This is a genomic window from Microbacterium paulum (assembly GCF_015707995.1).
In the GTDB taxonomy this organism is placed as follows: Bacteria; Actinomycetota; Actinomycetes; order Actinomycetales; family Microbacteriaceae; genus Microbacterium; species Microbacterium paulum.
Genome location: NZ_JAAGRY010000020.1, coordinates 1 through 45,508, shown reverse-complemented (window position 1 = coordinate 45,508; position 45,508 = coordinate 1). Strand labels below are relative to the sequence as shown.

At 69.6% G+C, this 45,508-nt stretch carries 40 protein-coding genes and 1 pseudogene; 33 read left to right on the top strand and 8 right to left on the bottom strand.

Features of this window, described 5'->3' with window-relative positions; genetic code table 11:
* From G3N18_RS06745 to G3N18_RS06725, 5 genes and pseudogenes are all read left to right on the top strand, one after another.
* Nucleotides 1-250 (top strand): annotated as a pseudogene (locus G3N18_RS06745) (aminotransferase); the annotation flags it as partial.
* 245 nt (nt 251-495) lie between these two features.
* Nucleotides 496-1,626, top strand: a complete 1,131-nt coding sequence (locus G3N18_RS06740; RefSeq protein WP_196383542.1) for a thiamine pyrophosphate-dependent enzyme — start codon at nt 496-498, stop codon at nt 1,624-1,626.
* Between the two features lie 95 nt (nt 1,627-1,721).
* On the top strand, nt 1,722-2,687 hold the full coding sequence (locus G3N18_RS06735) for an alpha-ketoacid dehydrogenase subunit beta (RefSeq protein WP_196383549.1): 966 nt from the start codon (nt 1,722-1,724) through the stop codon (nt 2,685-2,687).
* A 25-nt stretch (nt 2,688-2,712) separates the two neighbouring features.
* A complete protein-coding gene (locus G3N18_RS06730; RefSeq protein WP_196383541.1) occupies nt 2,713-4,062 on the top strand; it encodes a dihydrolipoamide acetyltransferase family protein in 1,350 nt (449 codons plus the stop codon).
* A gap of 46 nt (nt 4,063-4,108) precedes the next feature.
* Nucleotides 4,109-4,732: a MarC family protein gene (locus G3N18_RS06725; protein ID WP_196383540.1), complete on the top strand. Its 624-nt coding sequence runs from the start codon at nt 4,109-4,111 to the stop codon at nt 4,730-4,732.
* A gap of 1 nt (nt 4,733) precedes the next feature.
* Here the strand turns inward: G3N18_RS06725 and G3N18_RS06720 are convergent, their stop codons facing one another.
* Complete coding sequence (locus G3N18_RS06720; RefSeq protein WP_196383539.1) at nt 4,734-6,890, bottom strand: heavy metal translocating P-type ATPase; 2,157 nt, start codon at nt 6,888-6,890, stop codon at nt 4,734-4,736.
* A 173-nt stretch (nt 6,891-7,063) separates the two neighbouring features.
* Between G3N18_RS06720 and G3N18_RS06715 the strand changes: the two genes are divergently transcribed.
* The 13 genes from G3N18_RS06715 to G3N18_RS06655 all read left to right on the top strand — a co-directional run bounded on the left by G3N18_RS06715 (nt 7,064) and on the right by G3N18_RS06655 (nt 18,510).
* A complete protein-coding gene (locus G3N18_RS06715; RefSeq protein ID WP_196383538.1) occupies nt 7,064-7,999 on the top strand; it encodes a metal ABC transporter solute-binding protein, Zn/Mn family in 936 nt (311 codons plus the stop codon).
* Complete coding sequence (locus G3N18_RS06710) at nt 7,996-8,859, top strand: ATP-binding cassette domain-containing protein (protein WP_196383537.1); 864 nt, start codon at nt 7,996-7,998, stop codon at nt 8,857-8,859. Before G3N18_RS06715 ends, G3N18_RS06710 begins: the two co-directional genes overlap by 4 nt.
* Nucleotides 8,856-9,713, top strand: a complete 858-nt coding sequence (locus G3N18_RS06705; protein ID WP_196383536.1) for a metal ABC transporter permease — start codon at nt 8,856-8,858, stop codon at nt 9,711-9,713. The genes G3N18_RS06710 and G3N18_RS06705 overlap by 4 nt, the downstream gene beginning before the upstream one ends.
* An 85-nt stretch (nt 9,714-9,798) precedes the next feature.
* Nucleotides 9,799-10,266, top strand: coding sequence for a Fur family transcriptional regulator (locus tag G3N18_RS06700; RefSeq protein ID WP_196383535.1), 468 nt, complete (start codon nt 9,799-9,801; stop codon nt 10,264-10,266).
* 67 nt (nt 10,267-10,333) lie between these two features.
* Complete coding sequence (locus G3N18_RS06695; protein WP_420827082.1) at nt 10,334-11,293, top strand: permease; 960 nt, start codon at nt 10,334-10,336, stop codon at nt 11,291-11,293.
* Nucleotides 11,286-12,224 carry a TIGR03943 family putative permease subunit gene (locus G3N18_RS06690; RefSeq protein ID WP_268932583.1) on the top strand — a complete coding sequence of 313 codons (939 nt, stop codon included), beginning with the start codon at nt 11,286-11,288 and terminating at the stop codon, nt 12,222-12,224. Before G3N18_RS06695 ends, G3N18_RS06690 begins: the two co-directional genes overlap by 8 nt.
* On the top strand, nt 12,214-13,629 hold the full coding sequence (locus tag G3N18_RS06685; RefSeq protein ID WP_196383533.1) for a hypothetical protein: 1,416 nt from the start codon (nt 12,214-12,216) through the stop codon (nt 13,627-13,629). The genes G3N18_RS06690 and G3N18_RS06685 overlap by 11 nt, the downstream gene beginning before the upstream one ends.
* On the top strand, nt 13,626-14,342 hold the full coding sequence (locus tag G3N18_RS06680) for a DNA-3-methyladenine glycosylase (protein ID WP_196383547.1): 717 nt from the start codon (nt 13,626-13,628) through the stop codon (nt 14,340-14,342). Before G3N18_RS06685 ends, G3N18_RS06680 begins: the two co-directional genes overlap by 4 nt.
* Before the next feature lie 137 nt (nt 14,343-14,479).
* Nucleotides 14,480-14,716 carry a 50S ribosomal protein L28 gene (gene rpmB, locus G3N18_RS06675; RefSeq protein ID WP_124291907.1) on the top strand — a complete coding sequence of 79 codons (237 nt, stop codon included), beginning with the start codon at nt 14,480-14,482 and terminating at the stop codon, nt 14,714-14,716.
* Nucleotides 14,716-14,886 carry a 50S ribosomal protein L33 gene (gene rpmG / locus G3N18_RS06670; RefSeq protein ID WP_005051772.1) on the top strand — a complete coding sequence of 57 codons (171 nt, stop codon included), beginning with the start codon at nt 14,716-14,718 and terminating at the stop codon, nt 14,884-14,886. The genes rpmB and rpmG overlap by 1 nt, the downstream gene beginning before the upstream one ends.
* Nucleotides 14,887-14,890: 4 nt before the next feature.
* Nucleotides 14,891-15,196, top strand: a complete 306-nt coding sequence (gene rpsN / locus G3N18_RS06665) for a 30S ribosomal protein S14 (RefSeq protein WP_005051773.1) — start codon at nt 14,891-14,893, stop codon at nt 15,194-15,196.
* Between the two features lie 884 nt (nt 15,197-16,080).
* Nucleotides 16,081-16,359 carry an HU family DNA-binding protein gene (locus tag G3N18_RS06660; protein ID WP_196324560.1) on the top strand — a complete coding sequence of 93 codons (279 nt, stop codon included), beginning with the start codon at nt 16,081-16,083 and terminating at the stop codon, nt 16,357-16,359.
* A 156-nt stretch (nt 16,360-16,515) separates the two neighbouring features.
* A complete protein-coding gene (locus G3N18_RS06655; RefSeq protein ID WP_338038340.1) occupies nt 16,516-18,510 on the top strand; it encodes a bifunctional copper resistance protein CopD/cytochrome c oxidase assembly protein in 1,995 nt (664 codons plus the stop codon).
* A gap of 46 nt (nt 18,511-18,556) precedes the next feature.
* On the opposite strand, the gene G3N18_RS06650 is transcribed toward G3N18_RS06655, so the two are convergent.
* On the bottom strand, nt 18,557-19,645 hold the full coding sequence (locus G3N18_RS06650; protein WP_338038339.1) for a hypothetical protein: 1,089 nt from the start codon (nt 19,643-19,645) through the stop codon (nt 18,557-18,559).
* Nucleotides 19,646-19,705: 60 nt separating this feature from the next.
* On the opposite strand from G3N18_RS06650, the gene G3N18_RS06645 reads away from it, so the two are divergent.
* Nucleotides 19,706-21,094 carry an ATP-dependent DNA helicase gene (locus G3N18_RS06645; protein ID WP_196383532.1) on the top strand — a complete coding sequence of 463 codons (1,389 nt, stop codon included), beginning with the start codon at nt 19,706-19,708 and terminating at the stop codon, nt 21,092-21,094.
* 36 nt (nt 21,095-21,130) lie between these two features.
* Here G3N18_RS06645 and G3N18_RS06640 read toward each other — a convergent pair whose 3' ends face one another.
* Both G3N18_RS06640 and G3N18_RS06635 read right to left on the bottom strand, forming a co-directional pair.
* Nucleotides 21,131-21,808, bottom strand: a complete 678-nt coding sequence (locus tag G3N18_RS06640) for a biliverdin-producing heme oxygenase (RefSeq protein ID WP_196383531.1) — start codon at nt 21,806-21,808, stop codon at nt 21,131-21,133.
* Between the two features lie 76 nt (nt 21,809-21,884).
* Nucleotides 21,885-22,196, bottom strand: a complete 312-nt coding sequence (locus G3N18_RS06635) for a DUF2470 domain-containing protein (RefSeq protein WP_196324563.1) — start codon at nt 22,194-22,196, stop codon at nt 21,885-21,887.
* Between the two features lie 124 nt (nt 22,197-22,320).
* Here G3N18_RS06635 and G3N18_RS06630 point away from each other — a divergent pair, with 124 nt between their 5' ends.
* Both G3N18_RS06630 and G3N18_RS06625 read left to right on the top strand, forming a co-directional pair.
* Nucleotides 22,321-23,574 (top strand): serine hydrolase domain-containing protein, encoded by a 1,254-nt coding sequence (locus G3N18_RS06630; protein WP_230403937.1) that lies wholly within the window; start codon nt 22,321-22,323, stop codon nt 23,572-23,574.
* The gene (locus G3N18_RS06625) at nt 23,571-24,458 is read left to right on the top strand and encodes an EamA family transporter (RefSeq protein ID WP_338038335.1); all 888 of its coding nucleotides are present in this window, start codon (nt 23,571-23,573) and stop codon (nt 24,456-24,458) included. Before G3N18_RS06630 ends, G3N18_RS06625 begins: the two co-directional genes overlap by 4 nt.
* Nucleotides 24,459-24,481: 23 nt before the next feature.
* Here the strand turns inward: G3N18_RS06625 and G3N18_RS06620 are convergent, their stop codons facing one another.
* Entirely contained in the window at nt 24,482-26,617 is a 2,136-nt protein-coding gene (locus tag G3N18_RS06620) for an alpha-galactosidase (RefSeq protein WP_196383530.1), read from the bottom strand.
* A gap of 110 nt (nt 26,618-26,727) precedes the next feature.
* On the opposite strand from G3N18_RS06620, the gene G3N18_RS06615 reads away from it, so the two are divergent.
* From G3N18_RS06615 to G3N18_RS06595, 5 genes are all read left to right on the top strand, one after another.
* Nucleotides 26,728-27,759, top strand: coding sequence for a LacI family DNA-binding transcriptional regulator (locus G3N18_RS06615; protein ID WP_196383529.1), 1,032 nt, complete (start codon nt 26,728-26,730; stop codon nt 27,757-27,759).
* A 172-nt stretch (nt 27,760-27,931) separates the two neighbouring features.
* Nucleotides 27,932-29,257 carry an ABC transporter substrate-binding protein gene (locus G3N18_RS06610; protein ID WP_230403938.1) on the top strand — a complete coding sequence of 442 codons (1,326 nt, stop codon included), beginning with the start codon at nt 27,932-27,934 and terminating at the stop codon, nt 29,255-29,257.
* An 87-nt stretch (nt 29,258-29,344) separates the two neighbouring features.
* Nucleotides 29,345-30,337, top strand: coding sequence for a carbohydrate ABC transporter permease (locus G3N18_RS06605; protein ID WP_196383527.1), 993 nt, complete (start codon nt 29,345-29,347; stop codon nt 30,335-30,337).
* Nucleotides 30,334-31,281, top strand: coding sequence for a carbohydrate ABC transporter permease (locus G3N18_RS06600; RefSeq protein WP_196383526.1), 948 nt, complete (start codon nt 30,334-30,336; stop codon nt 31,279-31,281). The genes G3N18_RS06605 and G3N18_RS06600 overlap by 4 nt, the downstream gene beginning before the upstream one ends.
* 38 nt (nt 31,282-31,319) lie before the next feature.
* The gene (locus G3N18_RS06595) at nt 31,320-32,804 is read left to right on the top strand and encodes a glycoside hydrolase family 32 protein (protein ID WP_196383525.1); all 1,485 of its coding nucleotides are present in this window, start codon (nt 31,320-31,322) and stop codon (nt 32,802-32,804) included.
* A gap of 36 nt (nt 32,805-32,840) precedes the next feature.
* Here G3N18_RS06595 and G3N18_RS06590 read toward each other — a convergent pair whose 3' ends face one another.
* Together G3N18_RS06590 and G3N18_RS06585 are read right to left on the bottom strand one after the other, a co-directional pair.
* A complete protein-coding gene (locus G3N18_RS06590; RefSeq protein WP_196383524.1) occupies nt 32,841-34,751 on the bottom strand; it encodes a heavy metal translocating P-type ATPase in 1,911 nt (636 codons plus the stop codon).
* A gap of 229 nt (nt 34,752-34,980) precedes the next feature.
* Nucleotides 34,981-36,303, bottom strand: a complete 1,323-nt coding sequence (locus G3N18_RS06585; protein ID WP_196383523.1) for an HNH endonuclease signature motif containing protein — start codon at nt 36,301-36,303, stop codon at nt 34,981-34,983.
* A gap of 428 nt (nt 36,304-36,731) precedes the next feature.
* Between G3N18_RS06585 and G3N18_RS06580 the strand changes: the two genes are divergently transcribed.
* Genes G3N18_RS06580 through G3N18_RS06560 form a run of 5 tightly spaced genes read left to right on the top strand, consistent with a single transcriptional unit; the run spans nt 36,732 to nt 42,666 of the window.
* Nucleotides 36,732-37,988: a hypothetical protein gene (locus G3N18_RS06580; RefSeq protein WP_196383522.1), complete on the top strand. Its 1,257-nt coding sequence runs from the start codon at nt 36,732-36,734 to the stop codon at nt 37,986-37,988.
* A gap of 49 nt (nt 37,989-38,037) precedes the next feature.
* Nucleotides 38,038-38,835, top strand: coding sequence for a hypothetical protein (locus G3N18_RS06575; protein WP_196383521.1), 798 nt, complete (start codon nt 38,038-38,040; stop codon nt 38,833-38,835).
* A 38-nt stretch (nt 38,836-38,873) separates the two neighbouring features.
* Nucleotides 38,874-39,962 carry a hypothetical protein gene (locus G3N18_RS06570; RefSeq protein WP_196383520.1) on the top strand — a complete coding sequence of 363 codons (1,089 nt, stop codon included), beginning with the start codon at nt 38,874-38,876 and terminating at the stop codon, nt 39,960-39,962.
* A complete protein-coding gene (locus tag G3N18_RS06565; RefSeq protein WP_196383519.1) occupies nt 39,962-41,347 on the top strand; it encodes a hypothetical protein in 1,386 nt (461 codons plus the stop codon). Before G3N18_RS06570 ends, G3N18_RS06565 begins: the two co-directional genes overlap by 1 nt.
* Nucleotides 41,344-42,666: an AAA family ATPase gene (locus G3N18_RS06560; RefSeq protein WP_196383518.1), complete on the top strand. Its 1,323-nt coding sequence runs from the start codon at nt 41,344-41,346 to the stop codon at nt 42,664-42,666. Before G3N18_RS06565 ends, G3N18_RS06560 begins: the two co-directional genes overlap by 4 nt.
* A 1-nt stretch (nt 42,667) precedes the next feature.
* Here G3N18_RS06560 and G3N18_RS06555 read toward each other — a convergent pair whose 3' ends face one another.
* Complete coding sequence (locus G3N18_RS06555) at nt 42,668-43,000, bottom strand: hypothetical protein (RefSeq protein ID WP_196383517.1); 333 nt, start codon at nt 42,998-43,000, stop codon at nt 42,668-42,670.
* Nucleotides 43,001-43,489: 489 nt separating this feature from the next.
* On the opposite strand from G3N18_RS06555, the gene G3N18_RS06550 reads away from it, so the two are divergent.
* Together G3N18_RS06550 and G3N18_RS06545 are read left to right on the top strand one after the other, a co-directional pair.
* On the top strand, nt 43,490-44,455 hold the full coding sequence (locus G3N18_RS06550) for a hypothetical protein (RefSeq protein WP_196383516.1): 966 nt from the start codon (nt 43,490-43,492) through the stop codon (nt 44,453-44,455).
* A gap of 4 nt (nt 44,456-44,459) precedes the next feature.
* A partial coding sequence (locus tag G3N18_RS06545) for a hypothetical protein (RefSeq protein ID WP_196383515.1) occupies nt 44,460-45,508 on the top strand: 1,049 nt, incomplete at its 3' end.

The window sequence follows — 45,508 nt, the reverse complement described above, 5'->3', positions numbered from 1 at the left end:
TTCCGATCTCGCCGCCCGCCGCGACGACCTCGCCGCGCGCCTGCGCGACGCCGGGTGGGACGTTCCCGACGCGCAGGGCAACTTCGTGTGGCTGCCGGCCGGCGAGCGCGCCCTCGAGGTCGCCGCCGCGTTCGAAGACGCCGGCCTCATCGTCCGCCCCTTCGCGGGCGACGGCGTGCGCATCTCGATCGGCGAGCACGAATCGATCGATCAGGTCGTGCGCGTCGCGGCCTCCGTCGCGCCCCGCTGAGCCGCCCGCCCGCGCCGCCGCCGCCCGCCCGCGCCGCCGCGCGCCCGCGAATCACCACCCCCTCGCCGAATCACCACCCGATTAGCGCGCATCGCGTGGTGATTCGCGAAACGCGTGGTGATTCGCGGGATGCCTGGGGCGAGCGCGAGCGCGAGGCGGCGGTTGTGTGCGGACGACGGCGGTTCGGGGCATCCGTTGTGCCCGTCATGCAGACCTGCGCATACGCACGGGTCTAGCGTGGACGTATGACCCCGCCTGACGACCCGGCACTCGTGCGCGTACTGGCCTCTGACGGGACGTTCGCCCCGACCCCCGAAGCCGAGCGTTTTCTGCCCCTGATCGAGGCGCTCACCGACGCCGACCTCGAGACGTTCTACCGCGACATGGTGACCGTGCGGGCGTTCGACCGGCAGGCGACGAACCTGCAGCGCCAGGGCCAGCTGGCCCTGTGGCCGCCGTCGTTCGGGCAAGAGGCGGCGCAGGTCGGCTCGGTGCGCGCGACGCGCCCGCAAGACCACATCTTTCCGAGCTACCGCGAGCACGTGGTGGCGACGACGCGCGGCGTCGATCCGATCGACATCCTGCGGGTCATGCGGGGCCTGACCCACGGCGGGTGGGACCCGACCGACCCGAAAAACGGCAACACCCACATCTACACGCTCGTGCTCGGCTCGCAGACCCTGCACGCCACCGGCTACGGCATGGGTCTCGTCTTCGACGGGCGCTGCGGCACGGGCGACCCCGAGCGCGACACCGCCGTGATCGTCTATTACGGCGACGGCGCCTCGAGCCAGGGCGACGTGCACGAGGCGATGGTGTTCGCGAACACCTACCAGACCCCCGAAGTGTTCTTCCTGCAGAACAACCAGTGGGCGATCTCGGTGCCCGTCGCGACGCAGTCGCGCGCCCCGCTGCACCAGCGCGCCGCCGGCTACGGCATGCCCTCGACCCTCGTCGACGGCAACGACGTGCTCGCCAGCTACGCCGTCTCGAAGCTCGCCCTCGACGAGGCGCGCGCGGGCGAGGGCCCCCGCGCGATCGAGGCCGAGACCTACCGCATGGGCGCGCACACGACGAGCGACGACCCCACGAAGTACCGCACGTCCGACGAAGAGCAGTCCTGGGCCCGCCGCGACCCGGTCGCGCGCATGCGCGCATATCTCGAGGGGCGGGGGGCTTCGGCCGCGTTCTTCGAGGGGGTGGATGCCGAGGCCGCCGCCTATGCCGACGACGTGCGCGTGCGCACCAACGAGCTCGGCGGGCTCGAGGCATCCACGATGTTCGCGCACGTGTACAGCGACCCGCACCCGCTGATGGCGGAGCAGCAGCGCTGGCTCGCCGACTACGAGGCGTCGTTCGAAGGAGGTGCGGCGTGAGCGTTTCGACGAGCCCCGCGACGGGGTCCGAGACCGCAGCCGAGACCGGAGCCGGCACCGCTGCCGCCGCTGCTGCGCCGGCCGCCGTCGTGGCGATGCCGTTCGCTAAGGCGCTCAACGCGGGCCTGCGCGCGGCGATGGCCGCCGACGACCACGTGCTGATGATGGGGGAGGACATCGGCAAGCTCGGCGGCGTGTTCCGCGTCACCGAGGGGCTGCAGGCCGAGTTCGGCGACCGCCGCGTGCTCGACACGCCGCTCGCCGAATCGGGCATCGTCGGCACCGCGATCGGGCTCGCGATGGCGGGCTTCCGCCCGGTCGTCGAGATCCAGTTCGACGGGTTCGTGTTCCCCGCGTTCGACCAGATCACCACGCAGCTCGCCAAGCTCACGAACCGGCTCGAGGGCGCGGCATCGTTCCCCGTCGTGATCCGCATTCCCTACGGCGGGCACATCGGCGCGATCGAGCACCACCAAGAGAGCCCCGAGACGTACTTCGCGCACACGCCGGGCCTGCGGGTCGTGAGTCCGTCGACGCCGAACGACGCGTACTGGATGATCCAGGACGCGATCGCGTCGAACGACCCGGTGATCTTCCTCGAGCCGAAGGCCAAGTACTGGCTGAAGGGCGAGGTCGACACGGCCGAGCGCTCGCTGCCGCTGCACGCTTCGCGCATCGTGCGCCGGGGTACCGACGTGACCCTCGTCGGGCACGGGGCGATGGTGTCGACGCTGCTGCAGGCGGCCGCGCTCGCCGAGAGCGAGGGGACGAGCTGCGAGGTCGTCGACCTGCGTTCGCTGTCGCCGATCGACTACGGCCCGATCCTCGACTCGGTGCGGCGGACCGGGCGCATGGTCTACGCGCAGGAGGCGCCCGGCAATGTGTCGGTGGGCTCAGAGGTGGCCGCGACCGTTATGGAGCGGGCCTTCTTCGCGCTCGAATCGCCCGTCATCCGGGTGTCGGGCTTCGATGTGCCATTCCCGCCCGCCAAGCTCGAGGGCACCTACCTGCCCGACGCCGACCGCATTCTCGAGGCCGTCGACCGCGCCCTCGCCTATTGACCTCGCCGACACATCGGAGAACCGCATGAGCACGCAGACCTTCCACCTGCCCGACGTCGGCGAAGGCCTGACCGAAGCCGAGATCGTGCAGTGGCGCGTCGCGCCGGGTGACACCGTCGAGGTCAACGACGTGCTCGTCGAGATCGAGACCGCCAAGTCGCTCGTCGAGCTGCCGTCGCCCTTCGCGGGCACGGTCGGCGAACTGCTCGCCCCCGAGGGCGACACCGTCACGGTGGGGGCGGCGATCATCACGATCGCGGGTGCCGCCGCCGAGCCGGATGCCTCGTCGGGCCTCTCCACCCACGGCGAGCCGGCCGCTCCGGCCGAGCCAGAAGGTGACGGCGCCGTGCTCGTCGGGTACGGCACGGGCGGCGCGGTCGCCTCGCGTCGCAAGCGGCCCGCTGAGCGGGGGGCTGCAGTGCGCGCCTCGGTCGGCGTCGTCGCGAAGCCGCCGGTGCGCAAGCTCGCGCGCGACCTGGGTGTCGACCTGTCGCAGGTGACCCCGAGCGGCCCGGCCGGCGAGGTGACCCGCGACGACGTCGTGACCCACGCCGAGCAGGCGAGCGTCTTCCGCAACATCGCGACCCCTGCCGCTCCCGCCCAGCGCGAGCAGACGATCCCGGTGGCGCATGCCCCGGCATCCGTCTCGGCGCCCGCTGCGCCGGCCGGCGACCGCGAGGAGACGATCCCGGTGAAGGGCGTGCGCAAGGCCACCGCGTCGGGCATGGTGCGCTCGGCCTACACGGCGCCGCACGTGTCGGTGTGGACCGATGTGGATGCCACGCGCACGATGGAGCTCGTCAAGCGCCTGAAAGCCTCGCCCGACTTCGCCGACATCAAGGTCTCGCCGCTGCTGATCATGGCGCGCGCCGTGATCTGGGCGTGCCGGCGCACGCCCCTCGTGGGCGCGTCGTGGATCGACAACGAAGACGGCTCGGCCGAGATCCGGGTGCGCAACTACGTCAACCTCGGCATCGCCGCCGCGACCCCGCGCGGGCTTCTCGTGCCCAACATCAAGGACGCGCAGGATCTGTCGCTGCGCGAGCTCGCCCGTGCGCTCGAGAAGCTGACGCTCACGGCACGCGAGGGCAAGACGACCCCCGCCGACCAGCAGGGCGGCACCATCACGATCACGAACATCGGCGTGTTCGGGATGGATGCCGGGACCCCGATCATCAACCCCGGCGAGTCGGGCATCGTCGCGATGGGCACGATCCGGCAGAAGCCGTGGGTCGTCGACGGCGAGGTGCGCCCGCGGTTCGTCACGACGGTGTCGGGTTCGTTCGATCACCGCGTGATCGACGGAGACGGCATGAGCCGGTTCATCGCCGACGTGGCATCCATTCTCGAAGAGCCCGCGCTGCTGCTCGACTGACCGAGCGTCGATCGCGGCGCGGGGCCGACTGCGCGACAATGGAGGCATGCTGAGCGTATTCGTCGCGGCGCTCGCGGCGCTCATCCCGATCACCAACCCGATCGGTGCCGTCGCCGCGTACGCAGGCCTCTCGGCGCATCTCGACGCCGACGAGCGGCGGCGGCAGGCGTGGCGCACCGGGATGTATGTCGCGGTCATCCTGGCCGCGTTCGCCGTGCTCGGCACGCTCATCCTGCAGCTGTTCGGCATTTCGCTCGCCGCACTGCAGATCGCCGGAGCGCTCGTGGTGATGCATTCCGGATTCGGCATGGTCGTGCCGCGCGACGCGCCGCCGGCGACCGCTCCGGATGCCGTGCACGCCGCGACCAAGACCGACATCAGCTTCTCGCCGATGGCGCTGCCGCTCATCGCGGGGCCGGGCGCGATCGGCGTCGTGATCGGGATCGCCGCCCGCAACACGGGCGTGCTCGACCGGGTCGCGATCGTCGCCGCGGTCGTCGTGATCGCCGCCGTCATCGCGGTGCTGCTGCGCTACGGCACGCCGCTCGTCCAGAGGCTCGGGCCCGCCGGCGTCGATGGCATCACGCGGGTGATGGGCTTTCTCATCCTCGCGATCGGCGTCGAACTCCTCGTGCACGGGCTCACGGCCGCGTTCCCGGCGCTGGCGTAGGTCACCGCCGCCCGAGCACGCGCCGGATGGACGCCTCGGGCGAGAGATCGAGGCGGCGCAGCAGCTGCGCGTTGAGGGCGACGACGACGGTCGAGGCCGACATGAGCAGGGCGCCGACGGCCATCGGCAAGACGAACCCGATCGGCGCGAGGATGCCCGCCGCCAGCGGCACCGAGATGAGGTTGTACCCGGCCGCCCACCACAGGTTCTGCCGCATCTTGCGGTAGGCCGAGCGCGACAGGTCGATCACCGACACCACCGACCGCGGATCGGAGCTCGCGAGGATCACCCCGGCCGAGGCGATCGCGACGTCGGTGCCTGCGCCGATCGCGATCCCCACGTTCGCCTGCGCGAGCGCGGGCGCGTCGTTGACGCCGTCGCCGACCATCGCGACGCGGCGGCCCTCGTGCTGCAGGGCGACGATGCGGGATGCCTTGTCTTCAGGCCGCACGCCCGCGAACACCCGATCGATGCCGAGCTCGTCGGCGACCGCGCGGGCGACGGCCTCGGCATCCCCCGTGATCATGACGACCTCGACGCCGAGCGCGTGCAGCGCGTCGACCGCGTCGCGCGACTCGGGCCGCACCGCATCCGCGAGGGCGAGCCCGCCGACGACCTCGCCGTCGACGGCGACGTGCAGGATGATCGCGCCGTCGTGGCGCCAGCGGTCCGCGGCATCCACCTCGTGCGCGCCGATCTCGTCCAGCAGCCGCGGGCCGCCGACCCGCACCTCGTGGGCGTCGACGGTCGCGGTGACACCGACGGCGGGGGACGACGAGAACCCGTTCGAGGTGGGCACGGCGAGCGACCGGTCTTCGGCGGCTGCGACGATCGCCCGGGCGAGCGGATGCTCGCTGTCGGCCTCGGCGGATGCCGCGAGCGCCAGCACGTCGTCGGCGCTGCGACCGCCCGCGGCGTCGGTCGTCGCGATGTCGGTGACCGTCGGGGTGCCGGTCGTGAGCGTGCCGGTCTTGTCGAACACGACGACGTCGACGGTGCGCATCGACTCGAGGGCCCGGCGGTCTTTCACGAGCACTCCGCCGCGCGCCGCGCGCTCGGTCGCGATCGAGACGACGAGCGGGATCGCGAGACCGAGGGCGTGGGGGCACGCGATGACGAGCACCGTGATGGTTCGGACGACCGCCGCGTCGGGATCGCCCACCGCCGTCCACACGACGGCCGTGATCGCGGCGGCGCCCAGCGCGAACCAGAACAGCCACGCCGCGGCCCGGTCGGCGAGCAGCTGCGCGCGCGAGGTCGACGCCTGTGCGTCGCTGACGAGGCGCTGGATGCCGGCGAGTGCGGTCTCGTCGCCCGTCGCGGTGACCTCGACGCGCAGCCCCGAATCGGTCGCGACCGTGCCGGCGGTGACGGTGTCGCCGACGCCACGGGTCACCGGGCGCGATTCCCCCGTGACCATCGACTCGTCGACGTCGGCCTGCCCGTCCACCACCCGGCCATCGGCCGGGATGCTGCCCCCGGGCCGGACGACCACAACATCGCCGACGGCGAGGTCGGCGGGACGCACCGTGACGATGCGGTCGCCCTCGACCCGCTCGGCCTCGTCGGGCAGGAGGGCGGCGAGCGAGTCGAGTGCGGAGGTGGTCGCCGCGAGCGAGCGCATCTCGATCCAGTGCCCGAGCAGCATGATCACGATCAGGAGCGCCAGTTCCCACCAGAACTCGAGCTCGTGGTGCAGGATGCGGAGGCTCGCGCCCCACGACGCGAGGAAGGCGACCGTGATCGCGAGCGCGATGAGGGTCATCATGCCGGGCCGGCGGCTGCGGAGCTCGTCGCGGGCGCCCGTGAGGAACGGCCACCCGCCCCACACGTACATGACGGTGCCGAGGGCGGGGGCGACCCAGCGGAGCCCCGCGGGAACCGTATAGCCGAGGAGCATCGCGAACATCGGCGACAGCGCCACCACGGGCACCGCGAGCACGAGATTGATCCAGAACAGGCGACGGAACCGGGCGACATGACCGGCGTGGCCGCCGTGGCCGGCGTGGCCGCCGTGACCGGCGTGCGCCGCGTGGTCGGCGTGCGCCGCGTGGTCGGCGTGCGCCATGTGTGCCATATGGTCGCCGTGGTCTGCGTGCTCTTCGTGCGCCCCGGCGTGGCCCGCATGGTCGTGCGCGCTGGTCGTCGGATCGGACATCGGTGCTCCCCTCGTTCCGCCGCTCCGATGTTGCGGAGCCTCCTCTCCGCGACAGAATACCCCCCAGGGGTATCTCTCCACTGAGATTCCTTCATTGAGCAGCCTGGCTCGGCTCCCGCTCAGCGCCGAACGCCGGGTTGAGAACGATTATCAATAGTGTTTAGATGGACGCCATGACCCGACGAATCCTCGCTCCCCTCGCGCTCGCCGCGGCATCCGTGCTCGCCCTCGCCGGATGCGCGGGGTCCGCAGGCCCGGCCGCCACGAGCGATGACGGAAAGCTCCAGGTCGTCGCCTCGACGAACGTCTACGGCGACATCGCGTCGGCGATCGGGGGAGACCTTATCGACGTCCAGTCGATCATCACGTCGTTCGCGCAGGATCCGCACTCCTACGAGGCATCCGCCCGCGACCAGCTCACCGTCTCGCGCGCCGGACTCATCATCGAGAACGGCGGCGGCTATGACGCCTTCATGGACGCCATCATCGAATCCAGCGGCACCGAAGCGCCGGTGATCACGGCCGTCGAATTTTCGCACGACTGGCCGGGCAACGACGGGCACGGTGACCACGACCACGTCGAGGGGTTCAACGAGCACGTCTGGTACGACCCGCACACCATCGCGCACGTCGCGGAGGACATCGCGCACGAGCTCGGCGAGCTGGATGCCGCGAACGCGGCCACCTACCAGGCGAACTACGAGACGTTCGCCGCGGGGATCGAAGGCATCGAGGGAAGCCTCGACGCCCTGAAGGCCCAGCACGCGGGGGAGAAGGTGTTCGTCACCGAGCCCGTGCCGCTCTACCTCACAGCCGCCGCCGGGCTCGAGAACGCGACGCCCGCCGCTTTCAGCGAAGCCGTCGAAGAGGGGCAGGACGTTCCGGCCGCGACGCTTCTGGACGCCGGCCGGATCATCTCGTCGGGTGACGTGCGCGTGCTCATCGTGAACGCCCAGACCGGCGGAGCGGAGACCGACGAGGTGATCTCGAAGGCGAAAGCCGCAGGTATCCCCGTGCTCGAGTTCACCGAGCTCGTGCCCGATGGCGACACCTACCTCACCTGGATGCAAGCGAACGTCGCAGCGCTCGCGGATACGCTGGCCCGGTGACTCCCCCAACCGCCCGCGACGCTGGGCCCGACCGCGACGCGCCCCCCGTGCTGCAGATCCGAGGCGCGGCTCTGCGCCGGGGCGAACGCACACTGTGGTCGGGCCTCGACCTCGACGTGGCGCCCGGCGAGCTGATCGCGGTGCTCGGGCCGAGCGGATCTGGCAAGACGACGCTCCTCCGGGCGATCCTCGGGATCGAGCCGCTCAGCGAGGGCACGATCACCGCGCTCGGGCAGCCCGTGCGTCCCGGCGGCCACGGACGCAAGGGCAACCGTCACATCGGCTACCTGCCGCAGGCGCGCCCGTTGCCCCTCGACACGGCGATGCGCGGGCGCGACCTCGTCGCGCTCGGTGTCGACGGTCACCGGTTCGGACTGCCGATCACCCGGCGCGCCGACCGCGAGCGCATCGACACCCTGATCGACGCGGTGGGCGCGCGCTCGTTCGCGAACGACCCCGTCGGGGTGCTCTCGGGCGGTGAGCAGCAGCGCCTGCGCGTCGGTCAGGCGCTCGCCGACGACCCCCGGCTGCTGCTGTGCGACGAGCCGCTCACGAGCCTCGACCTCGCCAACCAGCAGGCCGTCGTCCGGCTGATCGACGAGCACCGGCGCACCGGTGCCGGCGTGCTGCTCGTGACCCACGACATCAATCCCGTGCTGGGCCAGGTCGATCGGATCCTCTACCTCGCGAACGGCCGCTTCACCCTCGGCGCCCCGAAGGACGTGCTCACCTCGCCCGTCCTCACCGACCTGTACGGCGCGCCCGTGTTCGTGCTGCGCGCGGGCGACCGGCTCGTCGTCGTGGGAGCGCCGGATGCCGAGGCATCCCACCACCATCACGATCACGGAGACCTCTCGTGAACTGGTCTGACATCGGCGACGCGATGTTCGGCGGCCTGCCGGACTACGCCGAGATCCTCGTGCTCGTCTCGAACTCGGTGTGGGCGGGCGCCGTGCTCGGGCTCGTCGGCGGGCTCATCGGCGTGTTCGTGATGCAGCGCGACATGGCCTTCGCCGTGCACGGCATCAGCGAACTGTCGTTCGCGGGCGCCGCGGCGGCGCTGCTGTTCGGGTTCGACGTCGTCACCGGGTCGATCGTCGGCTCGCTCATTGCGGCCGCGCTCATCGGGGTGCTCGGCGCGCGGGCCCGCGACCGCAACTCGATCATCGGCGTGCTCATGCCATTCGGCCTGGGACTCGGCGTCCTCTTCCTCTCGCTCTACAACGGGCGCAGCGCCAACCGGTTCTCGCTGCTGACCGGCCAGATCGTCTCGGTGCAGAATGCCCAGCTCGGCTGGCTGATCGTGATCTGCGGGTTCGTGCTGGTCGCCCTGCTGATGATCTGGCGCCCCCTCCGCTTCGACTCGCTCGACCCGCAGTCCGCCGCTGCGCGGGGCGTGCCGACCGTCGCCGTGTCTCTCGGGTTCATGCTGCTGCTCGGGCTCGTCGTCGCCGTCGCGGTGCACATCATCGGGGCGCTCCTCGTGATGGCGCTCGTGGTCACACCCGCCGCCGCGGCCGCACGCGTCACGAGCGGAGCGATCGCGCTGCCGCTGCTGGCGGCGGGCTTCGGGCTGGTCTCGGCGGTCGGAGGCATCCTGCTCGCCGTCATGGGGACGCTCCCGGTCAGCCCCTACATCACGACCCTCTCGTTCGCGATCTACGTCGTGTGCCGCGCCCTCGGCGCGCGGCGCGGCCGCGTCGTGCGCGCCTGACGGGTCGGGGAGAGCGCGCCGGCGCACCGCGAAGAGCGCGCCGGCGCCCAGCCCACTCCAAGACCCCGGCGATAGGATTCCCGCCATGGCCCAGCGCAACACCTGGCAGCGCGATCGCGTGCGCGAGGCCCTCGGCGACGCTCCGGGCTTCGTGAGCGCGCAGGATCTGCACGCCGCTCTGCGGCAGGACAACACCGGCATCGGGCTCGCGACCGTCTACCGCACCCTCGCGACCCTCGCCGCGAGCGGCGAGGCCGACCAACTGCAGAGCCCGGAGGGCGAGGCGATCTACCGCGCCTGCTCGTCGACGGGTCACCACCATCACCTCATCTGCCGTTCCTGCGGGCGCGCCGTCGAGATCGAGGCCCGCGAGGTCGAGGCGTGGGCGCAGCGCACTGCCGCCGCGCACGGCTTCATGCAGGCCGAGCACGTCGTCGACATCTTCGGACTGTGTGAGGCGTGCTCCGTCGCGGCATCCACGACCGCTTCCGTCGCGCAGGCGGCCGCGCAGACCGCCGATGCCGTCTCGGCCGCCCCGGAGACGCGTGACTGAGCAAACGCTCGCACCGCGCACCGCGCGCCTGCAGCGCGATCCGAGGCTGCGACCGACCCTGCTGATCATCGCGGGCGCGCTCGTCGTGGCGGCCCTCGTCGCCCTCGCGCTCGTCTCGCCGGGGCCCGCGCTGCCGACCCGGCTGCAAGACGGCCTGACCCTCTCGATCAGCGTGCTCATCGAGTCGATGCCGTTCGTCGTGCTCGGCGTGCTGCTGTCGATCGTCGTACAGGTGTGGGTGCCGCCGGGCGCGATCGAGCGGTGGATGCCTCGGCGCGCCTGGGCCCGCCGCATGGCGCTGTCCCTTCTCGGCATGCTCGTGCCGGTGTGCGAGTGCGGCAACGTGCCGTTCGCGCGCGGCCTCATGATGCGCGGGTTCACCGTGCCCGAGACGCTCACCTTCCTCATCGCCGCGCCGATCGTGAACCCGATCGTCATCATCACGACGCACCAGGCGTTCGGCTTCGACGACGGCATCCTCATCGCGCGGCTCGTCGGCGGGTTCGCGGTCGCGAACCTCATCGGGTGGCTCTACAGCAGGCATCCCGATCCCGATGGGCTCGTCACGGAGCGCTTCGCCGACACGTGCGCGATCGCGAACGATCCGGATGCCACGGCGCACCTCGATCGCGGTCGGCGGAGCCTCGCCCAGTTCGTCGTCGAGCTGCGCGCGGTGCTGCCCGCCCTGGTCATCGGCTCGGCCCTCGCCGGCGCGGTGCAGGTGCTCGTGCCACGCTCGGCGCTGCTCGCGATCGGCTCGAACCCGGCGCTGTCGATCGTGGCGATGATCCTGCTCGCGATGATCGTGTCGATCTGCTCGAACGTCGACTCGTTCTTCGCGCTGTCGTTCGCATCGACCTTCACGCCCGGGTCGATCGTGGCGTTCCTGCTCGTGGGGCCCCTCGTCGACGTGAAGATGCTGGCGCTGCTGCGCACGACGTTCCGCAGCAAGGTGCTCGTGGGGCTCGTCGTGATCGTCGTGCTGTTCGCCGTCGCCGTCGGATCGGTGGTGAACCTCTTTGCCTGAGCTGCGCTCCCGCACCGCCGCCCCCGTCTCCGCCCCGGCCTCCGACTCGCGAGACGGCATGCAGCGCGCCGGAACACACGCCGCCTCGCGCGCTGCATCGCGTCTCGCGCCGCAGCGGGAACGCCGCATCACGGGGGCGCGGCTGTTGGGTGTCGGGCTCGCGGCGGGGCTCTCGGCCGTGACGATCGCGCTCTGGATGAGCGGGGGGCTCGGGCTCTACATCAACCCGGAGTCGGCGTGGTTCGCCGTGTCGATGGCGATCATCGCGCTCGTCGGCTGCGCCGTGAGCTTCGCCTTGCCGCGCGGCGCCGAAGACGATCACGGCCATGACCACGGACACGCCGCCCCGAAATCGGCGGCCGGTCGTGACCATGACCACGGTCACGGTCACGATCACGACCACGCCGACCACGACCACGATCACGGCGCCCCCGCCGGGTTCTGGGGGGCCGCGGCGACGCTGACCGGAGGCATCCTCGCCACCGGCGTCGTCGCGGCGATCGTGCTGACGCCGCCCGCGACGCTCTCGGCCGAGCTGGCCATGCAGCGCGACACCGGCACGCCGCCGCTCTTCCAGGGCGCCGACACGGTCGCCCTCGCCTCGACGGGCGACACCGCCAACTTCGGGGTCGGCGAGTGGGCGAGCGTGTTCGCGACCGCGACGAACCCCGAGGCGTTCGACGGCGACCAGGTCACCCTCACCGGGTTCGCGACCCCCGCCGACGGCGGGTTCGCGCTCACCCGACTGGTGATCACGCACTGCGTCATCGACGCGCAGCCGGCGAGCGTCGCGATCTCGACAGGCGACGGCGTCGAGACCGGTCAGTGGGTCACCGTCACCGGCACGATCCGCGACGACGACGGGCGCCTGACCGTGCATCCGTCGTCGGTCGAGCGGATCGACCAGCCGAAGGACCCGTATGAGTACTGACGCGGGCACCCGCCGCGCGCGCACCCGCCGCCGCCGCTCGCGGGCCTTCCTCGTGGCGTTCGCCGTGGTGATCGCCGTGCTCGGCGTCGTCGGACTGGCGGGCGCCGCTGTGACGACGGCGCAGGGGCCGCGCGTGACGCGCGTGAGCATCGATCCGGATGCCGCGGTCAACGCCGCCGGGTCGCGGCTGATCTTCACGACCACGCAATCCCTCTCGCACGTGCAGCCCGACCAGGTGACAGTGACCCCCGCGGCCGCGTTCACCGTCGACACCTCGGGGCGGAGCGTCGGGGTGCGGTTCGCGCTGCCGCTCTGGGACGACACCGAGTACACCGTGACGATCTCGGGCGTGACGGGTGTGGGCGGCGGACCGGCCACCAACATCACCAAGAGCTTCCTGACCCCTCCGTTGCAGTCGTACGTGCTGCAGCGCGCAACGGGCGGAGACACCGTCTTTCGCACCGACCTCGCGGGCGACGCGGCCGTGCCGGTGTTCACCGATGCGCAGATCGAAGACTTCCGCGCGACGGCGGGCTATCTCGTCGTCTCGACGATGGATGCCGAGGGGCACTCGCACCTCATCGTCACCGACCTCGACGGTCAGAACCCGCGCGAGCTGCCCCTGCCCGGCGAGGGCACGGTCACGAACCTGCAGAGCGCCGATCGCGGCAACCTGATCGGGTACACCTTCACCGACGCCGACGTGGGGTCGGCGGGCGCGCGCGCGAGCGTGCTGTTCACCGCCTCGCTCACCGAATCGCAGTCGAGCGAGGAGCCGACCCAGGTCACGCGCACGGGTGGTGAGTCGCGCGTCGACGACTGGCGCTTCGTGCCGGGCACCGACAGCCTGCTCATGCTGACGTACGACGGCGCGCTCACCCTCGTCTCGCCGTCGGGCGGCGCCCCGGTCGCACTCGGCAACGCCGTCGCGATCACGGGCATCGCGCGCGGCTCGACGACGGTCGTGGTGGAGCGCGTCGACGGCCCGGTCGCGATCGACCTGTCGACCGCGCAAGAGACGGCCCTGCCCCACACCGACAAGGCGCTCGGCCAGGTCAACAGCGTGATCCCCCTCGCCGACGGGCAGACCCTGCGGGTGCTCGCGCTGCTCGACGGCTTCACGGTGCGCTCGACCACCGTGCACCTCGTCGACCAGCAGGGCGCGGCCCGCGCGGTGCTCTCGGTCGAGCCGAAAGACACCCTCATCGAGACGTGCGTGTCGCCGAGCGGCCGCTACGCCACGTTCCTCGTCGCCCCCGACGCGGTCGACAACGCCTACGACGGTCACCAGCTGCCGTTGCCCGAGAAGCTGCAGACCCACGTCGTCTCGCTCGCCGACGGCAAAGAGCAGGTCGCGCTGACCGGGTTCGACATCTCGTGGTGTCAGACCCCGCCGCGCGTATGACCCGCCCCGGCGGCCCCGCCCCCGGCCTCGTGCCCGCGACGCGTGAGGCTCTGGCGGGGCTGCCGGTCGAGGTCGCGCCCCGGCTGCTCGGCGGCGTGCTCGAGGTCACGGTCGGCGGCGAGACGGTGGCCGTGCGCCTCACCGAGGTCGAGGCCTATCACGGCGCCGGAACGGGCCCCGCGCCCGACCCCGGCTCGCACGCGCGGATGGGCCGCACGGCCCGGAACGCCACCATGTGGGGAGAGCCCGGGCACCTCTACGTCTACCTCAGCCACGGCATCCATTCGTGCGTCAACGTCGTGTGCGGCCCCGAGGGCGTGGCGGGCGGAGTGCTGCTGCGCGCGGGCGAGGTGACGGGCGGGGCGGATGCCGCGTTCGCGCGCCGTCCGGCGGCGCGGGCGTCCGGATCGACGCGCGATCTCGCCCGCGGCCCGGGCCGGCTCGGCGACGCGGTGGGCCTGCGGCATCCGATCCACGACGGCATCGACGCGGTCACCGGCCACGAGCAGGCGGGCGCCGTCGCGCGGCTGTGGCTGCCGGCATCCGTCCGCACCGGCATCGCGACCGGGCCCCGCGTCGGGGTGGCCGGCATCGCCGGAACGGATGCCTTCCCCTGGCGCTTCTGGATCGCGGGCGACCCCACGGTGTCGGCGTTCCGCTGGGGGCGCGGGGCCAGGCAGGGTCAAGGCGACACGCCGCGCGTGCTAGACTGACTCTTTGTCTGCGCGCGGAAGTCTCCCTCGAGCGCGCAGTTCGTACCCCACCCACTGAAAATCATCGGTGATCGGGGTGCAGACAAGGGATCTTGGGTGGGGCCGTCCGGCCTCACGGTACAGAAGGAGTAACCACCATGGCAGCAGTGTGCCAGGTGACTGGAGCGGTTCCCGGCTTCGGTCACAACATCTCGCACTCGCACCGCCGGACGAAGCGCCGCTTCGACCCGAACGTGCAGAAGAAGACCTACTACGTTCCTTCGCTTGGTCGCAAGATCACGCTGAACGTCTCGGCTAAGGGCATCAAGGTCATCGATGTCCGCGGCATCGAGTCGGTCGTGAAGGACCTCATCGCGAAGGGTGTGAAGCTCTAATGGCGAAGAAGGCTCAGGACGTCCGTCCGATCATCAAGCTCCGGTCGACCGCCGGCACGGGGTACACCTACGTGACGCGCAAGAACCGTCGGAACAACCCCGACCGCATCGTGCTGAAGAAGTACGACCCGGTGATCCGCAAGCACGTCGAATTCCGAGAGGAGCGCTGATCTCATGGCCAAGAAGAGCAAGATCGCGCGCAACAACCAGCGCGAAGAGGTCGTCGCCCGCTACGCCGAGAAGCGTGCCGAGCTGAAGAAGACCCTCGTCGACCCGAACGCGACTGACGAGGCCCGCGAGGCCGCCCGCGTCGGCCTGCAGAAGCTGCCCCGCAACGCGTCGCCCGTGCGCCTGCGTGGCCGCGACGCCATCGACGGTCGCCCCCGCGGCTACCTGTCGAAGTTCGGCATCTCGCGTGTGCGCTTCCGCGACATGGCGCACAAGGGCGAGCTGCCCGGCGTCACCAAGTCGAGCTGGTAAGCACCCGTTTCGCACGAAGGCCCGTCCCTCCGGGGGCGGGCCTTCGTCGTGCCTCCGACCGCCGACGTTGCATGGGCCGTCAGCCCTGGTTCCCGCAGAGGCGGGCGACGTAATCGAACAGCGCGCTTTTCGCGGCATCGCCACATCCACCCTCCCACCTCGGGTTGCAGCAGCGTCGTGCTCTCGGCGCTCTCGATCCGCACGGCGTCGTCGCCGGTCACCGTCACCTGCACATGCATGACCGCGATCTCCGTCCCGCCCGCGCCTGCCGTCGTCACGTCCGTGAGCGTGACGGATGCGCGTTGCGCCAGCGTCGCGGAGAAGCACGCCGTGGCGAGGTGGCTCGCCACGAAGCCGTACGGGTCCTCCACCGGGTAGTCGGCCGTCGCCTGCTCGGCATCCGCCTTGAAGCTCAGTCGCACGTGCCCGGTCTGCCCGGAATCCCCCGCGTCGCATACGGGGCTCGGCACGGAGAAACTGACGTCTCGCTTGCTCCCGGGAGGCACGGTGAGAGTCCCGGACCACGTCACGGCCCCGGCGAGCCGTGGATCGGCGTAGTCCATCGACGTCACGACGAAGGGATCGGAGAAGACGCAGTGAGGCGGGCGTCGTGTCCAGCCGGCAGAAGGGTACGAAAAAGACATCCTGAACCTCTCACCCCGGCGATCGGTGCACCCGCGGAGAATCTACGCACGGCCGGCCTGTGACGAGGCAGCGCGGCCCCGAACCGCGACACGCCGGTGAACATGGCGCGAAAAGGCTGCAAATCCGCGTAATTCCGGGGTTTCTGGGTATATTCGGGACCGGTCCATCCGACCGACCCGGGCGATCGCCCGGTCCGATGTAACTGAAGGCGGCACACGCTGCCGTCTGGAGGAAACCCCATGGCTATCACCAAGACCGAGCTCGTTGCCAGCATCGCCAGCGCGACGGGCGAGAGCCAGGCCACTGTCGGCCGCGTCGTCGACGGCCTGTTCTCGGCTGTCTCCGAGGCCGTCGCCAAGGGCGAGAAGGTCACCATCCCCGGCTTCCTCTCGTTCGAGACGGTCAACACCGCCGCTCGCACGGGCCGCAACCCCCAGACCGGCGCCGAGATCGCCATCCCGGCCGGCAAGCGCGTCAAGGTGACCGCCGGCTCGAAGCTCAAGGCCGCCGCCAAGTAAGTACTGCGCGACCCTTTCGGAGGGGGATGCCATGTGGCATCCCCCTCCGTCGTGCGTGGGGGACGTGCGGCGGGCGTCGTACAGCCAGCGCCGCATAGCCAGCGCTGTACATCGGTGCCGCGCGAGGGGTCGGCAGGGCCCGCGTAGGCTGGACGGGTGCCCACTCGAGCCCTGCGCGTGCCCCCGATCGCAGGGCTCGCGATCCTCGTCATCGCCGCGGTCGCGGCGATGGTCGGGGCGCTCCTCTACGGCGGGGGCGCGGCGCCGCTGCTGATCGCCGACCCCGGCCCGGTCGTGCGGTGGGGTCTTCCGACCGCGACCCTCGCGGTGAACCTCTCGGCGGCCGGCATGGTCGGCTCGCTCGTGCTGGCCCTGTTCGCGCTGCGCGCCGGTACGCGCCCCTTCGACACGGCGCTCGACGTGGCCTCGGCCGCCGCCGCGATCTTCACGGTCGCGAGCGCGACGGTCGCCTTTCTCACCTTCGTCAACATCTTCAACGCGACGCCCAGCGCGGGCGCCGAGTTCGGCCAGCAGCTCGGCCGCTTCCTCGTCGACACCGACGTCGGCCGGGCCTGGGCGCTGACGACGATCGCGGGTGCCGGGCTCACGGTGCTCACCTTCGCGGTGCGCGGCTGGACGCCCACGCTGTTCGTGACGGCGCTGGCCGTGGCATCCCTCGTGCCGATGGCCACGCAGGGGCACGCGGGCGACGAGGCCGGGCACAACACGGCCGTCGTCTCGCTTGCGCTGCACATCATCGGCGCGGCGGTGTGGCTCGGCGGTGTGCTGCTGCTCGTCGCGCTGCGCCCGCGCCTCGACCGCGACGAGCTCGCCGACGTGCTCGGGCGGTACTCGTCGATCGCCCTCGCCGCGTTCGTCGTGGTCGCCCTCTCGGGCGTCGCGCGCGCCGTCGTCGGGGTGGTGGCGTGGCAGAACCTGCTCTCGCCGTACGGCGCGATCCTCGGCGTGAAGGTCGTGGCGCTGCTCGCGATCGGGGCGCTCGGCGCCGCGTACCGCGTGCGCCTGATCGCGCGCATCAGAACGGATGCCACGGGGTCGGGCGCACGCCGGTTCTGGGGGCTCATCGCGCTCGAGCTCGCCTTCATGGGGATCGCGTCGGGGGCCGCCGTCGCGCTCGCGCGCACCCCGCCGCCGGTCGACACGAAACTGCCCGCCGTGCCGAGCCCCGCCGAAGTGCTCACGGGTGCGCCGCTCCCCCCCGAGCTGACGCCGCTCCGCTGGCTCACCAGCTGGGACATCGACGTGCTCTGGGCCTTCGCCGTCGGGTTCGGCGTGTTCTTCTACCTCGCCGGGGTGTGGCGCCTGCACCGCCGCGGCGACCGCTGGCCGATCTACCGCACGGTGCTCTGGCTCGCGGGCCTCGCGCTGCTGTTCTGGGTGACCAGCGGGTCGGTCAACGCCTATCAGGACTACCTCTTCAGCATGCACATGGTCGGTCACATGCTGCTGTCGATGGCGATTCCGATGATGCTCGTCTTCGGGGCGCCGGTGACCCTGGCATCCCGCGCGATCGCGAAGCGGTCGGACGGCACCCGCGGCGGGCGCGAGTGGATCCTCTGGGGGGTGCACACCCCGTTCGCACGCGTGATCACGCACCCGCTGTTCGCCGCGGCGATGTTCATCGGGTCGCTCTGGGCGTTCTACTACACCGACCTCTTCCGCTGGACCCTGTACGACCATCTCGGGCACGAGTGGATGGTGGCGCACTTCCTCATCTCGGGATACCTGTTCGTGCAGTCGCTCGTCGGCATCGACCCGGTGCCGTACCGCCTGCCCTACCCGTTCCGCCTGCTGACCCTCATCGGCGTCATGGCGATGCACGCGTTCTTCGGCATCTCGATCATGATGTCGACCGGCCTGTTCGTCGCGGAGTGGTTCGGGTCGATGGGGCGCACCTGGGGCGAACCGCCGCTTGTCGACCAGTACGCCGGCGGCGGCATCGCCTGGTCGATCGGCGAGATTCCGACCCTCATCCTCGCGATCACCGTCGCGATCCAGTGGAGCCGGTCGGACGACCGCGCCCAGCGCCGCTCCGACAGCCAGGCCGACCGCACGGGCGACGCCGAGCTCGAGGAGTACAACGCCCGCCTGCAGGCCCTCGCCGACCGCGATACGCGCGCGCGGCGCTGACCGCCCGCCGAGCCAGCTCGCCCGGTGGGCGAGCGGGAGGCATCCGTCAGCTGCCGTCGGTGATCTGAATGGATGCCGTGCCGTCGGGCAGGATCGTCACGGTGCCCGCCACGTAGAACGGCACCGCCTCGTCGAGGTGGCGCACGCTGCCGTCGAAGATCGACTGGATGTCGACCTGGATGTGGGCGACGGCCGGCACCCGCTCGATCGCCCAGTTCGCACCGTCGGGCACGAGCGAGACGGCCGGCTGCTGCTCCATCGTCCACACCGGGGCGTCTTCGATGCGGTTGCGCACGACGAGGCCGAACGGGCACCCGGTCGGCTGCAGCACCTGCTGGGTCGCGCACTCGGTGAGGAACGCCTCGACCTGCTTCTGCACCGCGTTCTCGAACTCGGCGGTCGGCTGGGTCTGCAGATCGACCGGGATGCTCGCCTGCGGTTTGTCGGAGAGCACGGCGACGCCCGGCGAGGTCGACACCGGGGTGTCGACCGAGATCGAATACAGGCCGGGGGAGAAGACGAGCAGGGCGACGGGATCGAGCGGATCGGCGTCGGCTCCCTGGGCCGCCACCTGCCGGGTATCGAGGTCGAACCCGTTCACCGTGAAACGGGTCGCGCCGCGCACCGTCAGGTCGATCGCGGCGAGCGGGCTCGTCGCGAAGCGCCACGTGGGGGCGACTCCCACCCAGCCGGCGCGCTGCACGCGGAAGACGGTCGTCCCCTCGTGCGGCCCGGCCTGGTAGTGCGCGGTGACGGTCGTGATGCCGTCGGCGCCCTCGACGGCGTCGGTGACGCTGGCGTTCGTGAGCGGGGCGAGGGCCGCGGCGCGCAGCAGCGCCTCGTTCGCGTCGGAGGGCAGCCCCGACGCCGTGAGCTGCGACGAGTCGACGGCGACTCCCGGCAGGGTGAGCGCCTCGGCGGCCTGCTTCGACGTCAGCAGGTCGAGGTAGCGCGCGACGAACGCCGACGGGCTGTACAGGTCGCGGTAGAGCACCGCACCGGTCGCGCCGAGCGCCCCCACGAGCAGCACGCCGACGATCGTCAGCGCCGTCAGGTCGCGCGCCAGAGTGCGCCGGCGCTTCGGGCGGGCGCGACGCGAGGCATCCATCTGGTCCTCGTGGTCGGCTCTCGGCACGCGCCCAGTCTAGGAAACGCGGCCTGAGAGGACACGGCATTTCCCTCTACCATGGAACGAATGAGCCTGCCGCCCCTCTCTGCCGAGCAGGAGGAGCTGTTCCGGCTCATCGAAGACACCCGCGAGCACGTCTTCGTCACGGGCCGTGCCGGCACCGGCAAGTCGACGCTGCTGCAGTACCTGGCCTGGAACACCGAGAAGCAGATCGCGGTGTGCGCGCCGACCGGCGTCGCGGCGCTCAATGTCGAGGGGCAGACGATCCACTCGCTGTTCCGACTGCCGATCGGGCTGATCGCCGACAGCGAGCTCGAGCAGTCGGAGCCCGCCCGCAAGATCCTGAACGCGATCGACACGCTCGTCATCGACGAGATCTCGATGGTGAACGCCGACGTGATGGATGCCATCGACCGCTCGCTCCGTCAGGCGCGGCGCCGGCGCTCCGAGCCGTTCGGCGGGGTGCAGATCGTCATGTTCGGCGACCCGTACCAGCTGGCCCCGGTGCCGCCGCGCGGCGACGAGCGCAAGTACGTCGACGACCACTACCGCTCGTTCTGGTTCTTCGACGCCCAGGTGTGGGCGGGGCCGCGGCCCGACGGCGGCGCGATCCGCTCCGACGGGCTGCTCGACCTCGGGCGGGTGGGGGCGCCGCTGAACATCCGCGAGCTCCGCGAGATCCACCGGCAGTCAGACGACGGGTTCAAAGCCATGCTCAACGCCGTGCGGTACGGCGTGGTGACGGCCGAGATCGCCGGCGCGCTGAATGCGGCGGGTGCGCGGCCGGTGCCCGAACCCGCCGAGGGTGAGCCGCCGATCATCACGCTCGCGACGCGCAACGACATCGTGAACCGCATCAACCAGCGTCACCTCGATGCCCTGACGGGGCCGGTGCAGACCGCGCGCGCCGACATCTCGGGCGACTTCGGCCGCGGCGAGACGGGCTACCCCGCCGATGCCGAACTGCAGCTGAAGGTCGGGGCGCAGGTGATGTTCCTGCGCAACGACGTCGGGTCGTACGGGGCCGCGGGCGGCGGCGGACCGCGCTGGGTGAACGGCTCGATCGGCACGGTCACGCGCATCGCAGGCGGCACGGTGCGGGTCGAGCTCGACGGCGAGGAGCACGACGTCGAACCGGCGGTATGGGAGAGGTTCCGCTACGCGTACGACCCCGCGACGCGCAAGCTCTCGCGCGACATCGTCGCCGAGTTCACGCAGTTCCCGCTGCGCCTCGCGTGGGCGGTCACGATCCACAAGTCGCAGGGCAAGACCTACGATCGCGCCGTGGTCGATCTGGGCTCGGGCGCCTTCGCCCCCGGGCAGACCTACGTGGCGCTGTCGCGGCTGACCTCGCTCGACGGGTTGTATCTGACCCGGCCGCTGCGCCCGAGCGACATCCTGGTCGACGCCGACGTGCGCCGGTTCATGGCCGGCGTGCGGGCATCCGGGTTCTGACGCCGGGCGCGGAGCGGGTCAGGCGATGGTGGCGGGTCAGGCGACGGTGGCGGTGTCGGCGGCGGATGCCGCAGCCTTCGCCGCGGCGAGGTCGACGAACAGGTCGGTGTTCAGCTGGTACGCCAGCAGCACCTCGTCGATGACGCGCTCAGCCTCCGTGGCATCCCACGGCGCGGCGTCGAGCTGCTCGCGATAGACGTCCTTGAACGCGGCGGGATCGGCGATCTCGTCGAACACGTAGAACCCGATGCCGTTCGAGCCGAGCTCGAACTGGCGCGCCATGAGCTTGCCGATGAACTGACCGCCCGAGAGGTCGCCGAGGTAGCGCGTGTAGTGGTGCGCGACGAAGCCGCCCGCCCAGGCGTCGTTCTGCACCTCGCGGATGCGCGCGACGTAGCGCTCGGTCGTCGGCACGGGGGTGATGCGCTCGCGCCAGTCGTCGCCGATCAGGTAGGCGAGGTCGGCCTCGAGGGCGGGCAGGCGCGTGAGCTTCTCGCTGATGAACGGGGCCGCCACGGGGTCGGCGGCGAAGGTGGATGCCGCGGCCTCGAGCGCCTCGTAGATGAACCAGTGCTGTGCGACGAGGGCGACGTAGTCGTCGCGCGTGCCCTTTCCGCGCATGAGGTCGCTCATGAAGCCGGCGCCTTCGCTGCCGGAGTGGGCGGTGCGCGAGCGCTCGCGCAGGGCGGTCGAGAACGAGACGAGGTCGGCCATGACCGTCAGCATAGCTGAAACTAAGGCTCAACTAACCTGAAGGTTTCCGAAGATGTCACTGTGCGTCGAATGCGGCTCAGTCGTGCGGGCGCGGCTCGACGCCGAGGCGCGCGCACGCCGCGTCGTAGAGGGCGACGATCTCGCGGCGCACCTCGCGGCGTTCGGTGATCTCGCCGCCGGGCCACGGCACGCGGATCACGTCTTCGGCGCCGTCGGCCGTGATCACGTGCCACTGACCGGCGGCGCCGTCGAACGTCGTCATCGTCGACGAGATGACGTCGGGGAGCGGCGAGAACGCGCGCGCGATGAGCAGGTTGTCGTCGGTGTGGTCGTCGTTCATGTGGCCGAGCACGCCCGCGAGGGCGGCATCGTCGAAAGTGTGAGGCATCCGTCCAGCCTAGGCACGCGGCCGCCCCGGCCGTGCCGCTGCGGACGGGCGTGCACGATGCCGGGGCGGGCATGATCTACGCTGGTACGGACTATCGGGGGTGGAGATGTCGGCTACGATGCGCATGCGGCGCTGGACCGCTGCGGCGTGCGCGGCGATCGTGGCCATGTCGCTGGCGGCATGCGCTCCCGAGGCATCCAGCGGACTGACGCTGCCCACCCAGGTCGACGCCGCCTTCTCCGACGAGGCGCAGAGCCAGTTGCAGAGCGCGGTCGATCGAGCGGTGGCCGCGTCGGGCGCATCGGGCGCGATCGTCGGCGTGTGGGCGCCGTGGGCGGGAACGTGGCTGAAGGGTGTCGGGTCGATCGAGCCCGAGGGCAAGGCCACGAGCACCGACACCACGTTCAAAGCGGGCACGATCACGCGGGCGATGACCTGCGACGTGCTCTACGGCCTCGTCAAGCAGGGAACTGTCGCGCTGACCGACAGCGTCACCGAATACGTTCCGGGGCTGCCCGGCTACGAGGCGATCACCCTCGGCGAGCTGTGCGATTCGACGAGCGGATTCGCCTCGTATGCGTCGCGGCTCGACGGGCGCTTCATGGCCAACCCGACCCGCAGGTGGAGCCCGCGCGAACTCGTCGCGTACGGCACCGGCACGACCGGCGACGCACAGCCGGGCACGACGTTCGCCGACTCCGACACGGGCTACGTGCTGCTCGGACTCGCCCTCGAGCACGCGACACACCGCACCGCCGCAGATTTGCTCGACGAGTTCGTGTTCACGCCCACCGAGATGGATGCCACGGCGCTCCCCGATCCGACCGCGAGCGCCGACTCGGCCGGCGTCGAGCTGGCGGGACTGTGGACGCCGAACGCCGAAGACGGCAGCGCGGCCTGCACCGCGCCGGTCGACGTCACCGACCTGTCGCCGAGCGCCGGGTACACGGCGGCGGGCGTGGTGTCGGACCTCTCCGATCTCGGCCGATACATGCAGTCGCTGGCGACCGGTGCGCGTCCCTATGACACCGACGCGCGGTTCGAGAACCCGCTGCCGGCCGCCGGCGACGCGCCGTCGTGGTTCACCGCCAAGGGCGGCGTGTACCAGGCGGGCACCCTGATCGGGCAGTACGGCTCGATCCCCGGGTACCTCACGGCCGCGTTCGCCGATCGCAACACGGGCATGACCGTCGTGGTGGTGCTGAACGACTCGCGCGCATCGAACGTGCTCGTGCGCAGCCTCGCGTGGCAGCTGGCCGCGATCGCCTCGAAGCTTCCGGCGGCGTCCGGCCAGACCGCTCCCGAAGCGGGGCTGCCGTGGACCGCCGACGAGATGGGCGCACAGGTCACGGCATCCGCCGTCTGCCCCGTGCCGTGACGCCCGCCGGGCGTGCGGGCGCGTCGCCGCTGCCCGCGGTCGCGCTCGTCGTGGCGGGGCTCGTCTGCCAAGAGGTCGGCGCGTCGATCGCGGTGCTGCTGTTCGCCCAGGCGGGTCCGCTGGGCATGGTGCTGCTGCGGCTCGGGTTCTCGGCGGTGATCCTGCTCGCCGTCACCCGGCCCGGAGTGCGCGGTCACTCGCGGCGCGACTGGGCGGCGGTCGCGGTGTTCGGGGTGGTGCTCGCGACGATGAACGGCCTGTTCTACCTCGCGCTCGAGCGGCTGCCGCTGGGCGTCACCGTCACGATCGAGGTACTCGGACCTCTTACCCTGTCGATCATCGCGGCCGGGCGCGCCCGCGCGTTCGTGTGGGCGGGGCTCGCGCTCGCCGGCGTCGTGGCGCTCGCCGGTGGCGGATGGGACCGGCTCGACGGCCTCGGAGTGGCGTTCGCCCTCGGCGCCGCGGCCATGTGGGCGCTGTACGTCCTGTCGTCGGCGCGGGTGGGTGCGGCGTTCGCGAAGCTCGACGGTCTCGCATGGGCGATGGTGATCGGTGCGCTGGTGGCGGTGCCGTTCGGTGTGGTGGATGCCGGGGCCGCCCTGCTCCGCCCCGACGTTCTCGCGCTCGGTGCCGCCGTCGCGCTGCTGTCGTCGACGCTGCCGTACGCGTTCGAGCTCATCGCGCTGCGGCGCCTGGCGGCGTCGGCGTTCGCGGTGCTGATGAGCCTCGCGCCGGCGATCGCCGCGCTGGCGGGGTTCGTGCTGCTCGGGCAGCACCTCTCGTGGCTCGAGGTGGCGGGGATCGCGCTCGTGATCGTGGCATCCGTCGGCGCCATCCGCGGCGCGGGCCGTGCCGCGGCGGGGGCGGTCGAGCCCGTGGCGTGAGGTTCGAGTGCCGGGCAGCTCGTCTAGACCGCGTCGGCGGTGACGACGACGGCGCGCTCGGGGTACTGCACGGGTGGGCGCAGGCCCGCCGTGCCCGCCATGCGCCCGGTGAGGGTGATGCCGTGCTCGGCCCATTCGAGCGGCGACTGGCCGGGCAGCTCGGGCGCGCCGCCCACGATGCGCACCCGGTAGGTGCGGTCGGGGTCGAGCCCGGGCAGGCGCACACGACCCGGCGGCAGGGCGGCGGTCGAGGCGGTCTGCGCGATCGTGTAGACGCCGCGGGCCCCGTCGGCGGCGACCATGCCGCGCACGTCGATGCCCGGTTCGGTGCCGTCGGCGTTGACCGTGCGGCCCGAGGCGACGAGCTCGCGCACAGACTTCGCGAACGAGACGGCGGCAGAGACCCGGGCGAGGGTCGCCGCGTCGGCGGACGTGAGATCCCACTCGATGCCGAAGTGCCCGAACAGGGCGACGGAGGCCGCGAAGTCGAGGTCGACGGTGCGGTGCGTCGAGTGCACGTGGGGCGAAGTGAGGTGCATGCCCATCATCTCGGGCGGCACGACGAGCCCCGTGTAGCGCTGGTTGCCGAGCCGTTCGGTCGGGTCGAGGCAGTCGCTCGTCCAGATGCGGTCGGTGAGCGAGAGGATGCCGAGGTCGACGCGCGCGCCGCCCGACGCGCACGACTCGATCTCGAGCCCCGGATGCGCGGCTTTGAGCTCACCGAGCAGGCGGTAGAGCGCGAGGGTGTTCTCGCGCACGAGCGCGCGGCCGCCGAGGCCGTCGCCCGCGTCGACGAGGTCGCGGTTGTGGTCCCACTTGAGGTACGCGATCGGGTACTCGGCGAGGAGCGTGAAGAGCCGCTCCTTGATGTACGCGTAGGCGTCGGGGTGGGCGAGGTCGAGCACCTGCTGCGTGCGCGCCGAGGGCGGCAGCGTCGCGCGGCCGCGCAGGATCCAGTCCGGATGCCTGCGGGCCAGCTCGCTGTCGGGGTTGACCATCTCGGGTTCGACCCACAGGCCGAACTCCATGCCGCGGGCGCGCACGTGGTCGGCGAGCGGGTGCAGGCCGTCCGGCCACACGTCGGGGTCGACGAACCAGTCGCCGAGGCCGGCGGTGTCGTCGCGGCGCCCGAGGAACCAGCCGTCGTCGAGCACGAAGCGCTCGACACCCACCTCGGCGGCCCGGTCGGCGAGGGTCAGCAGCGTCGGCAGGTCGTGGTCGAAGTAGACCGCCTCCCACGTGTTGAGCGTGATCGGGCGCGGCCGGGACGGGTGCTCGGGTCGTGCGCGCCACTGCGTGTGAAAGCGGTGTGCGAGCGCGTCGAGTCCGTCGCCCCACGAGCCGTACACCCAGGGTGAGACGTAGTCGCCGCCGGGCGCCAGGCGCCCTTCGCCGGCGAGCAGCAGCTCGCCCGCGAGCAAGTGCGCTTCGCCCGTGACCGCACGCTCGGCGATGACGCGATGGTTGCCGCTCCACGCGACGTGCACGCCGTGCACCGTGCCCGACTCGAAGCCGAATCCGGCAGATCCGGCAGCCAGCAGCAGCGTCGCGTCGGCGCCGGGGCGCCCGCGCCGGCTCTCGCGCACGTGCGACCCGCTCGTGAAGGCATGGCGCTGCGGCGCGCGCTCGCGCAGGTGGTGCCCGGTCGAATCGAGCAGCTCGGTCGCCTCCCACGGAACGGGGAAGGCGAGCAGGGCCGACTGCAGCGTGAAGACGTCGGCGTGGTCGTTGCGCACGGTCATCCGCTGGCGGAGGAGCCCGCCCACGCCCACCTCGAGCTCGACGACGACCCCCAGCCCGGCCTCGGCGTCGGCGTACGAGAGCGCGGCGGTCGTGGCATCCGCGGTGACGTTCTGCAGCGTCAGCAGCAGGCTCGTGTGCCGCCCGTCGCGGTGGCCTTCGATCGCCGGGGTCGCGAGCCAGCCCTCGGCGGGCGTGGCCAGGAGCGACCGGCGGGCGGTCTCGTCGAGGCCGCCCGACACCCGTTGTGGGCGTGAGGCGAGGGCCAGTCCGTTCAGCTCGTCGGCGCCCGCGTCGCCGAGGTCGGCGCCCCAGTGCACGATCACCGGGCGGTCTCCCGCGATGTCGACGACGACGCTCGTTCCGCCGTCTCGGAGATGGATGCAGGCCACGGCGCCTTCCTTTCCTGAAAGATCCATGCGAGCATAACAAAACGTTTTGGTTCGCGGAATGGCTGATGGATGCCGCGTCGCCGCCCGCACGCCGCGCCCCACTAGCCTGAGGTGTGGCCGAAGAAGAATGGGGTGCCATGCCGTCTCGACGCAACGACCGCGCGGTCGGCATCGAAGACGTCGCGCGCGCCGCGGGCGTCTCGATCACCACGGTCTCGCACGCGTTCAGCGGGCGCGGCCAGGTCGCGCAGAAGACGCGCGCGCGCATTCTGCAGGTCGCCGAAGACCTGGGCTACGCGCCCAACCGGCTCGCGAGCAGCCTGCGCACGCGCCGCTCGAACATCTTGGGGTTCGTCTCCGACGACATCGCCACGACGCCGTTCGCGACGCGCGTGGTGCTCGGCGGCCAAGACGCGGCGGCCGAGCGCGACCAGTTGCTGGTGGTGGTGAACTCGAACCGCGATGCCGCGATCGAGCTCGATCAGCTCACGGCGCTCATGTCGGCGCAGGTCGACGGCATCGTCTATGCGCGCATGTTCCACCAAGAGGCGACGAGCCTTCCGCCCCAACTCGGGCGCGTGCCGACGGCGCTGCTCGACACCTCCGACCCCGAGGGGAACATGCCCTCGGCCGTGCCCGACGAGGTGCAGATCGGGCGCCTCGCGACCGAGACGCTGCTGCGCGCCGGCCACACCGAGATCGCGCACCTGACGATCTCCGAGCCGGGCAGCGCGCGCGACGGACGCATCGCCGGGTACTCCGCGGCGATGCAGGCCGCCGGTCAGGTTCCGCGCATCGTGACGGTGCCCGAGCCCGCCGATGCCCGCGCCGGGCGCGCCGCGTTCGCCGAGATGACCCAGGGGCCGGCTGCCGCGGCGACCGGCGTGTTCGCCTTCAACGACCCCATGGCGATGGGGGTGTACCAGGTCGCGGTGCGCGGAGGCATCCGTGTGCCCGAGGAGCTCTCGGTCGTCGGCGTCGACGACTTCGAGCCGGTGGCCGCATCGCTCCTGCCCGGGCTCACGACGGTCGCCCTGCCGCACTACGAGATGGGCCGCTGGGGCGTCGAGACGGTGCTCGCGATGCTCGACGGCGACGAGGTGCCGCACCCGCACCGGCTGCTGCGGGGCACGCTCGTCGAGCGCGAATCGGTGGCTCCTCCGCGCTGAGCGCTGCGGGCGCCGAGTGCTGGCGCCCGTGAGAAATCGCGCGTCCGGCCACCCGTAACGTTCGTTACCATTTCGTTACCCAAAACCTTTTGCGCATGTCGCACCGGCAGAGTACGGTCGGGCTTGCAAAACGTTTTGGGAGATCGACTCCCACGAGAGAACGGAAGTGAAGATGCTTCGACACAGGTTTATCGGCCTGAGCGTGATCGCCGTGGGCGCGATCGCGTTGGCAGGATGTTCGGGCGCCTCGGGCGGCTCGAGCACAGACAGCAGCGGCGGCGACCAGACCGTCACCATCATGGGCGCGTTCACTGACGCGCAGGCCAAGGCGTTCCAGGCCGACCTCGACGAGTGGTCGAAGACGAGCGGCATCAAGGTCACCTACGACGGGAACACCGACTTCCAGACCGCGGTCGTCGCCCGGGCCACCGCCGGCAACCCGCCCGACATCGCGATCTACCCGCAGCCGGGCGTGCTGAAGAGCCAGGTCAACCAGCTGTACCCGCTCGAAGACCTCGGCATCGACGTGGCCGGCATCACCTCCGACGAGGCCAACGGCCTCGGCACGATCGCGCAGATCGACGGCAAGACGTACGGTCTGCCCTACTCGATCAACGTCAAGTCGCTCGTCTGGTACAACCCGGCCGCGTTCGCGAAGGCCGGACTCACCGTGCCGACCACCGACGCCGAGATGACGGCGCTCGAGAAGAAGGTCGTCGACGAAGGCCTCGGTTCGCCGTGGTGCGTCGGCCTCGAATCGGGTGCCGCGACGGGCTGGCCGGCGACCGACTGGCTCGAAGAGTACGTGCTGCGTTACGGCGGCCTCGACGAGTACAACAAGTGGATCACCGGTGACGTGAAGTTCGACAGCGACCTGGTCAAGAAGGCCGGCGACAAGGTGGCCACCGAGCTGCTCGCCGAGGGTCAGGTCAACGGCGGCGGCCCCGCCGCGGCGACCACGTCGTTCCAGACGGCCGGCAACCAGCTGTTCGTCGACGGTAAGGCCAACGGCCAGTGCTTCATGATGCGCCAGGGCTCGTTCATCGCCGACTTCTTCCCCGACAACATCAAGGCCGAGGTGGCCAAGGGTGACCTGTCGAACGTGAACTTCTTCCAGCTCCCCTCGCCCGCCGGCACCGACAACGCCATGCTCGGCGGCGGCGACCTGGTCGGCGCGTTCTCGAAGACGGATGCCACGAAGAAGGTCGTCGAGTACATCACGAGCAAGGACTTCGGCACCAACGGCTACGCCAGCCAGTCGATCTTCCTCTCGCCGCACAACACGTTCGACGCGAGCTCGTACACGACCGAGTTCCAGAAGAACTCGCAGGAGCTGCTGAAGAACGCGACCGTGTTCGGCTTCGACGCCTCCGACCAGATGCCGGGTGAAGTCGGCGCCGGTACGGAGTGGACGCAGCTGACCAGCTGGTTCGCCGGACAGACGACCATGGAAGACGCCTTCAAGGCGATCGACGCTTCCTGGCCCGCCAACAACTAGGCGACCCCGGGTGCGACCGCGGGGGACCCGAACCCCGGCGGTCGCACCCACCCCTCTCATCCTCACAACGACGTCAGGCGGCATCAGATGGCGATCATCAGCGCAGTGGTGTCCGTGGTCCTCGGCCTCGGAATCTCCTTCCTCATCTTCTGGCTCCTCAACTGGGTGGTCGAGCGCACCCGCGACAAGTGGAAGGCCCGGCTGCTGCCGTACGTCTTCCTCGCCCCGGTGATCGTGTTGGTCGCGATCTTCCTGCTCTACCCCGCCATCCGCACGTTCATCGAGAGCTTCATGCGTGCGAGCCAGCGCCGCGGCGAAGGCGCGGAGTTCGTCGGACTGCAGAACTACATCGACCTGTTCACGAGCCAAGGCTTCCTCGGCGTTCTGCTGAACAACGTGCTCTGGGTGATCGTGGTGCCCGCGGCATCCGTCATCATCGGTCTGGTCGTCGCGGTGCTCACCGACCGACTCGGCAAGAAGCGCGAGACGGCCTACAAGGCGATGATCTTCGTGCCGATGGCCATCTCGGGCGTCGCCGCCGCGGTCACGTGGCGCTTCATCTACGACTACAAGGCTCCCGGCCTGCCGCAGACGGGTCTGCTCAACGCGATCTGGACGGCCGGCGGCGCAGACCCGGTGCCGTGGATGACCGTCGACACCGGACGCCTCAACAGCTTTCTCATCATGGCGATCGCGATCTGGCTGCAGGTCGGCTTCGCGATGGTGCTGCTCTCGGCGGCCGTGAAGGGCGTTCCCGAAGAGACGATCGAGGCGGGCCGGCTCGACGGTGCGAGCGAGCGCAAGCTGTTCTTCTCGGTGATCGTGCCGCAGATCCGCGGCACCATCCTCGCCGTGCTCGTGACGATCGTGATCTTCGTGATGAAGATCTTCGACATCATCTACGCCATGACCGGCGGGCAGTACAACACGAGCGTGCTGGCGGTGGAGTTCTACAACCAGCTGTTCAGCTTCCAGAACCCGGGCAAGGCCGCCGCGGTCGTCATCGTGCTGATGGTCGCCGTCGTGCCCCTGATCGTCTACCAGATCCGCAGCTACAAGGCGCAGGAGGAACTGCGATGACCGCCATCCCCACCCCCGTCCTCGGTGAAGACGGCAAGCTCGCCATCGTCGCCCCCACCCCGCAGCGTCGCCGCAAGGCGGTCGACGGCGAGCGGTCGAAGCCGCGGGTGCTCATCACGATCATCATGGGCGTCATCGCGGTGGCCTGGCTGTTCCCGCTCGTCGGGCTGCTGGTCACGAGCGTGCGCGACAAGGCCGACGTCGACTCGAGCGGCTGGTGGACGGTGTTCACGAACCCGTTCGGCCAGAACTGGACGCTCAACAACTTCAGCGAGGCGTGGGAGTCGCTGAACGTCAGCACGTCGTTCTGGAACTCGCTCGCCGTCACGATCCCGGCGACCGTGCTGCCGATCATGGTCGCCGCGATGGCCGCCTACGCGTTCACGTTCTTCCAGTTCCGCGGCAAAGAGATCTACTTCGCCGTCGTGCTCGCCCTGATGGTGGTGCCGATCCAACTCGCGATCATCCCCGTGCTGCAGCTGTTCGTCTGGTTCGGCAACACCACGGGCATCCAGATCATCGGGCAGTACCCGGCGGCGTGGATCGTGCACTCGACGTTCGCGTTGCCGCTCGCGATCTACATTCTGCGCAACTACATGTCGACGCTGCCGAACTCGCTCATCGAGGCGGCGCGCGTCGACGGGGCGAGCCACTTCCAGATCTTCTGGCGGCTCGTGGTGCCGATGTCGGTGCCCGCGCTCGCGTCGTTCGCGATCTTCCAGTTCCTGTGGGTGTGGAACGACTTCTTGGTGGCCTATATCTTCATCCAGTCGGGCCCGAACGCGGTGCTGACCCAGGGGCTGTACACGCTGCTCGGTCAGTACGGCCAGGGCTGGCAGCGGGTCGCGGCGGGATCGTTCATCACGCTCGTGGTGCCGCTCGTGCTGTTCTTCTCGCTGCAGCGGTTCTTCGTGCGCGGGCTCACCGCCGGGTCGGTCAAGTAACCGACCCCAGACGGATGCCTGTCGGTCAGGAGTCAGGAATGCGCGCCGCCGCCGAGGTCGACCCGGCGGCGGCGCGCCCCCGCATCCACTTCACGCCGCAGGCGAACTGGATGAACGACCCGAACGGGCTGATCTTCCACGACGGGCTCTACCACCTCTACTTTCAGTACAACCCGCTCGGCGCCGATCACGGCAACATGAGCTGGGGGCATGCGACGAGCGCCGACCTGGTGTCGTGGCGGGAGCATCCGGTCGCACTGCTCTTCGATGAGCACGAGCAGGTGTTCTCGGGGTCGATGGTGTCGGATGCCGGCAACACGAGTGGCCTCGGAACCGCCGAGCACCCGCCGCTCGTCGCGGTGTACACGTCGGCGCGGAGGGACGGCCTGCAGGCGCAGTCGCTCGCGGTGAGTCTCGACGGCGGGTACACGTGGGAGAAGTACGCGGGCAACCCGGTGCTGGACCGCGGCTCGGCCGACTTTCGCGACCCGAAGGTGTTCCGCTACGCGGGCGCGGACGACGCGTACTGGGTGATGGTCGCCGTCGAGGCGGCCGAGCGGCGGGTGCTGTTCTACCGCTCCGACGACCTGCTCTCGTGGACCTACCTCTCGGACTACGGACCGGCCGGCGCCGTCGGCGGGGTCTGGGAGTGTCCGGATCTCTTCCCGCTCCCGTACGTCAGCGGTGCGGGCTCGGCTGCGGGCGTGCGATGGGTGCTGCTGGTGTCGCTCTACCCGGGTGGTGTCGCCGGGGGATCGGCCACGCAGTACGTCGTGGGCGAGTTCGACGGCATCCGGTTCGTTCCCGATGTGGCGCACCCGTGCGTCGACGCGGATGCCGCTGAGCTCGACGGACTCGACTGGGTCGACCTCGGCCCCGACTGCTACGCGGGGGTGACGTTCGCCGGGCTGCCGACCGGGCAGCGCACGCTCATCGCGTGGATGAGCAACTGGGACTATGCGAAGCGCGTGCCCACCTCGCCGTGGCGCGGTGCGATGACGATGGCGCGGCGGCTCGCGCTGCGCTGCGTCGAGGGGCGCGCGCGGCTCGTCTCGACGCCGGTGCTCGGGCGGGAAGCCGGCGTGCTCGAGGGCGTGCCGGCCGGTGGTTCGGTCGACGATGTGCTGCCGGAGGCGGCGCGCATCGACCTCGAGGTCGACGGCGCGGCGATGGCCGAGGTGCGGCTCGGTGACGCGGAGCGCTGCGTCGTCGTGACGGTCAGCGGCGCGGAGCGTTTCGTGCGCGTCGATCGGCGGCGGGCCGTGTTCGAGGACGTGTCCGACGCGCAGGGGGTGCAGCGCGCGGCGCTGCCCGCGGGGGCGGTGCAGCGGGTCACGATCGTCGTCGACAACGGGTCGGTCGAGGTCTTCGCGGGTGAAGGGCTCGTCGCGGTGACCGCGCTGACGTCGCTGCCGCCGGCGCCCGGCCTGCATCTCACGGCGACCGGTGCCGTGCGGCTGGGCGTTGCGGAGCTCGGGGATTCTGGGCTCAGGGGCGCAGGGCTCGGGGGTTCGGGGAGCTGACCTGCGGCGGGCGCGTGCGCGCGTCGGTGTTCGCGCTCAGGCGTGCTGCCGATCGGTCGGGTCAGTGCCGGTGCCGGCGGCGGCCCCGGTGGTGCTCGCGGCGCGGGTCTTGTTCTGTTCCTTGCCGCGCGGCGCGCGGGCGGCGCGCAAGCTGTTGAGGATCGAGACGAGGTCGACGGCTTCTTGCAGGGCGGCGCCGATGATGGCGGGGATCACGCCGAACGCGGCGATGAGCATGAGGATGATGCTGAGCGAGATGCCGATGCCGATGCTCTGCAGGGCGATGTGCACGGTGCGCCGCGAGATGGTGATCGAGGTCGGCACGCGCCCGAGGTCGTCGACCATGATGACCACGTCGGCCGACTGACTGGCGGCGGTCGAGCCCTTCGCGCCCATCGCGACTCCCACGTCGGCGGCGGCGAGCACCGGGGCGTCGTTGACGCCGTCGCCCACCATCATGACGGGGCGGTCGGTGATCGCCGAGACGGCGCGCACCTTGTCTGCGGGCAGCAGGTTCGCCTCGACGTGGGTGATGCCGAGGGGAGTGGCGATGTGCTCGGCGGTCGCCTGCGCGTCACCGGTGAGCATGACGGTGTGGTCGATGCCGAGGTCGCGCAGGCGCTGCAGGGTGTCGGCGGCGTTGTCGCGCACGTGGTCGGTGAGCACGATGCGGCCGGCGGGGGCGCCGTCGACGGCGACGTAGACCGCCATCTGACCGGGCTCGAGTGCGGAGACGTCGGGGGCGGTGGCATCCGTCACGATCCACGACTGCTTGCCGACCTGCACGCGGTGGCCGTCGACGGTGGCGGTGACGCCGTTGCCCGACGACTCTTCGACGTCGCTCGCGGGCAGCAGGTCGGCGGTGCCCGCGTGCGCGGTGATCGCGCGGGCCAGCACGTGCGGCGACGACTGCTCGGCCGAGGCGGCGTAGCGCACGATGTCGCTTCCGCTGAAGGCTGCGGATGCCTCGACGTGGTCGACCTCGGGTCGGCCGTAGGTGAGGGTGCCGGTCTTGTCGAAGGCGACGGAGGTGATCTGCGCGAGCTGTTCGAGGGTGCCGCCGCTTTTGACGACGATGTTCTCGTGGGCGGCGCGGCTCATGCCGCCGATGAAGGCGACCGGCGCTGCGATCAGCAGGGGGCAGGGCGTTGCGACGACGAGCACCTCCGCGAAGCGGGTGGGGTCTTTCGAGACCCACCAGGCGATGCCCGCGATGAGGAACGCGACGATGGTGAACGGGATCGAGTAGCGGTCGGCGAGCCGCACGAACGGGGCTTTGCTGTCGGAGGCCGACTGCACGAGTGCGACGATCTGCTGGTATTGGCTGTCGGCGGCACGCGCCGTCGCCTGCACGTGGATCGGGCGGTCGCCGGCGACCGAGCCCGACAGCACGGCCGAACCACGTACATGGCTGACCGGCAGGCTCTCGCCAGTGAGGGATGACTCGTCGAGCTCGGCCTCGTCGTCGGCGAGGGTGCCGTCGACGGGCACGGTTTCGCCCGGGCCGACGAGCAGCAGGTCGCCGACGTTCACGTCGTTCACGTCGATCTCGGTGACGGTGTCGGAGCCGCCGGTGTCGGCGGGTGTCACGCGGTGCGCGGTGCGCGGGGTGCGGTCGAGCAGTGCGCTGACTTCGCTGCGGGCGCGGGCGTTCGCATAGGCTTCGAGCGCTTCGCCGCCGGTGAGCATGAGCACGACGACGAGTGAGGCCCAGTAGTCGCCGATGGCGACGGTGCTGACGATGGCCGTGATGGCGAGGATGTCGAGGCCCACGGCGCCCGACATCAGTTCGCGGATCATTCCCCAGGCCTGCACCGCGGCGACGGTCAGGCAGTACAGGCTGACGAGCCAGGCGGTGAGGGTGCCACCGATGTCCGGGATCAGCTGCAGAGCGAGTCCGACGATCGCGACAGTGATGGTCGCCGCGACCCACGGGTAGCGGCGCATCAGCTCGCGCAGGGTGGGGCGCGGGCGGCTGGGAGTGGGCGGTGTGGTGGTGGTCTCGGCCGCGCCGTCGCGCGTGCCGGTCGCATTCGTTCGTTCACTTATCGCCGAACCTCCGCTTCGCATTCCCGCTGTGCGGCGAGCGTATCGGCGTTTCGCGCGCGGTGCGATGGATGCCGCGGGGCGGCGCATCGGCGGGGGCGCGAGCGTGGTCGGGGGGCGCGGGCGAGGGTCAGAACGGTGGCGGGTCGGTCGTGGAACTGTGGGCGCCGTGCGCGGCGGCGAGCGGTGCGGGCTGGAACGACACGGGTGGCGCGGGAGCGTCTTCGCGGTAGACGCGCCCGGTGGGGGAGGTCCACACCAACACTCCGGCGGCGAGTTGGACGACTTTCCAGCGGGTGAATTGCTTCATCGAGTGATGTCGCTGGCACAGGTGGGCGAGGTTCCACAGGGCGGTGGGTCCACCGAGCGCAGCGTCGATGGTGTGGTCGATCTCGGAGCGGATCGCGGCTTGGCGGCAGCCGGGGAATCGGCAGTGCTGGTCGCGGGCGCGCAGGTAGCGGCGTTGCGGCCAGGGGGTGCGGTACCGGTCGACGGCGAGCACGGTGCCTTCGACCGGGTCGGTGAGCACTCTCGCCCACGAGGGAGCGTGGGTGGCGAGCAGGCGGGCGGTGTCGGCGTCGATCGGGGAGCGGCCGACGAGGTCGGCGGGGCCGTCGTCGTCGCCGAGGAGGGTGAGGGCGGGGACGATCACCTGCACCTGCGCGCGGATCGCACCGAGCGGCCCGGGCGCATCGCCGGTGGCGGTGGGGTCGAGGGCGGGGGCACCGGCCAGCAGCAAGTCGGCGAACACGTCGGCGCGCACTTCGTCGATCCGGCGGGTGTCGTCGTCGCCGCGCTCGCGCGCGTCGACGATGATCTGGGCTTGCTGGGTGAGGCGGTCGAAGATGCCGTCGGCGATGACGGTCGGAACCGTCGCGATCACGTCGCTCATGCCGTCGCGACCCGGGATGACGCGCACGCAGCGGCTCCTGGCGGCGTCGCGGTGCCGGTCGGTGAAGGAGCGTTCGGCGAACCGTTCCGCGAGGATCTCGAGCCCCGCTTTCACCCGGTTCGGGGTGTCTTTCTCGCATCGCGCGATCGCTTCGGCCTCGAACCGCTCGCGCGCCTCGGCGGGCACGACGCACCCGGCGTCGACGATGACCCGCACGTGCCCGCGGGTGATGCGGCCGTCTTCCCACGCGGTGAGCGTTGCGGGGTAGTCCTCGACCACGGTGCGCGCCTCATCGATGCGCCGCTGCACCGTGCGATCGGACGCGCGCAGGATGCCACTCAGCTCAGCCGCGATCGACCGCAGCGCCATCTCGTGCGCCTTCACAGACTGCGTCGCGCCCGCAGCCTGCCCCTCGGCCAGCTGCCCCGCCCGCGCAAACCACCGCAGCTGAGCGACCTCGGCCTGGCGGAGCGTGGCATCCACACTCTCTACTCCCGCGACGATCTGCGCCAGCTCGGCGACATCGCCGTCGCTGCCGAACCCCGCCGAAGTATCGTTCATACTTTCGATAGTACGAAGGGGGTCCGACATCGGGGTCGGGCTTCGCCGACGGTCGCGACCGATGGGATTTCAGTGGATGTCGTTTCCAGAGTCTGATTGGACAGCCGTCGCCGCGCGCGCTCAAGATTGGACTTGGGTTCCCGCGGAGTCTGCCGAGGTAGCGACGGCGGCATTCTGAAGCTACTTCAGACAAGTCCGTGAATAGAATGCCTGATCAAAGCTGGTCCTCGATGGTCAGCTAGTCCATCGCCCGCGTCTTCGGAGCGGCGCAGCCCACCCGTTGAGATCGGCTGGCCTCATGGCGCTGTCGCGCGCCGGAGCTGCTGCGCTCTGACTGCGGCGTGGCGGGTCCTCACCGGGGCCCCGCCGCGGGTCCATCGGGAGCTGGGGGCAGAATGCGCATAGGATCACTGAGCGAAGGAGGGACCATGCGGACTGATCTCACCTTCCCCAATCCCAAGGTGACGTCAGGCGCGGGAAACCAGGACTCCTGGTACCGCTACTACGCCGGTTATTCCTCCGCATTTGTGAAGTACTCGCTCGAGACCCTCGCGCCGAGCGCTCGCACGGTGCTGGACCCGTGGAACGGGAGTGGAACAACGACGGTCGTGGCGGCTGGGCGCCGTCAGGCCGCGTTCGGTTTCGATGTCAACCCGGTCACGGTTGTGATCGCTCGAGCACGGCTGTTGGGTGCGGGCGTCCAGGGCTCGATTAACGCACTTGCGGCGGATGTGGCTGGCCACGCCCATCCAGTGAGGATGACTGACGACCCCCTGAGGTTCTGGTTCTCGCCTGACTCCGCGGCCCAGCTCCGCGCACTCGAACTGAGCATTCGGCGCCTACTCATCGACAGCGCGGCGACCGATGAGGTCCTCCAGGATGTGAACTCCTTGAGCTCGCTCGCGTCCTTCTTCTACACCGCACTTTTCCGGACAGTTCGAGCGCTGGCCTCACCAACATCGGGGACGAACCCGACCTGGTGGAAACGGCCCGCGGCGGGCGCCGCACTGCGGATCCCGAAGAAGGTGATTATCGAGCGATTCCGGGCGGCGGCGGCTGAACTCGCCCAGGGCCTGCATCGCGAAGCATTCGATACGCGCACGTCGGTCAAGCTCGCTGTTGGCGACAGCAGGCACCTTCCGCTCTCGGACGACGAAGTCGGTGCGGTCGTCACTTCCCCTCCGTACTGCACTCGGATGGACTACGGCATTGCGACCCGGCCGGAGCTTGCCGTACTGCGGTTCGAAGAGGCCGATCTCTCCTACTTGCGCGGGGCAATGGTTGGCACGCCCACTATCACCGGCGAGGATCAGGATGATGACTCGCTCGGGGCCGAAGCATCCGCGTTCCTCCGGAAAGTCCGCGAGCACCCGTCGGCCGCCTCGCAGGGCTACTACACGAAGTACTTTCGGCAGTATTACGCCGCCATGGATGCCTCACTGAAGGAGCTGCGCCGAGTCATGGCGCCCGATGCGCCGCTGGTGATGGTCGTGCAAGACGGGTATTACAAGAACGTTCATAACGACGTCCCTGGCATCATCGCCGACATTGCGCGCGCCCACGACTTCTCGCTCGAAGCGCGACAAGACTTCCACATCAGTCGCACCATCGGAGGCATGAACCCGAGCTCGCGCCAGTATCGGAAAGATTCCAGCGCAATCGAAAGCGTGGTAGTTCTCCGATAAACGTGGCAAACATGGAAAAGCGTGGTACCGTGAGTTTATGAATGGTCCCATGCGAACAGTGCTCGACGCCATAGACGCGGCGAACGCGCGTGTTCGCGATGCGCTCTCCGTCGGTCGGATGGATGCAGTGCCCGACTTGATGGCGGAGGTTGAGGAGCTTGAGAAGCAGCGTGCTTTGCTCCTGCGCGAAATGACGCGCCCGCCTGTCGCGGAGGTTCCGTTCTCTCCGGGCCCGTCGTTGCGGGTCAAGGTGATCTCCACGCTGAGACTGGTGCAACGTCCGCTCGCGGCTCGGTTCGTCACCCAGATTGCGCGTGCGCGATTTGACTACGTGATCGACACGAGCGCGCTGGCCTCGATGCGGCGCGACGAGCTGCGGAGCTACCGCGCATATGCCGAGAACCCGCACGGCGCGCAGAGCAAGACGCAGCTGGTCGTGCCGGCGCTCAGTTTCGACCGCTACACGCCAGTGCGCGGCGTGCTCGCCCTGAGCGATTGGGACATGAGTCGCCGACTTATCGGCCCCGCGTCGCCACGCGTGGATGTGATGCTGGCGACGCAAACGCTCACGAGGCTCGTTCTCGACAATCCGCAAGCGCCGTGGGCGCCCGCCGTTGACAAGCTCGTGGTCACCATCGGACGGTCCCTCATGCCGTTCATCGGCCGCGCTGCGTCGCCGACCATGCGTGAGGTCGACGCTGCAGTCATCGCCGAGCTGGAGGCTATCGAGCCAGAGGACCGCGAAGAACGTGCAGCAGCTACCGCCCGCGCGCGGGCTCAATTGACAGGCGAACAGCAACTGTTCGGAGTAGCGGCGCTGGGGGCCGTCGGGAGGCGGGTTTCATGATGGACAGTCTCAACCGACTGCGGGGCGGATTTCCCGAGGTGCGGCTCACCGCACGTCGGGTCGCAGCGGTGGTAGAAGCGCCCGGGTGTGACCGTCGAGCCATCCTCGATGGCGCCGGCGTCGACACCACGAAGCTGGCGGGGCTGGTGACAGGGGTTCTCGACCGACAGTCACCCCAAGCGATGAGCCGCGCCGCGCAGTTCCAGCGAGTTCTCGAGAACCACGAGCATGCGCAGATCCTCGCCCTGGGGCGTCAGCACCTCGGACTCGAGCTGGCCGAGGTGCGCAAGCGCGACATGTCCGAGGTTGCAGACGGTGCCCAGCTGGGGTCGAAGGAGACCCTTCGTGGGCGGATGACGCGCCAGCACATCCGACACATCCTCGACGGCGATCCGAACGCGCTCAACATGCTGATCAACCCGGCCACACCGCTCCGGGTCGGTCCTCGCGTCGCGTGGCTCGAACAAGACGCTCTCGCGTTCGCCGAAGCTGGGCAGCTGAATCTCGTCATGGTCAAGACGTTCGACTATCTCGATGGAGAAGCCGACCCCGCAAAAGTAGGACAAACCGCGCGCGAGGCGGCCGCGCACATTCTCAGCCTGCAGGAACTTGCCGAAGACCTCGGCTATCCCCGCGACCGGGTTGGTACCAAGGTCCTGCTCATCCTGCCCTCAGGTCTTACTTTCCGGCCTGCCGGTCTGCTCGTCGATGTGTCGCAGCAGGTCGCTCGACTGCAACGCCGACTCGCCCACGTGCCCGACGTCGAAGCACTCGTGGCCGATCTTGGCATCGACCTGAGCCTCCCGAGCTACGGTTCCCGCGTTCCGCGCACAAATGAGCTTGTGCAGAACGCGCGCAACGTGATCGACCGCCTGCCCTTCCGCTTTGGGGATGGCTGCCAGCAGTGCCCGATGTTCCGAATCTGCCGTGACGAGGCGCAGGATGCACGTTCTACCGCTCGGCTCGGCTCCGCCGTCGCAGGCGCATGCGGTGAGGTGGCATCCGTCGACGACGCGCTCGCGCTCGCCCACGGCGCTCAGACGCCGGCCTCACTGTCGGAACACGCTCTGGCAGCCATGCTCCAGCGCGCGGCTGCTGCGCATGCGCGAGCGACGGAGGCAGCCTGATGGACACGCTCGACGCGTACCAGGCGCTGCTCGCCGCGCAGACGGAGAAGGCCGTCCCCATAACTCTTCACCGGCACACTCATCTCGTGGAGCGACCGTTCGCGGTCGTCGGCTACCACCTCGCCGGGGATGCGGGCGCGCCCCTCGCGTTCATGTTTGGCGACAAGCCTGACCCTGACGCCGCCACGGTCATCGCGATCCCCGAGCCGCGTAACCGCGCTGAGCGCTTCGACGCTCTCGCCCGCTTCGGGGCGGCGCTGAACGACTACCTCGACTCCTGCGGACTTGAGGAGGCTGACGGACCCCAACTGATGCTCGCCAACCCCGCCACAGCACAGTGGCTACTCGGCGTCGTTGCTCGGTGGACGCGCAACCTCCAGACGGAAGGCGAGTTCGCTGTAGCCGAGTCTGTGCCCACCGCGGGCAAGAATTTGTCCGCCTTGCGGGACATCATGATCACGCCGGGTTCGAGCATGGTCTACATTGCCACCGATGTTCTCACCCTCCACTTCAAGACCGGGCAGCTTCCGGCTGAGGACCTCAACCTCGCCGCGCTGCTGGGATGGGTGGATCCCCCGTCGGGTCTCACCGGTCCGCAGGCGGCCCGTCGCGGAGAGCAGCAACCGCCCGCCGGGCCGCTGACCGACCCCAACTGGGACGCGGAGTATCTGGAGGGATTCAGCAAGCGGTGGCGAGCCACGTCGTCGGGCACTCGCGACACATACAGGCGGCTCTACGAACAGCAACTGCGCGAACAGCTCCTTCCCGCGTGGAACGACCTGTGGCGCAGTCGCACGATCATCGAGGGCACAACGCCGTCCGATCACGCGGCACAGCGTTATCGGGACGATCTGGACTCGCGGACGGCTCACCTCCTGCGCATGGGATCGCCCGATGGTGCGCGATTCCGCACTATCCCTCGCCCCACGGACAGTGCCGTCACCCTCTCCCGCCATGAGGACCGCCAACAGACCCTGGAGGCGCAGATGGCCCAAAGCGACCGACTGGTGCTCGCGCGGTACGCAAGCAAGGGGGAAATTCTCGACGGCACTGTCACGGCCGCGAACCTCACCGCCAAAGACGGACGTAAGCTACGGCCACGGCTGACGATCTCGCCTATCCTGGCGTGCGATCTCGGGCCGGGGGATGAGCTCCACCTCCACTCGCTCCCGGACGTTCGCCTCGAGGTGATCGGCACGGTGCGTGCCGACGCCTTCGACCCGGTTGAGGTCATGGTGGTCGGCGGCGCGAATCAGCCTGCACGAGTGGGCCGGCTTCCCCGGGTCGGAGACCCCCTTCTCGCGAGCAGGCTCACGGAGGCCGGCTTCTATCGTGTTGAGAAGCTCGCAACAGTGCCGTGGACCCATGATCTGGAGGCGTCATGAACCCCGCCGACGCCTCGCGCTCTGCCGTCGAAGCGATATGGGACTCAGTGGGGTCCGGGCCGCGAGCCACCGTGGTTGACAGCCCTCCCGGCGCCGGAAAGTCCACTCTCGTCCGCGAACTCGCGCGCCGCCAGGCCGCCACTGGGGTGCGGGTGCCGGTGGCGGCTCAGACAAATCATCAGGCCGACGACCTCGTCCGAGGGTTCGTTGCTGATGGGCTCGCCGGTGGCCTTACCATCGGGCGTCTGCACTCCGGGACTTACGTCATGCCGTCGGACATCGCAGGGCTCCCCGGTATCGCAGGATCACAACGCCTCAACGACCTCACTGGGTGTGACATCATCGTCGCGACCGGTGCCAAGTGGGCGACGGTGGAGGCCCCCGAACCATGGCCGCTGGTCATCGTTGACGAGGCATACCAGATGCGTTCGGATGCCTTCTTGCATATGGGTCGCATCTCGACGCGTCTGCTGCTCGTGGGCGATCCTGGCCAGCTCGATCCGTTCACCAGTGCCGACGACCGGTACTTCCGGGGCCGCCCCGTCCCGAGCACCGGAAACGCGGCCTCAACCATCCTGCGGACCCACCCGAATTCTTCGCAGATCACGCTGCCGGTGTCGTGGCGATTGGATGAGCGCGCGGCGCCGGTCATCTCCGACGCCTTTTACCTCCGACCTTTCGAAGCCGGGCAGGCTCCCGGAACACGCGCCCTGACGTTTCCGCTCGCTGCGATGAACCGTGACGTGCAGCGGACAGTCTTGCAAGCTGCCAGCACTGGTTGGGCCTTCGTCGAGCTCGAGGCGGCTTTGATGCCCGAAGTTGACCTCGAGATCGCGGAGACCATCGGCGACGTAGTGCGCGAGTTGCTGGCCAGGGGTGGGACGCTCCGCGACGGCGAGGCAATCGGGACCCTCCGCGCATCTCAGATCGCTGTCGGAGTGGCGCATAACTCCCAGAAGTCCGCGGTAGTCGGCCAGGTGCGGCGTGTCTGCGCGGAGCTCGGTTTGCCCCTCGACAGCGTCGTCGTGGATACCGCGAACCGCCTGCAGGGGCGTGAGTTCGCGGTGGTCATAGTCTGGCACCCGCTATCGGGACGCCGAGATGCCACCGAGTTCCACGCAGATGCCGGGCGGCTGTGCGTGCTCACGAGCCGGCATCGCCATGCGTGCATCGTCGTGGGGCGAGCGGGGATCGAGGAGCAGCTCGACACGTTCCCCGACAACGAGGACGTCTGGCTCAACGAGAATGTGAGCACCGTCGACGGGATTCAGGCGCAGGCGAAATTTCTCAACCACTTGCTCCGTCATAAGGTAGCCTGACTCACCGCCACACGACAGCGGGTACACCATCCGCGACGCGCACCCAGCGGGCGTAGTCGAGATCTGCCGGATCCTCGACGATGCGTCCGAGCTCCACATGTGGCTCCCGATACGTGAAGTCATACATCTGCCAAGGGACCGGACTCGACGTCTCCCATTCCTCTTGGATACGTTTCCGCATGCGCATCCGCGCCTCTTGAATGTCGGACGTGCCGACGACGATACCGCCGCCGTGGTCGAACAACTGGACTTGGATCTCTGATTTGCTCACACCACCGTTATGCGCGGTGTGAAACCCATCGGTGTGACGCCGGAGGTCGTGGTCGTCGTCCACTTCATCTCCGGTGTTGAGACTTCGTTGACGATCACGAGAGGCCTCCGAGCATCCCGAACTGCATCAAGCCCCGCGGGTCGAGAACACCCGGCATCCGGCAGGAACCCAGCTAACGAATCGTTGGAGCCGAACCCACGCGAGCAGCGACGTTTCGGGTCGGCACCGCCCTGAGTTCGCTGTGTGGATAGTTCCTGCGTTAAGCCGCGTACATGTCGGATGCAGGCCCACTACTCGCGTAGGGCTTGGAGGAGTGGGTGGCGCTGGGTATAATTTCACGTGAGGAACGGACGTCTTGCTTGTCAAGGCTACGAACTGACCGCACTATCGCAACGCTTGAGACTTGTCAGCATGGTCTCTGAGCTGAGGCATAGACCGATGAGGTATACACCTAGCTTGCTAGGCGAAAAGCGGAAGGTATGAGTGTCTGACTGTTTCTCGCGTGACCCCGGCGACGACCGGGGCGGTATTTCAACGCGCGAGGAGTTTGGCATGATCGCTTCAATGAGAGAGCAAGAGGAGCCCAATTCCGGCTCCAAGGTCAACATGACCGACGCTAACCATCCATCGAAGTCAGGAAGCCAAACGCCTCGCCTCACGACTTCAAGCGTGACTGCCGGGGACGAGCGTGTCTCGCCCCGGCAGTTCACGGCTGAGGACGTAGTTGAACTGGCGGCGCGCGCCGTTTCGGATCTGCATGACCGGGGGCGGGTGACTCGTGCCGCGGGAGTCTCAGCGCATATGCGTCGACTTGAGCCCACATTCTCGCTTGAGGTAACGCCCTTCAGCACCTTCCGGGAGGTTGTCGAGGCAACAGTGGCAGCTGGCCTGATTACGTCGCGGCGTGGTGCGGATGATGTCGAGCTGCGTCCGGCAGGTCCCACGACGGCCCGGGTCCGCCTTGGGTCGACTCTTCGTCGTGATCTCTGGCGCGCCTTTGTGAACTGGAACCCCGAGGTGACATATTCCTATGACCGGCGGAGCAGATTGACGGGGATCGCGACGGACCCGCTGCCCGAGGGTGTCGTTACCGTCTCCGCGCCATCGCGCGAGCAGCGCATTGATTGGATGAGGCAGTTCGCGAGCGATCTGCCCGATTCGGACACGAAGGATGCGCTTGAGGCGGGTCTGCGCACGGAAGATCCAGCTGCGGGCTTCAACGCGGCCGTTCGCGAAGTTCCGACGGTTGAGCGCCGGTGGAAAAAGTCGTTCCGCGCCAATACTCTCGCCGCCGCTAACCGCTGGGCCAGCGACAACGGAATCGCGCGGAGTGACATCTATCTGGAGGCTGCGCCCTCCCCAGCTGCGGATGCGCCGGTGCGCACGAGCTACGCATCTGCGCTCGTGGATCCCAGCCGCGACGCGGGCCAGAGGGAGCGCATCCTCGAAGTGCTCAGCACTCTTCCCCTGCACGAACTTCTAAAGCTGCGGATTCCGCTCGAATACATGCTGGGGTGATTCCATGGCCGCGGTAGACATCCGCGTGCCTGTCGGAGCGCCTCTGATTCTGACCGGCACTCCGCCCGTTGGTGAGCGATGGCATCCCCTTGGTGCTGGCGTCAAGCGCAAGAAGGCCTACCCTTCGATGACATTCGGTCCGCTCGCGCTTCCCGCCAGCGGACCATCCCTCGACTATCTCCGAGCGATGCTCATCGAACCGATCCCCGGGCTGCCTCAACATCTGACCACGGAGGCATGGAAGGCTCTCCTCTCATCCGCACCTCTAGTAGCGGACGCCCCACTCGACGAAGATGGTGGCGCGGAACTGTTTGGATCGGTCGCGGGTGGTCGGCTTCGCCGTGTGGTCCTTGGCGCCGTGCTAGAGGACGGTTCTGCGGCTGGGCAGCGTCTGGGTGCGGTTGCCCAGCTTTCAGTGTTGCTCGAAGCTGATGACAATGTCCCTCGTGATGCTCGACTCAGGGTGGACTGGGTGCCGAGCACGCGGGGAATGCTCGCAGCGTTCGACAAGATCCCCGGTCTCGTCATCGGAGAACCCGATGGCCCGCGCGTAACGGTGCTGCTCTCGGAGTATCACGCGTTGATGGATCCGCGCCTCCCTGAAGCCATCGAACGAACCGGGCGAATGGCTGGACTGAAAACAGTCGTTCACTCGATGAGCGGCTCAATGTTTGGGAACATCAGTGACATCGTGATGAAGACGCCGCCCTCTCACCTCATTCTGGCGGGAGCGGATCTGCCGCGTAGTCTTGGTGATCGGTTTGCTGCGGACCGCGGACCCAACCGTCTTCATCACCTCCGTTCCGAAGCGCCGGCAGAGTTGCTTGAGACCCTTCGAGAGCAATTGGCAGTCTTCGCTGGAGTGGGCCCGGGACTGACCTCTCACGTAGTAGAAGCCGCGCCCGCCGGACGGCCTGTGATGCCATTGAGCGGGGCAGCCGAGAGCGTGTCAAATGGTGTGTGTAAGGGGCCGGGTCTCCTTACGAAAGGAAACACACTGTTGGCTATCGATAGGGCGTCGCGTGAAGAGCGACGTAAGGCTCAGGCGGAGGG

What these genes read in the sequence shown, in the direction of transcription:
- G3N18_RS06600 (WP_196383526.1), top strand. Translation starts at nt 30,334, where the DNA reads ATGACCGCCATCCCCACCCCCGTCCTCGGTGAAGACGGCAAGCTCGCC.
- G3N18_RS06660 (WP_196324560.1), top strand. Translation starts at nt 16,081, where the DNA reads ATGGCTATCACCAAGACCGAGCTCGTTGCCAGCATCGCCAGCGCGACG.
- G3N18_RS06645 (WP_196383532.1), top strand. Translation starts at nt 19,706, where the DNA reads ATGAGCCTGCCGCCCCTCTCTGCCGAGCAGGAGGAGCTGTTCCGGCTC.
- G3N18_RS06565 (WP_196383519.1), top strand. Translation starts at nt 39,962, where the DNA reads ATGGACACGCTCGACGCGTACCAGGCGCTGCTCGCCGCGCAGACGGAG.
- G3N18_RS06715 (WP_196383538.1), top strand. Translation starts at nt 7,064, where the DNA reads ATGACCCGACGAATCCTCGCTCCCCTCGCGCTCGCCGCGGCATCCGTG.
- G3N18_RS06610 (WP_230403938.1), top strand. Translation starts at nt 27,932, where the DNA reads ATGCTTCGACACAGGTTTATCGGCCTGAGCGTGATCGCCGTGGGCGCG.
- G3N18_RS06680 (WP_196383547.1), top strand. Translation starts at nt 13,626, where the DNA reads ATGACCCGCCCCGGCGGCCCCGCCCCCGGCCTCGTGCCCGCGACGCGT.
- G3N18_RS06550 (WP_196383516.1), top strand. Translation starts at nt 43,490, where the DNA reads ATGATCGCTTCAATGAGAGAGCAAGAGGAGCCCAATTCCGGCTCCAAG.
- G3N18_RS06635 (WP_196324563.1), bottom strand. Translation starts at nt 22,196, where the DNA reads ATGCCTCACACTTTCGACGATGCCGCCCTCGCGGGCGTGCTCGGCCAC.
- G3N18_RS06735 (WP_196383549.1), top strand. Translation starts at nt 1,722, where the DNA reads ATGCCGTTCGCTAAGGCGCTCAACGCGGGCCTGCGCGCGGCGATGGCC.
- G3N18_RS06605 (WP_196383527.1), top strand. Translation starts at nt 29,345, where the DNA reads ATGGCGATCATCAGCGCAGTGGTGTCCGTGGTCCTCGGCCTCGGAATC.
- G3N18_RS06725 (WP_196383540.1), top strand. Translation starts at nt 4,109, where the DNA reads ATGCTGAGCGTATTCGTCGCGGCGCTCGCGGCGCTCATCCCGATCACC.
- G3N18_RS06615 (WP_196383529.1), top strand. Translation starts at nt 26,728, where the DNA reads ATGCCGTCTCGACGCAACGACCGCGCGGTCGGCATCGAAGACGTCGCG.
- G3N18_RS06580 (WP_196383522.1), top strand. Translation starts at nt 36,732, where the DNA reads ATGCGGACTGATCTCACCTTCCCCAATCCCAAGGTGACGTCAGGCGCG.
- G3N18_RS06585 (WP_196383523.1), bottom strand. Translation starts at nt 36,303, where the DNA reads ATGAACGATACTTCGGCGGGGTTCGGCAGCGACGGCGATGTCGCCGAG.
- G3N18_RS06640 (WP_196383531.1), bottom strand. Translation starts at nt 21,808, where the DNA reads ATGGCCGACCTCGTCTCGTTCTCGACCGCCCTGCGCGAGCGCTCGCGC.
- G3N18_RS06590 (WP_196383524.1), bottom strand. Translation starts at nt 34,751, where the DNA reads ATGCGCCGCTACCCGTGGGTCGCGGCGACCATCACTGTCGCGATCGTC.
- G3N18_RS06720 (WP_196383539.1), bottom strand. Translation starts at nt 6,890, where the DNA reads ATGTCCGATCCGACGACCAGCGCGCACGACCATGCGGGCCACGCCGGG.
- G3N18_RS06700 (WP_196383535.1), top strand. Translation starts at nt 9,799, where the DNA reads ATGGCCCAGCGCAACACCTGGCAGCGCGATCGCGTGCGCGAGGCCCTC.
- G3N18_RS06630 (WP_230403937.1), top strand. Translation starts at nt 22,321, where the DNA reads ATGCGGCGCTGGACCGCTGCGGCGTGCGCGGCGATCGTGGCCATGTCG.
- G3N18_RS06560 (WP_196383518.1), top strand. Translation starts at nt 41,344, where the DNA reads ATGAACCCCGCCGACGCCTCGCGCTCTGCCGTCGAAGCGATATGGGAC.
- rpsN (WP_005051773.1), top strand. Translation starts at nt 14,891, where the DNA reads ATGGCCAAGAAGAGCAAGATCGCGCGCAACAACCAGCGCGAAGAGGTC.
- rpmB (WP_124291907.1), top strand. Translation starts at nt 14,480, where the DNA reads ATGGCAGCAGTGTGCCAGGTGACTGGAGCGGTTCCCGGCTTCGGTCAC.
- G3N18_RS06595 (WP_196383525.1), top strand. Translation starts at nt 31,320, where the DNA reads ATGCGCGCCGCCGCCGAGGTCGACCCGGCGGCGGCGCGCCCCCGCATC.
- G3N18_RS06730 (WP_196383541.1), top strand. Translation starts at nt 2,713, where the DNA reads ATGAGCACGCAGACCTTCCACCTGCCCGACGTCGGCGAAGGCCTGACC.
- G3N18_RS06575 (WP_196383521.1), top strand. Translation starts at nt 38,038, where the DNA reads ATGCGAACAGTGCTCGACGCCATAGACGCGGCGAACGCGCGTGTTCGC.
- G3N18_RS06740 (WP_196383542.1), top strand. Translation starts at nt 496, where the DNA reads ATGACCCCGCCTGACGACCCGGCACTCGTGCGCGTACTGGCCTCTGAC.
- rpmG (WP_005051772.1), top strand. Translation starts at nt 14,716, where the DNA reads ATGGCGAAGAAGGCTCAGGACGTCCGTCCGATCATCAAGCTCCGGTCG.
- G3N18_RS06620 (WP_196383530.1), bottom strand. Translation starts at nt 26,617, where the DNA reads ATGGATCTTTCAGGAAAGGAAGGCGCCGTGGCCTGCATCCATCTCCGA.
- G3N18_RS06685 (WP_196383533.1), top strand. Translation starts at nt 12,214, where the DNA reads ATGAGTACTGACGCGGGCACCCGCCGCGCGCGCACCCGCCGCCGCCGC.